Below are 57,671 nucleotides of genomic sequence, written 5' to 3'. Positions count from 1 at the left end.
AAGCCGACGATGCGGTGTTTCCGGCCCGACGGAAGGAGCCAGCAAGGTTTCGGCCGAAAGGCGTTTCCAGGTGAGTTGGGAATCCAGGGTGCAATGAGGTCGACCTCGGCCCGATCGCCGGTGCCGTGCGCCTCTCCTTGGATGATGGCATCGTGCCGCTGTTTTGCCCGACGCGTCAAGCTGCTTCGGAAAAGACGTAGCCGTGATGCCGGCAGCCGCCGGCTACTTTGCATGGGGTTGTTTTCGATATTTTGATGGGGGCCGTCACGAAGGCCACCAAGCGACCGCTTGGCGTCGATGATTGTCCGCACCCGGTATGGTTCAGGAGGCTGAATGGTGGGCGCACAAGGGATCGAACCTTGGACCTCTCCCGTGTGAAGGAAGAACCGCGGCTCCAAGGCGGCCATAGCAGACCATAGGACGAATCAAAAAAGACCTTGTATTACAAGGATTTCCTGCCATATTTAACCTCGATCGGCCACACACGACCATAGGTCGAAACCTGTGCCCCTGCTGTGCCCCGAGACCAATTCTCCCCTGGGGCACAGATCGGGGCACAGAATTGCGGGAAAGATATCATGTCTCACCCCGACACGGGAAACGATCTCAGGTCCGAATCGCAGCAGCGATTCGTCAAGCTCACCGACGCTGCCATTGAGCGCGTCGAGCTGCCGGCCGGCAAATCGCAGGTCTATCTCTACGACACCGAACAGCCGGGCCTTGCGCTCAGAGTCCGCGCCAGTGGCGGCAAGAGCTGGGTCTTTCTGTTCACCAAGCCGGGTGTCGATGGTACGCAGCGCAAGACGCTGGGCGCCTGGCCGAGGTTCAAGGAAAAGGACGCGCGCGCCGCCGCCAAGATCGCAACCGGCGATCTGGTGCGCACTGGCGACCCGAACGCCGCCAAGCGCGAAGCCAAACAGCAACAGCTGGCCGAAAAAGAGCGGAAGACGCTGGGCGAGCTGGTCGAGGCGAAGGGGCCGTATGAGAGGGCGCTGCAACAACGTGGAATCGTGAACTGGCAGGTTGCGCTGTCGGCGATGCGGCGCGGTCTGGCCGGGCATCTGACCAAGGACATCAGATCCCTAACGCGCCGGCAGATCGTCGCGGAAGCGGACAAGATCGCCGCCACCGGCAAGCGCGGCGCCGCCGACGATATGCGCAAGCACACCCACACCTTTCTGGAATGGTGCGTGAGCCGAGGTTTTGTCGATGCCAATGTTCTCGCCGGCTATCGAAAGCCAAAACAGACTCGCGCGGAGCGGCTCGGGCGCCGACGGAAGGGTCGCGCGCTCACCGACGACGAAGTGATCAAGGTCTGGAAGGCGGCCGGTAAGCTTGGCACGTTTGGACAGCTGACGCGGCTGTGTCTGCTCGGTGGTCCGCGCCGCAGCGAGCCGACGATGATGGAATGGTCGAGGCATATCCTGGACGACCGCGTCACCTTCGACGAAGCCTGGACCAAGATGGGTCTACACCACGACGTGCCGCGCACGCAGCTGATCGATGAGGTGCTGGCCGCGGCGAAACATTTTCAGCGCGCAACGTCCGACTATGTGTTCCCGTCGCCGAAGACCGGGGGGCAAATGTCGGGCTTCACCAAGATGGTTGCGCGCTTGATCAAGGAAGCCGAGGTCGCCAGATTCACCATGCATGACCTGCGGCGTACGCTGCGCACCATCATGTCGCGCTGCGGCTACGACAACGAAATCCAGCGGCTGTGTGTCGGGCAAAAGCCGCGGGGAATCGATCAGGTCTATAATCACGACGAACAGTGGATCATCCGCAGGATGGCATTCGAAGCGGCTCATGACTACATCGCGGAGTTGGTCGGCGCGAAACGGGTCGGCAAGGTCGTGCGCCTGCAGCGGACGAATCCGCTCGACCCGATCAAGGCCGAGCTGCTCGGCCGTCTCCGCGAGCATTATGCGACTGAGACGGCTTAGTGGCCTTGTCGCGGCTGGCCAGATAGTCCCGCACTGCATCGACCCGATAGAGTGGGCGGCCATCGACGTAACGCCATTTCAGCGGGTGGTTCGGATCGCGCCGCCACTGCTCCAGCGCTCCGGGTGTGCGCCGGATGATCGCGGCCGCCTCTAATGCCGTCAAATTAGAGCTACCCGGCAGCGTATCGATATCGAACGTCGCGGGCGGCGGCACGCCACGGTTCTTGCGACCGCGCTTTGTCGTACGCGGCATTTTCCGACTACTTGGCGACCCTAACGCCTCGATCGGAGCCTTTTCGTCCTTGCCGCTCATGCCTCGGTCCCGAACCACGATCGGTCTGAGGCGATAAGATCGTAGGCTGCTCTAACAACAAAGAAATCAAATGCGCAGGTATGGCTGCTGGGTCGCTGTGGCGTACAAAAAGGATAAACCGCTTCGATTGGTCTGGGACGCGCCCGGGGGCGCCCTTTTCGCTTCATTCCGACCTTCGGTTCAAATCCCATCCGCGATTTGAACTTGTCCGAAGGATGACCACGAGTCATTGAGCGCGGGTGAATGCCCTGGTGATGGTCAATGGTAGGATCGCCATGCAAACTCCGCCCCCGTCTCTTGGATACGCGCCGCATCGGCATTCATCGTCACGCCCTTGGTGCTTGGCGCGACCTCGGTGGCATGGCCGTATTGGCGCCAAAGACCGCTGATGTCGTCGTGACGCTCGGGCACGGCGCCACGCAGGAGATGGAGGACAATCATCCGGTCGGATGGTTCATTCGTCATGGTCGGCGTCTCCCCTATGTTCGGCGAGCCGTGGGCGTCGTTGGCGTGCCGGTCATGACGGTTCGCTTTCGCCCTGCGCCTCGCTCGTCGCCTGGGGTTCGCCGGCCATGCGCAGATGGGTGATCGATGAGATGACCGAGTTCGCCCAGATGGTTCGGCACTCGATGTCGCCGTCGTACTCGAACCAGTGGGTGGCGCCCGGGATGAGATCGAAGGGAATAGGGTGCGTCGCCAGCGGGTTGTGAAACACCTCCAGCTCCTGACACCAGGCTTCGCCCCACGGCCAGAGCGCCTGATATTCGGCGCTGTCGACGGAAAGGTTGAAATCAATCGGCTCCAACGCGCCCGGTGTTCGGTCGAAGAGGATGCCGCGCCGGGTCATCGTTAGCCCGGGCGGCCGCCACCCTGCCAGGAAACCCATGCGGTTGAACTTAGCGAGCGTCGCCGCGTTGCTGAAGACGACGGCCGACAGGTGGGCGAAATCCGGGTCGCGAAAGAGACCCGCCGGGATGCTGTGCTTGCCTGTCAGATTGGTGATCGGCGTTCCGATCGCGCGGCGCTCTGCGCCATCTCCCGCAACATCAGCGCGTAGGCCGTAAAGGTAGGTGGGCAGCGCCTCTCGACTCCACACCATGGACCCGGATACGTGGAAGTCGGCGATCGCCAGGGCGAACGGCTGCCCCTTTACATGCTCCAGTTCATGATAGTTGCGCTGAAGCTTGCCGCGCAACGTCTTGGCGAAACGCTCGGCCGCGTTGCCGGTCAGTCGTTCAGTCCGATCCTCCGGCGCACGTACCCATTTTCCGATACCACCGGCGCGTGGGGTCTCGGAATTCGCCGTCACAGCCTCGATCCAGCAGGCGTCGCTATCCTTCTCGATCCAGAAATCCGGCGAGACATGGTCCTGCCGGACGACCAGGCCCTGTTCGCGGAGGCAGGCGAGAAGGTAGAGTTCGAACAGCCGGGAGGCGAAGTTGTTGGTTTGGAAATCCGTGACGAAATTGGCGTCGGGATTGGGAAGGGCGAGATAGCATTCGCCGATGGCCATCAGCGCCGGCAGATGGCTGATCGAGCTCGTCAGCAGCTCGAACTCCGGACAGATCCCACGCGGCCCGACATTCAGCAGGAGCGGGCGTCGTCGTGCGCCTGGCGGCAAGGGTTCGGGCGGATCGCTGCCGCGCATGCTGACGCCAAGGCGGTCGAGCGCGGCCTCCGGCGTCGACCAGGGACCGCTTTCGTCGACCTTGACCCAGCGGTGATCAACGCGCCGGCGCAGCGCAAGGCTGGTGAAGGTGCCTTGCTCCGGATCGAGAAGGATGCAGCCGCTCGCGCCACCGTGTTCGACTTGATAGCTCCCAAAGATATGTGCGGGATCGAAATTGGGGCCGCGATCGAGCGATAATGCATAGAGCTCGAACTCCCGTTGGCTGATCGGCGTGATCAGCCGCTGCTCATCGGCTTCGGCCATGGCCGCCCTCATGGTCCTGCCAGCAGCAGGTGCGCGAGCGTAGCTGCATCGTCATCACGCCTCCGCCGCGGCCGCCTGCGCCAGGATGTCGTTGGCTTCCCATTGGTCGCCCTGCGGGGTCGTCACGAACTCGCGATCCCAGACGCCCCAGTTCGTGGGCAGCGGGGTCTGTGCCAGCGGATTGTGGACATAGGTGATTGGCCGGACTCGGCGCGAGAGATTGCCGAGAGATATCCGCGACCAGATCACCCCCGAGATGTCAGCGAAGCGCTCGTCAAGGAAGGCGGTCCGTGGGATCGGATTGCGCTCACGCTCGATGAAGGGGGCTGGGTGGAACCCTTCTTCGAGGAGATTGCCGGTTTCCCGGTCGATGGTGATGTAGGCGTCGCCGATCGGAAACAGCGTCGTCATGATGAGCGGCAACGGCTGCTCCGCGACGTAGACGCCGAAGCGGCTGGTGCTGATCGCGATGATGCGCGTATCGTCCGGCGCGATCACGCCCTGTTCGAGGTAGCGGCCGATTTTCTGCGCCTTGGTCCAGAACGCGCTGGAAGTGCGAAGCTGCGCCTGTCGCATCGGCACAGCGAACAGACCGCCGCCTTCATTGATCGGAACGGGCCGGACGACCTGGTCGGGGCCGGGAGCGCCTTCGTCCGGAGTGATGGCTTCGATCCAGATGCGACGACCAACGTCGAGCACGCACAGGTCCGGCTGGCCGCCTTCACGCTGGCGCTCGACCACGGGAAGCAGAGCGCGGCCCGCCTCGAGCAGCGTGCAGCCCAGATACATCTCCCAGAAACGGCCATCAACGTCGCGTGCGAAGCCCTGCCGGAAGTCGGGATCGGCATAGGGCTCGTAACGCTCCCACATCTCCTGCAGCATGGCGTGAAGCTGCTGGTCGATCCGAGACTCGGCGGCTTTCAGGTTTTGAAACCCGCGATCGAGATTGGCGCCGTCGACATCGAAAAGATCACTCATCGTCTGGCCCGTTTCATGCGCGCCGCAGCATCCGGGGGACCTGCACCCGGTGATAACCGTGGGAATGGACCTGCTGGCGGAGCTGCTTGATGTCGTTGACGCCGAAGGCCACGGCTGCCTTCAGCGGGCTGGCGAAGGTTGCGTAGAAGGTCCAGCGTGGGCCGGCGGGCAACGTTGGATTCTGCCGGCGATCGGTGATGACGACGTCGCGCGGATCGCTGGTGTTGCGGAAGGCATGGAAGGTGAACCAGTCAGGCCGGCGATAGCGCGCCGCCTTGCTGAAAGGGACTGACTGGACCTTCACGTCGGTCTGGTCGAGCACCCAGTCGCGCTGCTCCAGGATCTGCCGCACCATGTGGCCGACCATCTGCTTCACGCGGTCAGCCAGGACTTCTTCGCGAAACTCCGCGAGAAGTTGCTCCTCGATGCCCTCCACCGCGGGCTTGCCGAGTTCTGACGCGGTCTCCAGTCGGGCGACATTTTCAGCCTGCGTGAGGAAGGCCCAGATGCGCTGGCCCAACGCGGATGCATAGAGCGACGCAAATTTCTCGGGACTGTAGGTAAACATGAGGGGGCCTCCTTTACCGGGCAAATATGGACGGTTATAAGCTGATGTCAATGGCGGCGCACGGACCGACGGGGGGAGGCTGGCTTGGATTTCGAGGATCTCGTGACGGCGTTGGCGCCGCCGCCGAACCGCGTCGGAAAGTTGGACGGCGCCCACGAACATCATCTCTATGAAGGCGCTGTCATGGTCGCCTATGCGATGCACTTGCTCCGCACGCAGGGCGCACAGGACGTACGCATCCACCCCGACGGCGAGCACGGAAAACAGTTCGATTTCGCGGGCTGGCTCGGGCGGCAGGGGTTCACCAAGGTCTCCAGTCTCGGCAGCACCGCCTACGGCGGCGTCTATCGAAATCCGGTGGGGCAGACGATCACCGTCAACCCGAAGTCGGGGCTCGGCGATGTCGTGGCGCAAATCGGCGACAACGTTATTTCGGCCGAGTGCAAGGGCGGCATCATCAACACGCGGCATTCAGGTCAGGTGTCGCGGCTTTACCGCGGCCTTTGCGAGACGGTCGGAATGCTGATGGCGACACCGTCGCAGGGGCGTCAGGTCGCCGTAGTTCCGCTGACGGACGACACCTTGCGGCTGGCCGAGCGGCTCGCGCCGCGCTGCGGCTTGGCCGGCATTGAGATTGCGCTCGTCGGCAGCCGAGGCGAGGTCATGGATGTGAAACCGGCGGAGCCCGCCGAGCGGAAGGCGGGAAGGAGCGACGCATGAGACGCGTGCTAACGGTCGGGGTGACCTATACCGGCGACGCGATCGACGGGGTGGAGATCGACAATCTCGGTCTGTGCCGGGCGGAGGTGGATCGGGCGCGAGCCGCTTATCCACTCTATGAATACGACACGATCATCATCAATCCGGAGAGCTACACGCATTTCCTGTTCGGCCAGGCCGGCGAGTTCTCCAGCGAGCTCTATGAACTGGGCAAGCTGAAGGGGCAGAACGACCGCTACGATCTCGATTCCGCTTTCGACGGTGAGGATCGGCGAAAGGAGATAGAGGCGGCGATCGCTGACGGCGCCACCGTCATCTGGTGCCTGTCCGAGCCGAAGCGCGTGAACTTCTTCGGTTATCGCGAGACCCATCTGGGTTTCGTCGCGCCCAAGGTAGCGAGCTTCGTGAAGCGGTCCGATCTCCTCGTGAAGAAGGGGCGCAGAATGGGGCCGATTGATCCGGACAGCCCGTTCGCGCGCTATTTCGAGGTGCTGTCGCGAACTGGCGGTTGGACGCTGTGCCTGTCCAGCCCCGGGGAGGGTTATGCTTCGATAGCTGCAACTCCCGAGGGCTATAGCCTCGGCGGTCAGGTGACGCTCGGGACCACCACCGGATGGCTGCTGACGCCGCCGACGTCGCAGGAGGCGCAAAACCAGCTCGTCCGCGATAGCCTCGCACTGGAGAAGGCCGACCCGGCGCATGAGAAATACCATGGCATCTTCTTGAGCCACACCGGCGTCGACAAGCCGTTCGTGCGCCAGCTCCGCAAGGATCTGCTCGCCCATGGCGTGCCGCGCGTGTGGCTGGACGAAGCCGAGATCGATATCGGCGACTCGCTGATCGCCAAGATCGAAGAGGGCATGAAGCTCAGCCGCTACATCGCCGTCATCCTGTCGAAGAAGTCGATCGGCGCTCCTTGGGTGAAGAAGGAGCTCGACGTGGCGATGAACCGCGAAATCTCCAGCGGCGAGGTCGTCGTGCTGCCGCTGCTTTATGAGGAGTGCGAGTTGCCGGAGTTCCTGAAGGGCAAGCTCTACGCCGATTTCTCAAAGCCGGAGGACTACGAAACAGTCCTCGGCAAGCTGCTGCGGCGACTGCGGATCGCCTGATGAACGAGGCTGCGACGGGGCCGAGCAGTGCGATGATCTCCGCGATGTCGGACCTGTGGCGGCTGCGTCCGCCTGGGCCCGACAACATCCTCGCGCATCCCGCATTTGTGCGTCTGCGCGAAGTATGCCGCGACGGCTACCCGAACGCTGGCAAGAAGGGGCCCGGGTTTGCGCTCTCGACTGCGCTGAGGGCTTTGGGCCTTCCGTGCGATCTGCAGAAGGACGCCGCTCATCTCGCCTTGTCGGTGGAAAAGGCGGCGAAAGGCCTCGATGCAGCGCTGCGCGCGACCCATGCCAAGCGGGTCTATCTCGTGCCGCTGAATCTGGCCGCGGATCTGCCGCCGCTTGCGTTCGGTTCGGCGAAACTTTGCCGGCTGACGGCGGAGGAGCTGCGCGCGCTGGTCGACGAACGCCGCCTGAAGCGGTTCTTCCAGCGGCAAGACTTCGACGCCGAGCGGTTCGCGGAGTTTCACTGGCTGGTCGTCGAGGAAACCGTACCACTTGAGCAGGAGCCGGAAGCTCGGGCCGTTCCGGTGTTGTACATGGACCTGAGCCAGGATCTGGGGCGGATCGAACCGCACAAGGGACGGTTTCCAGGTGCTGTCGAGGAGGCGCTGTTTTTCCTCTTGCTGGCTCCATGGGAGAACTGGTCGACCATGCCGCAGGTCGATTGGCGCGGCTTCCGCGTGCCGTGGATCTACACGGTCGATGGCGACATCTTCGTCCGGCCCAATTCGCCACCGTCGCCCGATACGTTGAGTTGGGAGGATCGGATCTATGACGACGGTTATGGCACGACCTATGAAGAGGAGCGGCCGGTCGAACTGCACCTTGAAGACGTCACCACGACCGAGTTGACGGTCTGGGACGAGAGCCGATGGACGATCGTCGAGCACGCGAAGCGAACGGTCTTGTTTGAAACGCCGATCGCCCATTTCCTCGTCCGGGCGTTCCTGGCCGAGGATGTGGACGAATTCCTCGCGCATATCACGACGATTGAGGCGGCGCTGGGCCTACGCGCTGACTATGACAAGAGCTTCCGCACTACGCCGGATCGTCACAGGGGGGATGTCGGCGACGAAAAGGATGCGAGGTCGTCTCGCCGGGCTTCTCGGTGATCGCCTCTATGCCGACCAGTATGAGCGGCTGTTCTACGTGCGAAGCGCGTTTCTGCATGGCCGCGCCATGACAGATATATCGACGGTAGAACAAGTGATGGCCCGGTCGTTGGCGCGACAGGTCGTGAAAGCGCTGATCCTGGCGACGCAGGCGGGCCCCGTCCCGTCCCGAGAGGACTTCCTCGACGGTCTCCTCGATCGGGGCGCTCCACTCCTATAGCCACGCGTCGGATGCTCCGGGTTGAAAACTGTCAGAAAACCGCGTAGATTTCTGACAGGAGATTCGACCATGCAGCGCTTGACCGAACAGATCATCGAGCATGCCAAGCGGCTCCCGGAGGGGACACCGGTGGCGGCTAAGGGCTTGCTGCACCTCGGTAATCGTCCTGCGGTGGACCAGGCCCTGTCGCGCCTTGTCGAGCGGGGCCAACTGATCCGCGCCGGGCGTGGCGTCTATCTGCTGCCGATCACGAGCCGATTTGGCACCCGGGCCCCATCGGTTGAACAGGCAGTCGAAGCGCTCGCCGCCCAGCGCGGCGAGGTCATCGTTTCGAGCGGTGCGGCCGCCGCCAATAGTCTCGGACTGACGACGCAAGTGCCGGTCAGGTCGGTTTATCTGACGTCGGGGCGGACCCGGAAGATGAACCTCGGCAAGCAGGTCGTTGAGCTTCGCCATGCTCCACGCTGGCAGCTTGCCATGGCGCATCGGCCAGCGGGTCAGGCGGTGCGCGCGCTTGCATGGCTCGGACCAGAAAAGGCTGAGGCTGCCCTTCAGAAATTGAAGCGTAAGCTTCCTCCCGCGGCCTTCGGTGAACTGGTCGCAGCCGCCCCGCAGCTTCCGACTTGGCTGGCGCGCAGCGTGGGGAAGGCCGCACATGGCTGATGCCTTCCTCCACCTTCCGGCCGGGGATCGTCGCGAGGCGCTGGGCGTCGCGGCCGACCGTTCCGGGCGGCCGGCGCACCTCCTCGAAAAGGATGTGTGGGTGGTCTGGGCGCTTTCCACGCTCTACGGCTCGCCACTCGGGGAGCATCTGGTGTTCAAGGGCGGCACGTCCTTGTCGAAAGCTTACGGCGTCATTCGGCGATTTTCCGAGGACGTCGATCTAACCTACGACATTCGGACGCTGGCGCCTGACCTGGTCGGGGACAGCGGCGAAGCGCTGCCCAAGACGCGAAGTGAAGAGAAACGCTGGACGAGCGAGGTGCGCAAGCGCCTGCCTCAATGGGTAGCCGACGCAGTGCAGCCTGTTGTCGCTGCCGCGCTCGCGGAGGGCTCGCTCGCGGTCGCGATCCGCGTCGAAGGCGAGAAGCTCTTCATCGACTACGAGGCGACGACGGCTGGATCTGGTTATGTTGCGCCGAGCGTGATGCTTGAGTTTGGCGCTCGCTCGACCGGTGAGCCCGCCAGCCATCGTGATGTTGTCTGCGACGCCGCTGGTCTGGTGGATGGTGTGACCTTTCCGGCTGCGCGGCCGCGAGCCATGCACGCGGAGCGCACCTTCTGGGAGAAGGCGACAGCGATCCACGTCTTCTGCCTTCAAGAGCGGATGCGCGGAGATCGCTTCGCGCGTCATTGGCATGACGTAGTGCGTCTTGACGAATCTGGCTTTGCGGCCGCTGCCTTCGCGGATCGCGAGCTGGCCAATGCCGTGGCGCGCCACAAGGCGATGTTCTTCGCCGAGAAAGCGGCGGACCGCTCTCAGATCGACTACGCCGCGGCCGTGAGCGGTGGCTTGCGGCTCGTCCCGGTCGGTGACGGTGCGAAAGCCCTGGCGGAAGATTACGCGCGGATGGTCGACGACGGGCTGCTGCTCGAGGAAGCCGAGCCTTTCGAGACGCTCATGGAGCGCTGCGGAGACATCGCCGCACGAGCTAATAGCGCAGCAGGATAAGAAAAAAGCGAGCTGGGGGGCGGCGATGTACATTTCCGAGATCTATGCGAGTGGCTTCCGGTGCTTCGATCCGACCGCCCCATTGCAGCTAAAGCTCTCGCCCGGCCTCAATATTCTCGTCGGGCCGAACGACGCCGGTAAGAGCGCAGTTATTGATGCCGCCCGCTATGTCCTTTGGACACGCGGCGACGACTATATCCGTCCGGACGAACACGACTTCCACGTCGGCGGGGACGGCACGCGCGGATGCGACTTCATCGTTCGCTGCACCTTCGACGATCTCAGTGCTGACGAAGAGGCTCGGTTTCTCGAGTGGTGCGCCAACGAAAAGGGCAAGTTGCGGCTACATGTGTGTATGCGCGGTACTCGGCGGATTTCGCCGGGCGGCGGCAATATCATCGCCAGTCAGCACCGCGCCGGAGCCGAGGGCGAGGGCTTACCGCTCGACGGCGAACTGCGCGAGTATCTGAAGGCGACGTATCTCAAACCGCTGCGCGACGCGGAGCGCGAGATGCGCGCGGGTCGACGGTCGCGCCTGTCGCGCATCCTTGGCGCGATGCCGACAATGGGGCCTCAGAGCAAGCCAGCGGCGCAAGGAGGTGATGCCACGCTCCATGACACGCTGACGGCGGCTGACGTGGCCGTTCGAAATAACCCGGCGGTCGGTGGTGTCGCCAGCAGCGTCAACACGGATTTCCTCGACAAGCTATCCTTCGTGGATGATCGACTCGTCGCAACCCTGGACCTTGGGGCGGGCGGATCGTTCGATCAAATTCTCGAACGGTTCGAGCTCTATCTCAACGCGAAGGCGGGCACCGAGCGCGTGCAGCGCGGGCTGGGCTACAACAACTTGCTGTTCATGGCCGCTGAGCTGCTGTTGCTTCAGTCGCATCCCGACCAGGTCCCGTTCCTGCTGATCGAGGAGCCCGAAGCGCATCTGCATCCGCAGCATCAAACGCTGTTCATGGAGGTGCTTGCGGCCCGGGCCGCCAAGCCGGACCCGGAGAAGGGCGAGACCCATCAGCAGGTCCAGGTCCTGCTCACCACCCATAGCCCGCAGCTCGCCGCCGGCGCCGAGCTTGAGACCATGACGATGATCGTCGGTCACCGCGCCTTTCCGCTTGGCGCAGCCCATACCCGGCTTGAATCCGATGACTACGAATTCCTTCGCCGGTTCCTCGATGCGACCAAGGCCAACCTGTTCTTCGCCCGCGCCCTGATTGTCGTCGAGGGCGATGGCGAGCATCTGTTGCTGCCCGCGATCGCCGAAAAGCTCGGCCGTCCACTCAGCCGCCATGGCGTATCGATCGTCAATGTCGGCCACCGCGGACTGTTCCGATACAGCCGCATCCTGCAGCGCAAGACTGGGAACGCGATTGCGGTGCCTGTGGCTCTGATTCCTGACAGAGACATTCCGCCTCCAGAGGCGAAGGGACTCGTCGGTGACCGCAAGACTGAGAACGAGCTCACCCAGGACGAGATCGCGGCGCGGCTGAAGACGCTGCGGCGCGATGTCGGCGATCCCGTGGATGCATTCATCGCCGATAGTTGGACACTCGAGTTTGATCTCGCGCTCAGGCCCGAGCTTGCCGAGAGCGTTTACCAGGCGGTTCAGCTCGCAAAGACCAGCAGTCGCAAGCCCGAGCGGCTCGCGAAGATCGTGAAGAAAGCCAGCGAAACCTACGCGGGCTGGAAAGCGGCTGGGCTCACTGCGACCCAGATTGCGGTCAAGATCTATCAGCCCGTCCATGACAAGGAGGCCTCCAAGGCCGAGGTCGCCGAGCAACTCGCCGCCATTCTGCGCAAGCGCAACGATACGCCGGAGCAGATGCGCGATCGGCTCCCGCCTTATCTGGTGCGCGCGATCGACTACGTGACGGGCGGCTATGTCCCCGGAGCGCCGGCGATCGCCCCCGAGCCGGATGCCGAAGACGAAGAGATCGGGGTTGCCGGGATGGAAGGCGCCGCGGCGGCGGAGGCGTAGCGCGATGTTCGAGATCCTGCCGCTCACACCCGAACTGCTTGCCGAACTTGGCGACGAGCTGGGCGGCTGCGATTTCACCGATCCGAGCCAAACCGAGTTCCTGGCAAAGGCCACCCCCTGTGACGTTCAGGCGGCGCCCGGCAATGGCAAGACGACGTTGCTCGCCGCAAAGCTCGCGTTGCTTTCGCGTAATTGGTTGACCCGCAGGCGGGGCGTCTGCGTCATCTCACACACCAATGCCGCGCGGACGGAGGTCGAAGACTTGATCGCCCGTCACCCGACTGCAGCACGGCTGATGGCCTATCCGCATTTCACCGGCACGGTCACCGCGTTCATCAACCAGTATCTCGCCTTGCCCTATCTTCGAGGTTTGGGCTGGAGCGTGCGCCAGATTGACGACGATGCCTTTGCGGCTGAGGCATTGCGGCGATATCCGGGTTGGGGCGCCCTCGACGGCCTCGCCAAGAACAAGAAGCTCAAGCTGAAGCGCAGGCTCGAGGACTGGATTGCGCACCTCGACTTGGACCCGGGCTTTACGGATACCGCCGCGGAGCCTCGCGCGCTATCCGTGCGCTGCCGCAAAGGACAATGGGGTGCCCAGACCGATTGTGGGAAGGCGCTCGAGTCCCTCAAGGCCTCCATGGTCAAGAGTGGGCACTATCGCTACGCCGACATGATCGCGCTCGCGTGGCGCGCGCTCCGTGAAAATCCGGCTCTTGCCGAGAGGCTGCGCGACCGCTTTCCACTCGTCATCCTTGATGAGGCGCAGGACACCCATGGCGATCAGCTCCGGCTGCTGGAGCATGTCTTCAAGCAAGACGGGGCGGCCTTCCAGCGCCTCGGCGACAGCAATCAAACGCTCTATGAGGACGATGGAGCTGCACCGGCCTATTGGACGCCAGGCCCCGGTTGCATTCCTCTCGATACGAGCCGCAGGTTCGGCGGTGAAATCGCAGGTTTTGCAAGCCGGCTGACCGCGCGTCGAGCTCAGACCATTGTCGGCCTCGGTGCACGGCCGGCCGCGCGGGTGATGTTCTTGTTCGATGAAGCGACGATCGGTGGGGTCCTCGGAGCCTTCGCCGCTGAGGCGCGGGCGTTATGGGGCGGCGATTGCAGCACGCGCGACGTCTGGGCGGTCGCCTCCCGTCATAGTCTACCCGGCAAGAATGGCGCGTGGCAGCCGAAGAGCCTCGTCGACTATCATCCCGCGTATCGCAGCGAGGGCGGGTCTCGGTCGAAGGCCAACCTCCTTTGCCGGCAGCTTCGGAAGGCTGCGGTCCACCACGCGGCCGCGCGCCCCCCAGCAGAGGTCAGCGAGATGCTCGCCATCGGCGTCTCTGGCCTGGCGCGCGCCCACGGCTGGAAAGCGGCCAATGATCGTCCGATTACAGCGCACAATGTCTGGGCGGCTCTATCGCATCTCGATCTAGCATTGCCCCGCGCTGTGCGTCGATTGCTGCGGGACCACGTGCTGGCCGGCGATGCGGTGTGGGAAGAGGCGGCATGGCTGGCGTTCATGGAGCAGTTGCTGCCTCTCTTCAGTCCGCAGCCTCAGGGCGCTGAGGCCGACATCGCGGCATTTTGCACTTTCGTCGCCGAGCAGAAGGCCGATCTTGCCGACTCCGAGCGTCGCTCCACGAAGCAGGTGCAGTTCGACGATCTCACGTTGCGGCTGGGATCGATCCACTCGGTCAAAGGCAAGAGCGTAGACGGAATTCTCGTCGTCGAGAGCGAGGTTTGGAAAGGCAGCAGCGCAGACGAGCAGTGCATCGACCTGACCACGGTGCTTCCACGAGCGTTTGGCGTTACCGATGCGCCATTCACAGGGGTGGGGCTCACCGCTGCGACAAACGTCTTCGTGGGCGTGACCAGACCGCGCGAGTTGCTAGGCCTCGCGATGCGCAAATCCGAAGCGATGGTCTTGATGGGACCCGCCACGGACCAGGGCTGGAAACTCGTTGACTTGGTCGCGCAGGCTGCGGGGCTGCAGGAATGAGCGGGCTGGTGTCGACAGCCGGACTGGGGACGTCGGTCAAGCTGGTTGGTTTGACCAAGCACACGAAGCACCGCCACGTGCCGAGCCCGGTCTCTCCGTCTTTCGTGGCGCCGCCGGCTCAGTCCAGCCTCTCGTTCAACCCGCTCGCCTTGGCGGCGGCGATCGCGCGGACTGCGACGACATGGGATGATGCACCTGTCGCCTTGCTCGACGGACTGCAACAGAGTGCCCTTATCGAGCTGGAGACTTTGCTCCAGGACGGCTCCGCATTTGCGCTCGAATCTCATTTCAAGTTTCTCGCTGATACTGCCGGGTCGCAGTTTGCGGCCAAGGTCGGTGCCGGCATTGCCCACCTTTATATGGACGCTCTCGGCTACGCGTGGCGAGCGAACGCGGCGTGTCTCTCCTCTTCGCTCGATCCCCATGCGGACTTCATCTACGATGGTGGCAACGTGTCCGGCCACGGTGTTGTGCTCGCCGAGGCGCATGGCTCGTTCGCCAAAGATGCGAGCGGCCCCAAGATTGCGAATGCGGCAAAGCGGAAATACGCCAAGCAGGTAAAGCCCTTCATCGCAAAGCCGTCGCCGTTCGGGGACATCATCCATGGCTATTCGATCGCGTTTGGATCGAAGCCGGCGGCGGCGGGAAGCTTCTTGGCAGTATCGGAAACACGGATATCAAAGCCGCGGGGGAAAAAGACCCCGCCACCTGGCGTCTCGCAAGCGGCTGCACCGGCTGAAGGTGTGCCGGCGCCGATGGCGCTTGCAACACATCGATCGAACTTTCTCCTGTTAGGTGCGCCTGAGGTCACAAGCTGGATTGACTGGCTCCGCTCGCCAGATAGCGTGTCGCCCGACCGATACGATATCCCGTTTGTCCGGCTCGAATATGCTGGACGGGCCTACATCACAGCGGCGCCTTGGTTCTGGCGAGCTGATGGCTCTCCTTGGTGGGGTGAAGACTTCATCGATCATGTCGGCTGGTGGCGACTTGCGCGGCGACCGCGTATGCCGCTGACACGTCGTTCCCGCTCGGACTTCGGATGGTTCGCGATCGAGGAAAAGGCAGGAGCTAGCTTCCTGAATGCACTGAGCAATGCGATACGTGAGGGTGAGCGAAGGATGCCGGCACGGATAGAGCTGCCGACCTTTGAGCCGACAGGGTTCGAGCTTTCAGCCTCCGACAGCGTAGCTAGAGGGGAGGTGGACGAGCATTATCAGCACGCCCTCTTTCGTGACGGCTTGGCTCTTCTGGGCGAGCCCTTCCGAGGTCGGGCGCGCGATGTGGTCGTCTGGTCGCCTGGTGGAGGCTTGGCAATGGGTTGATGCTCCGAACGACATCGGAGCCGGGGTGCACGACGGTACTTTTTTGGATATGGTGTGAAGCTCATTCACACCGAGAAAATTCGGTTCACAGACTCGATCGATCTCGATTGATGCTGAAATCACAAAAGAATTTCGGATACGGGTCATCCCATGCCGACCGTCCTCTTTCCCACCAATCGCTACGTTATCGCCCTTAAAGAAAAGGCATTGGCGGATCTTCGTGAATGCTGGTGCGTCGACACGGATCGCCAGCCATACGTCGCCGTAGCCCATCTCGAAGCGGCTGACATGGTCGCAAAGATGCAGGGTCTACATATCGAAAACCTGCCCGACGAAGATGATCGTGACAAAGGTTTCGTCTTCGAAAAGGTGCGGCCGCGCGGACAGCCGGAATGCTGGGTTTCCGTTAAGGACGTCGATTACCGCGGGCTATTTCACAAATTTCTGAACAAATACTATGATCTACCGCGCAATTCGTTCTTAGACGGATCGATCCATGTTGATCACATCTTCAGTCGAAAGAGAGCCGAGCGTACCCACGGAATGGGCTACGTCCGAGTGGCTTTAGCCCGGGGTGACGTCAACTCAACGTTTGGCCGAAATTGGGAGCTCAATGACGAACGCAACCATGTGGCATCATCCGCATTGAGCTCCGATGGATTTGGATCGCTGGAAGAGACAGATCGCGACGCCGCCCCGCAACCGATTTGGCCGCCAGAACCGATATCTCTGGGAAGTTACGGGCTCATGCGGCACATCAACTGGCCGATGGCAACGAAATCGTTCGATATCCCAGCACCACCTGGGGTCGTGTCGACAACCTATATGCTCGGCACGCTTCGAGAGCTGGTCAGAGTCAAGCTCCTCAGGCCCAACGATGTACAGGACGAGTTTGGCAAGTTTGCAGCGGTTTTCCGCATGGGTTCGGCGGGGCTTCCACACTACGAAGGACAACAGCGCGTAAAAGTGAGAGCCATCACGACGGACGGAATAGAGCTAACGGAAAACCACACAGCGGCTGAGTGGCTGGCGGCATCGCTTCGCGCCTCAGATTGATGGGAAGGTTGAGCGAGGGGGAGTGCATCCTAGCACCCCATCTAGACACGGTGCGCGGCTTTTGACGGTATTTTTTTGATGTCTCGATATGCCGGATGATCGATGTAAGCTGTGCACTTTCGATCGTAGATGCCGAGACTGGAAGCATGCTCGGCGAAGGGGGGCGGTAATTCCGGGTCATAGCGCCCACATCGGCGTGGCGTTTGGCGCAAGCATGTGTCGTGTAGGAGCCGATCCAACACCGAAATGGAGCAATGCAGTGCCGACCTGCAAACAAGTCTCGCGGAATCAATACGGGCGTACAGTGGCAACGTGTGCCGTTGCTGACATTGATCTTGGGGAATGGCTGGTCAACAATGGTCTCGCACCCGGATGGCCTGAATATTCGAGCGGACGCTAAGACGCCGCGCAACGCGCCGCGGGTCACGCCGGATGCGGGATATGGACCGGCTGCTTTGTCGAACCTCGGTTATACCGCGCGCGCGTTGGGTTGGGCGGTCGTCCTGCCGCCTGTTCGGATGATGCCAGCGCTCATCCTTGATCACAGGCCCGGGCAGCACAAATGCGAAGCCTCAAGCAATCTGCCGTACGATTGCAAGATTTGCAAATACCTAGCCGCCCAAGGTTGTATAATCTAGAAAGGTGCCCGGATGCTCGCGGTGGGCGGGCCGCTCAAACGGGGGAGTTCTCGAGATGGCCGATCACCACGATAGTGCCGAGGTTCACACGGCGACTCCTGGGGGCCCGACGGTAGCTCAGCCTGACGACGACGCACCTGATCCAGTGGATCCGCCACCGGCTAGCAAAACTTGGCTAGAATCAGTCCTTCAATGGGTCGCTCCGATCTCGTTGCTGCTCAATTTCTATCTTGCCTACGACAAACTTACGCAGGAGAAGATCGCTCAGCCGGGCCCACACATTGCCAGAGCATCAATTGACGGTCGAGGCGGCGCCGCTTTGGTGGAGCTCAAGCGATTGGCTGATGCGTTCTCTACGCAATTTTCGAAACCAAGTATCGCCCAGACGCCTGGCTGGATCAGCTTCATTGATGAGCAAAAGAAACTGCCTCCAATCGCGCTTCGCAATCAAGTCATTCGGTTCCTAACTGTCCAAAACTTTACGAGCACTGCATACGAGGGTCTCACTGTGCTCACTTCCTCCGGGAAGATCGCTGACGTGGGCCTGCTGGCCCCCAATTCAACGATCCTGGTATTTTACAAGGACGAAAGCATGCTTGCCGACGGTAAGGTGTCTTATCGGCTCGCGGGCACAAAGGATGATGTAAGCCTGCCGGTGCCTCCGCCGCCTCGCGATGCCATCGAAATAATATCGAACATATCCAAGAGGGGTCTGCAGTCCTTGGGATCTGTTCCGGACGCATCGGACCGGCTGAACAATTTGCTTGAAATCCTTAACAGGGGGGCGAATTGAGCAAATCAACGGCGGCACTAATAGGTGCTTTGCTTGGTATGGCTATTGGCCTCGCCAGCCACCGTGCTGCCATTGCTGAGATCAGCGCTCTTCCGACTATCCAACGTGTCGATACTCCTTACTGGTCAATCACGCTGCAGTCCGATGTCATTGACCTGTTTCCTTCGTTTGATCAGAAGCTGAAATTTAGTCGTGAGCCTGCGCGAAGCATCGCTGACATCCTAGATCAGTCTGGACTTCCCGATCATGACGAAAAGCAATGGCCCATCGCCCAACAGGCCAAGTCCGATGGCTTATTTGCTCTCACCACCGCAATGATTTTCATCGACGAATTTACGTTGAACTCGCTTGCAGCGAGCGATCTTAAGTCCCCCCTCTTCCAGGACATCGATCCGAAGGGAAGTCCAAAGAGTGATCTGGTTATCCAAATTTACAAGGATGAAGTCACCTTCAAGCAAGCTACAGGCGCGCTCGGCCCGGAGTCTGCTAACGGCTTGTTTCTGGCCGACACCAATACGATTGCAACTTTCCTGCCAGCGAGCTTCTTGGAGGGATTCTATCGTCCATTCGGGCAACTCCAGGACCTGACGGAGCAGGGGGCCTCAGCAATCATTGCCCTACGTCGAACGCTCGGAAAAACGTATCAACACGAGCTCATCCATGCGCTGCAACAGCGATCAGGCAGATACTATCTCCAGTCACCATTTATCGCCGAGGGACAGGCGCAGTTTCTAACCAAAAAACTCGGTCGACTGGAGATTTTGGGGCCTATGGTGGCCGCGCAGTTCTTGGCGGACCAGTCCGTACTGGGCCAACAAAGATCTTTTGCATCGCTGACTGCCGCGATGAATCGGATCAGACGCAACTCCGTTCTCTCACCGGAAGAGTACGAAATCTCGCGTCGTATTGCTTCATTGCCTCTGGGAGACGGAGAGCAGTTGTCTTTTCTCCTGACCGTAAAGTCTGACGACTTCTATTCCAGCCGCGACGTAGCGAGGTATTACGACCTAGCCTGGGGTTTATTCTTCCTACTGGATTCAGAACAAGACCCAGCGCAGGACTTCTCCATGGTTCGTCATGTCGCGGAAAATCTCGATGCGTCTCGGTACCAATCGCAGATCAAAGATATCGAGAGCCGCCTGAGGGATCTCGTGCGAAACACTTTGGGGCCTGAAAAGGACTATACAGCCGCACTTCTCGCCCTTCCTGCGGCGGTGAACAAAAGCGATGCCGAAATGCTGCAGAAGCGGCCTTTTGCCGCCTACGAGCAACTGCTTTCTAGTCTCAAGGCTGCTCCTACGGCGCCAGACGTATTAGCGTACGTCGCAGATCTGTTTACGAGTGAGGATGCGCGTGACGTCTACGCGACGCTCTACAACCGCGCGCTGGATGAGCAGGACCACGGCGCTCAGGCGACCATCGGAAGTCCCCTCAGGCTCCTTGGCCGATATGTTGATACGCTCATGCGCGCTGGACTCATAAATCAAGCGGCATCAAAAATTGCGGCCGCGGGCGATCTGAACAAAGCGCAACTTACGCAGTTGGACATACCAACCAGAAGCAACCTGCTCCTTATCTCACATTATCTGCGCTTGAGGGATCAAGCTTCGGACGCTGATCGGGCTAAGCTCGAGTGTGAGGCAAACTTAGGCCGAGCTATTCAAGCCTACGACGAACTCTCGACCTCAGATTTGATGAAAAACGCTTTGAGGGCGACCGATTCCGTCAAGTTGCCTCAGCTCAAGTCGGTTTACGAGAATGCTCTGGGCATGGCGCGGTCTGCCGTCCAGCGAGATGCAATCGAATGTGGCATCGCAAGAGTCGAGCCAAACTCGTGGTTCATCGGTCCTGAGCTTGCTGGTTTGCAGGACAGGTTAGATGAGATTAATCAACTGATCGCGGCTCCCCGGAAGTAGCCACGCATCATCAAGGGCAGCCATGCTCGGCGGCAAGCCGGGTAAGCGACCGCCTCCGCTCGCAGATCTGCGTTGCCCTGTCGGTGGCACAAATGACGCATGGACACCGCAATCAACCCATCACGTTCGTAGGCAACCACTTCCCGAGAACGGGCTGCTCTTGAGATTACCGCGCTTCTGTCTAGGTTCGTTTCATCGGGCTACTGCGGGCCGGCAAGCGGTCTCGGCCTTACGGTGTACGATCGCTCGCGCACAATTACGTGCGTCCCTCGCCGGAGCCACTCGTTCCCGAGTCGTCCAGTCGCGTTCCGCGCCGGCGCGATGCTGACGCTCCTGCGGCTGCGATGCGTGCTGCCGCCAGGCGGAACTATGCGGGAATCTGGGGTCGACTCCCCGGTCAATTAAAAACAAAATTCAGGATGGCGTACCCGGAAGTTCTCATCTATGCAAAGCGGCGGTATAACAACGCGAAGCGGAGGACCCGCACCGGGCGACTTCCAGTCACGAGGCGGGGCAGCTAGTGGCGTGACCGACATCCTAATGCTCGTAATACTGTCTACTATGCGTGACAAATCTAGCTGGTGTACTGGCTGACCGTCTCGTCGTTGTGCAAACTGCACCTCAGATCGACCAATATGACAGTCTTGGGTGTCTTCGCCCAGAACCGTTTCACCCTGCATGAACTCGATTTTATAGCGTCCATCGTTCCTGCTACCTCTCATCCCGTTCTCACAAGTCCAATGTGCTTCAAATTGACCGTTGCCCTTGGGCGTGATTACGACGGATGCGAAGTGTTGGGGGGAGATATCGACGCCGTGATCGATCGGCTTCGAGCGGTCTGGCCATGGATATGTGCCAGGGTTGGGCATTGTCGCTAATGCTACTGTTGATCCTGATACCCCAACTAACGCGGCAACGCCCAATAGCGTTCGACCAAGTCGCAAGCTTCGCATGATGACAGCCTCGAACGAGAATCTGTTGAGCTACGTCAGCCGAACGTCGGGCCACATCGTGACGGAGCTATGACAGAATCTCGGTAATGGGACCCGTTCAATTTTTTTGATACCGATTCTTGCCGCGAGATGGCAATGGAGCAACCCTCCCGTTTCACTCCGTATGCTAAGGGGGTATAAAGTTGCCGATTTATTTTCATCTCGCGCCGATTTTGCTGTCGGCGGGCTCCATTATTGAGCCGGGAAATTTCGGGCGAATTCTCAGATTGGTGGGCCCGTCACATCCACTCCATCGCCGCGAGATGGCCTACGAAGCGGTTCGTCAAGGTTCGTTTACCGATCGACCGTCACGCTTGGAATGTCTGTTTGGCTTTTTAACCCGGGGTGAGGCAGCTCTTTATGGTTCGGGCATTCAAGGCTATGCGAGCTCTGTCTTGTATGAGATCGAAAGCGCGGAGTCAGATCCGCATATCGCGGATGCCAACAATGGGGTGCAGCATTTTGGGCTACCTAGTTTCGATCCGGATGTGATCGCCTACTACTGGGGCGGATGGCAGCGTTCACCAGATCCAACGGCAGTGATCTTGCGCGAAGTTCTTTTGCGCCAACCGGTGATAGTGCGCGCCAGGATCTAGACGGTCCATAGCGGTCGGTGGGGCGCGCCCGCCTTGCGGACTGGGCTCTACTCCACCAGCCCCTGCGTCGCCGAGCCTGCGGGGCTATTCGGGGTCGATCCCTTGACCGCGATATGGTGTCCCTCTCCGGAGGCACTCGGGTCCGGTCGCGTGCCGCGCCGGCGCAATCCGATTCATCTGGGAAAATCTGCGTTTCCTGATCGCCGCCACTTGGGATTGGCGTACTATCGCGCTTTGATTCGCGAAGGCATTGTTATGGCACGTAAGAATAATCAACCTTCTTTGGAAGATTTATTTGAGCTCCCGGAAGACTACTTGCGGGGGCCACAGCCCGAAGCGCTTCGACCTGGGTTGATTGAAGGAGCAGACAGGAAGACTAACCAGGATCGACTTCTGAAATTCTGGCCGAAAACTGGGACGGTCGCGGACGACGAGCTTCGTGAGCTCTGGCGCCACGAGCGGCTCCAAGTTGACCGGATCATGAGCTATCCCGGCGCTGACCAAGTCTTCGCCGGTGTCGTTGCAATGATCGAGACGTCCGACACGTTTTGCATCGTGCATGAACCCGGATCGATGCCTCTCGAAGGGAAGTTGAGGACCGCGCCGAGGCGGTTCTGGATGCGCAGCCTGTCCGTTCCGGCGAACCGTGTCATTCTGTGGAACAACCTCGGTCGCCTTGCGAAGGCTTTGGGAATCCTCCACTCGCATGGACTCCTGCACGGCAGGATCGATAGCTATGCCGTCTTCACCGAGGGCGCACAGGAGGCGGATTTCCGCTTAGGCGGATTCGAATGGAGTTTGGTGTTGGGCGAGGCGCGTGCGGTTCACCCTCCGCTGCAGCAGATTCGAGCTAAGATCCGGCAGCTAACCTATTCCTATGCCCAGGACTGGAAGGCTCTGGCCTCGCTATTTGCGTCATTCGTTGGCATCGATCCGGACGGACTGCGCCGTGCCGATCCATACATTGATACAAACAACCCAATCGAATTGATGGACAGCGAAATTGATCTCTTGCGCCGAATGATTGATCCCGCCCGTGACGAAGTTGTGGAAGCAAAATCGGTCATCCGAGCGGTGCAGGTACTCACGCGAGAGTTAGGTGGCCAACGCGAGACACGGGAATCCCGTTTGCTGCTACTTTTCCGTCCTAACGATAAAATGGCGGAGACCATATATACGCTTAGTGAAGAGAGCGTCGCATTCGACGATCTTCAATCCCAAGTCTCATTCGTGGAAAGCGACTTATCGAGTGGCGCCCGGATTGTTGCGGCTGCCGGAGACGATAACCCGGAGCGTCTGTTTCTCATCACTGATACAACGTCTTATCAGCTTCGGCGTTTTTCGGACACCGGTACCAGCACTTGGCAGGTTGCGACCGTCACGTCGATCCTTGCACGCGAGCCGGGTCGCGCGTTTGCGAATAGTGAAATCCAGCCCGTGCGGCACCCCATCGAGGTGGTCTCGAATGGGAGGGCCGCGACCCGCAGACTTACAGAACTCGGCGCCGGTGCTCTGGAATGGACGCTTTCTCTCGTTAAAGAAAAAATACATGAGGAGGATACGGAGACCCGCACACTCCGACAGGCGATTCTGTTGATCCAGGTTGTCGAGGCTTTGCTTCATGCCCTGGAAATTCTCCCTGTTGAGATCGTTGGCACGCGCTCCGAGCGGGGACGCGTAATTCTTCAGATTACACCGCGAGAGTCGTCGAGAGACGACGTTGCCCGCAACGTAGGAGAGCGTAGCGTGGCCGATGTCATGGATCGGTTATTTGAAAAAGACGATCAGGGCATTGATGTCGAGTGGCGATTGAGCAATTCGGGCGGGCTGGGTGGACGTGATGCTGGTGACGTCAGTCTGCGTTTTGAGACCGTTGCGAAAGATAATTCTGGCCGCATCGTCTACGAGTTCTCCGCCTTCGAATTGCCCTCGGAGGGCGACCGCCTCTTCTTGCGCCGGTATGGCGACCACGGCACAGAAAGCCTGATCCGCCGCCGTCTTCGGACTACTCGCGCGATTGCCGAACAGCGCGATCTTGTGACGTTGTTCTCTGATCCTCGCCGCAATAGCCGGCGCACTGAAACGCCCCCCTCCAAGGATGAATTCTTCGACGATCTGGACGACGCAAAGCAGCGCGCTTTGGAGGACCTGTGGACCCTCGAACCCACTTACTTCGTCGTGGGCCCACCTGGGGTCGGCAAGACAAAACTCGTCAGCGAGGTGCTTCGCCGAAAAGTGTCGGTCGATCCAGCCGCGCGCCTACTGGTCTCGACGCAAAGCCATCAAGCGCTCGACCATATCTTGAAGGCGACACGGCGCACGCTGGGCGAAAAAGCTGACGATGCCATCATTGTCCGCTCGCCGGGGCGCGATGATGCCGTATCGACCGAGGCAGATGTGCGGCGCACCGCGGTGGCGTATTTGAAAAGAGTGCGGGCAACGAAACGCTTCCAGCAAGCTCCACTCGGTGTGCAAACAGGGATTGCTGATCTAGAGAAGGCCTTTGCGCAAGACGAGATCCGCTTGCTCGAGCGACGAAATGCGCGTGATGCAGAAGGAGTGCGCGCGTTGACCGCGCTGGTTCTCGGATCGGCCAATCTGGTGTTTTCGACTAGTGCTTCTGCCGATATTGAACGGTTAATAGATGAATCCGCTCAGTTCGACTGGGTAATTATCGAAGAAGCGGCCAAGGCTACTGGCCCCGACTTGATAGCGCCATTGTCACTGTCGGGCCGGCGTCTCTTCATCGGAGACCACAATCAGCTCCCGCCCTTCGATACCGAGCGCATGACGTCGATTCTCTCGGATAAGACCGCGCTTCGGAATGCCTTGCTGAGTTCAGACGAGATGATTGGCCCAACATTCTTCGAGTCGGGGCTTGAAGACCTTCGCAAAGCGGTCGAGGACGATAACACCCTCTCTCAGATCTCGCGCGCCGCGCTGCGGGCGTTTGAACCGTTTCGCGTGCTCGTCGAGGAAGATGAACGGCGCAGGGGTGTGGTCGCTGGTAGTCGGCGATCGGTGTCGAGTGAATTGCTGGTCCAGCATCGTATGGACCCCCAGATTGCCGAGTTGATTTCCCTTTGCTTTTACCAAGGGCGATTGAAGACGTCTGATCGTCGAACGGCAGAAGCATCGCGGCCGTTGCCGTTCAGCTTTGGGGAGGGCTTTCCTACATCTCCACTTGTTTTTATTGACATGCCCTACGTCAGCCGCACCGGCAAAGCGCCGCCGGTAGAGTCGGGAAGGCCTAGATGGAGCAATGCGGCGGAGGCCAAGGTCATCGTCGATTTGCTGGAGCGGCTCCGTCCTGTTCCTCAATCGGGCGATCAGGAGGCACCATCTCTTGCTGTACTTGCACCCTACCGGGCGCAGGTCGATCGTATCGATCGGCAGGTCGAAGCGCTCAAGGCAAAAGGGGGAGACATCCTGCGATTCAGAGGCTTCGCCGAAAGCGGTCGAATCTGCGGGACGGTGGACGCGTCGCAGGGCTCGGAGGCCGACCTCGTCATAGTGTCCTTGGTGCGAAACAACCCTAGAACGGGGGTCCCTGCGTTGGGCTTCTTGCGCGATCGTCGGCGTATGAACGTGCTGTTGAGCCGAGGGCGCCAGCAGTTGGTTCTCGTCGGATCTCTCGAATTTCTTCGTGAGAGCTCCCGGCACGCAACGAAGGACCCGAAGGATGAATTGTCATTCGTGGTGACCTTCCTTGAAACGATCGAGGCGCTTCGTCACCAGACAGCCCAACGAGGAGGGCCGGCCGCAACAATTGTTGCTCCCGCAGAACTGTTTCGGGGGATGCGATGAGCGTGGTGGTGGCGATACCGGTACGCCGGGTATCTGCGAGAGCGGTGATCGAGAAAGGTCGGGGCTGGAGCGCGCTTGATGAGTTCGTATTGTGGTCCTTGTCGCGCGAGGCGATGTCGGCGAGCCGGCTGGCCGACGATCTTGATATCCCGAGGCGCGTTATCCTAGAGATCATTGTTAGGATGATGAGATTTCGCCTGCTTGAGGCGGTCTTGATAGGCGGTTTCCCGGCTTTCCAGACAACAACGTTCGGTGCAGCCGTGGTCGCGGGTGGTTCCGAAATTCCAACCGACAAGCAGCGGATCTCCCGAAACGTCTCGTTCGTGTACGACACGATCACAGGTACTGTGTTTTCGCGAAGAGATGTTGCAGCAAAACGTGCGGGCGTCATCCTCTCGCTGCGGCAGAAGGGCGTCGATGTGCGGGACATCGAGGTGCGTGGCGCGCTGCCCAAGACGACGCCCCAGGAGAATTTTGCGCGTATCCAGGAAGTTCTTCGCGAGGACGAGAAGCTGTTGTTTTTTGACGGTGACACATTTGTCGAGCGACAGAATGAATTCATGCTTGTCGTGGTGGACGGTGCGTCAATGAGGAATCTCCCGGATCGCGCGCCCCAATCACTTAAGCAGGAGATTGTACGTATTGCGGCGTCAACAGATAGTGCGCGGCCAATTGTGGTTGCGTCACACATTCAAGAGGAAGCTGAAAAAGTTCTGCCTGATCCAATCGCGGCCACGTTTGAGATAGACGGCCTTGTGTTTGGCGGTGATGCGCATCGCGAGATTTTCAGGCGGATTCTCGAGCGAGCAAAGCGCCGGATGTTCCTTCACTCGACGTTTCTTCGAGTCGCGGGATTTGCCAATTGGCTGGATGAAATCCGCGATGCGGTTCGCAGAGGAGTCAAGATTGACCTATTCTGGGGGGCTGGTGCGCCAGATAGTCCGAATGAAAAGGCATTTCTTCAGGCCGCCGAGATATCGAAGCTCATCGCCGCCGACGATGTCCTTCGAGAGCGGGTACGCATCCACCTTCGGTCGACCGGCTCACACTCCAAGCTGATCATTGCAGACGACGGCGACGAGGGGTACGTCGCCGTCGTAGGTTCCTGCAATTGGCTCTACACGTCGTTTGAGCGATTTGAGTTGTCATGTGAGTTCAGGGATCCGCACCTTATCGCGGAGATCGCAGACGGCTTTGGTGCGATGGTGGCTCGCCCAGGGTTCAAGCCGGAGATCGGTACCGAGCTCTATATTCTCGCGCGAGCATTGCGAAGACGACCGGAGAGCACGGGAAATCATCGCGCCAGAGTGATCGCGGGACAGGCGCATGAGGCGATATTGCGTGAGGCCAGTGGCGGCGCGCCAAGCCGCTTCTTGGTCGCGAGTGACAAGTTCGGAAATTCGGCTTTCGCCAATGCAATCATTCCGGCTGAGGTTGCGGCGGCCACCGCCCGCACCGAACCGGTTGTTATCTACGGAAGCACTGCCGGGCTGGTGAGCGGCCCTGTGGCAGCTGGATTGACAATCGACGTTCGCGAGCGGGGCGTGCGTCTGCTACGAATCGCTGAGGGCTTCCACGCGAAATTCCTTCTGTGGGGGGAAGACGACATTGTAGTCACAAGTATTAACTGGTGCTCGTGGACGTCGCCACCGGATGCGCCTTTCGGCGAGATCGGTGTCCATATATCACGGCCCGGCTTGGCGCGGTACCTTGCGGAGCGTTTGCCGCTGATTTGGTCGCAGCTCTGAGCGAAGCAAGGGGAGGAAGATGCGTGATATCCGTTGCACGGTACGTAATTGAACGGTCACCGAACCAGATTCGGCTCGCCTTCAAGGGAGTCCTTGAAGTCTGTAAAGCGAAGAATATTGCCAGTGTGACATTGGTGGTGCCTCAGAAGGGAGGGTTCGATCGGACGATTGTGGCCGAGTTCCTTGGAGCAGATGCGGTAAAGGCACTGGTAAAAGGCCATCCTGTTCTGATCGCCCAAGGAGTTCAGATGAAGCTGGAAAGCGCACAGACGTTCCGGGGGAGCTCGTCTGGTGGGCTTCTCATCGGCGCACATATCTCGAACAAGGACATGAACAAGCTCGACGACTCGCTGGGCGTACAGGCGATCGTTTATCTTCCGTGGAATGACACTGAGGGGAAGGAGTGGCAAGCGACCTGGGGAGCTCAGACACTAGGGGCGACCACCACGCCGCTACCGGTCAGTAGTCTGCCTGGTCCAGCGGAGGAAGCGCTGCGGCGTTTGACCCAAGCCATAAATTTGAGTACCGGCCTCAACCATCCCTTGGACAAGAAGCATGCGGAGCGCGCAATCGCTCAGCTTCGCCAGGAGGGCCATTCAATCGACCCTGTGGAAATTCGCCGTTGGGCTCAGCGAAACGGCTGGAGCTCAAGCGCTGCTGCCGACCTCGAAGCAATTGCTCGTAAGTTGTTTAGGTAATCGGCGACGAAATCGAAATTTCGCGTACATCCCGAGCGGTATGATCAGTCGCAGCTCATGTCGTCTGATCGTTGCGGGGTCGGAATACTCGACCGAGTCCGTATTATCATCGTCTAACCTCTAACCGAAAAGCGGTTGAAAGCTGTTAGGCTCTGAATTCGCGGCTCTAGTTCGCGCTGATAGATCGTCTTTTGCAAGAACTCGATTTCCGCGTTTTGATCGTTTTCGTCGACATCGATGTACCAGGACTTTGGCCGTCCATCAGTCCCGTCGCTCCAGCGATATCCGCGCCGCTTGAGTTCGTCCTTCAGCTCGAACGGGGAATGTTCGGCCCAGATTCTAATGGTTTTGCGCCGCGCGCGTTCCAGCAGAGCGGAAAGAACAGTCCGATTCTGATGGGGGAGCGCCAAAGCTAGGATCTCGAGCAGCGCGAGACAGTCATCGACGGCGCGATGAGCCTCATGAAACAGGCCCGCCTTCATCAGCAGATACGGCAGTCGTGAGCCTTCGAAACCATGATTGCGCCATTCAATTTCACTGACCGAACATGCCCACGCTTGATGCTCAAACGACGGACAGTAACGCTCCATGAACTTGCGATCGAAAGCGGCATTGTGAGCAATGACGACAACGGCATCTGCCGCAAAGGTGGCAATGCGATCGGGGTCAAGGCTGTGGCCATCGACCATTTCGTCGGTAATCCCGGTGAGAGCCGTAACCTCCGCGGGGATGGCCACCGACGGCTGGTTGAAGCAGCTGAAGGTATCGAGGACTCGGGTGGTCCGGCCGTCCAGTAAGTACGCGAACTTGACCATTCCGAGCTCGATGATCTCATCGCGGGCCGAATTCAGGCCAGTCGTCTCGACATCCAATAGGAGAGCAGTCTTGGCTGCTTCGCCGTTGCTCGCAGCGAATTCTGACCGCGGAACGAGCCGGCGCAAGACGCGATAATCCGGCGATTGCTCGAGCGCGGCCGCCATTTCGGTCAGGGTTGAGGGATCGGTCATATTCGTGGTCAACAGATGAACCGCGCTCCGTGCGCGTCTGGCTGCACTCTATCGGATGCGATCGGTTGAGGCATCTGAGCCTGTGGACAGCTCTTCGTCGTGGGGGGCATCTGCGACCGGCCAGCGGGGCGCTCGAGGATAGTGAACAGGCGGAGGAAGCCCGTTGGGAGAAGGATCAAGCCCGGCTCGCAGCCGCCTTGGGGTGAGCGCGAGGTACGGACGACGCCCGGAAAAGCGGTCAAACTCGGATGCTGAATTCATCTAATATGAGCGACAATTGATCTGCGCCTTCAGGTTCGGGATTAGTGAATGCCGAAATAGAGATTCCGAGCAGCCGTATCGCTTTCTTGGGCGGCATAAGTTGCTTTAGTAGCTCAAATGCCAGGCTGGAGAGATCGCCCGAACTGTCAATGACAGCCACGGACCTGCTGCGGGTAATCAATTCGAAATCGGAAAATTTCACCTTGAGCGTAGCTGTCCGACCCCGTGCGCCGGTGGTCTCGCAGTGACGCCATACCTTCTCGATAAGCAGCTGCAGTTCCGCCGCCAAGGCTTCGTAATCCGCCAAGTCTTGGGAGAACGTGCTCTCGGCGCCTATGGACTTTCGGGCCCGGTTGGCGTGTACCGGTCGGTTATCGATGCCGCGCGAGATCCAGTAATAGTAGGCGCCGGCCTTGCCGAAATTGGCGGTCATGAACTCGAGCGTCTGGTTACGCATATCCAGGCCCGTGAAGATACCGAGGCCATTCATCTTCGCGCTTGTCGCCGGGCCGATCCCATGGAATTTCCCGACGGGAAGACCCTGAACGAATCCCGGTCCCATCTTCGGCGTGATGACGAACTGCCCGTTCGGCTTGCGCTGATCCGAGGCGAGCTTCGCCAGGAACTTGTTGTAAGAGATGCCGGCGGAGGCGGTCAGACCCGTCTCGCTGAGGATCTTGGCTCGGATCAAGGTCGCGATCTCTGTTGCGATCGGGATGCCTTGGATGTTCTCGGTAACGTCCAGGTAGGCCTCATCAAGCGACAATGGCTCGATGATTTCCGTGTGCTCGGCGAAGATCATCCGAATTTGTCGCGAGATCTCCTTGTAAACCTCGAAGCGCGGCTTCACGAAGATCAGGTCGGGGCATTGGCGCTTGGCCGTTACCGACGGCATCGCCGATCGGACCCCGAACTTGCGTGCCTCATAGCTCGCAGCCGCGACGACGCCACGCTCTTTGGACCCGCCCACGGCGACCGGCTTCCCACGCAAGTCCGGATTGTCCCGCTGCTCAACCGATGCGTAGAAGGCATCCATGTCTATATGGATGATCTTGCGGTCTCGCGCCTCGGCGGTATTCTGATTCTGATCCGACGAGCTCATGCACACATTATACTGCGAATCCGCTGCCCTGGGTCCCTGCTTTCGAACGACGGGGGTGTAGACCACGAGCTGATCTTCGCCGGATGGCCAGCGTTCGGCCCAGCTTTCCGCGCTGCGGCCGCGTTGACCTTCGCACGATCTCGCCGATCCTCTGGAGCGGGCGTCCAAATGCTCGGAAGGCGCTTTCCCACGCGTTCCGCTGCACTGTTCAAAAGCAGCCTACGCAGCGATCTTGTCCTCCTTGTCTTCGCCGCGCATGACGATCTTCAGCGTGTCGTTGGGCAAAGGGCGCTGCAGCGCCTTCGCCTCATCCCACGGAGCGCGCATCCAGACGTCGCGCTCCTCCTCGGTGGTCAGGATCACCGGCATGGCCTTCGAGTGGATCGGCTCGACGACGGCATTGGGTGACGTCGTCAGGAAGCCGTAGACGAGGTGGGGGCCCGGGATCGGCTTCGACTTGGTGCCGCGGTCGCCCCTGAATTCGGTCCAGATGCCCGCGAAACAGAACGGCGGCCGGCTTTCCTCGAGCGCGAACCAGACGACATCCTTCTTCTTTGTCTCAGGATTTGGCTCGGGTGCGTATTCAGCGAAGCTGTTCGCCGGCACGAGGCAGCGGTTCTCTGGCTTCAGCCAGCCGCGCCAATGCGGCGACGATGTATTGCGGATGTTAGTGACCGGCGGACCGCCGGTCTTGGGTGGGGGCGGCATGCCCCAGCGCATGAGCACCATCTCTTCGGCCTCGCCGGCATTGCGGATTACAGGTGCCGGATAGTCCGGAAACACTCCGGGCATCGGCGCCAGATTGCCGACATAGCGGTTCATGCGTCTGAACAGACCGGCGATCGCCGCCTGGTTCGTCGTGATTGAATAGAGATTACACATTCAGGGCTCGCTCTCGGTCACTCGCATGAGCTGGATCGCCACATCGGAGTCTGATCGTCCGCCACAAAGTAATACTTATCCGGACGTTTCATCGTCAGCCTCAGCGCATGCCATCTAACCAGTGTAAGTCCGAAAGCGTCCCCGCGTGTAGGCGTGCGAGACGGCCTTCTTCAACTCCGAGATCTCCGATTCCAGAAAATTGTTCGCGACGATCAGCGCGCGAATAGCCGCGCGCATATCGCCGTCGCAAACGGCGATCGCCTGCTCGACGGCGGCGTCCAGCTCAACGTCCTGTTCGTTCGGCTTTGAGACCGAGGACATGGCCCCGTTCCAGGTTGACCGTCGATAGTGTATGTTCTTATTTTGTTCTCATGGAGTCAAGCCGCCGTTTCAAGCCGCCCTGGACTTTGGTCCGGGAAAATTCCGAGTGCTATGTGGTCAGGGACGCCAACGGTGTGACCCTCGCATGGCTCTATTGCCGCGATGATGCGCAGCGCTACAGCTTCGGTGTGAGCAAGCTATCTTCGGATGAGGCGCGTCGGATCGGCACTGCAATCGCGCGCATTCCCGAATTCCTGATGCCGCGCCAAGGCTTTTATCCGCGCGGGGGCGGCCCGCGCTTGCGCCCCGACCGGCCGTATCACGTGGCCCTGGAGGATCGCTATATCCGCGAGCACTGGGATGAGATCTACGCTCTCTGCAAGCTCAACAGCCTGCCTTTCAACGCAACGGGCGAAGTCATAAAGAACGACGGCGTTTGGAGGGTCTATGAGTTTACCTGGCAGATGGATGCGATCTTGTTCTGGGACCGTTTCCAGGGCCGCTGGCTGCGCGGCACGGAGTTTCATTATCCCGAGCGGCCAGAGAACCTGCCGATGCTGAAGCCGCTTGAGCACTGGCCGAAATCCAATCCCCGCAATCTGCGGTAATCGCTGGTATCCAAGGTCATGAGCAAACGTCGAGTCCTGATATTGATCCTCCTGCTGTTATCGAGCGCGGTTCTGGCTGACAATTTTGTCGGCCAGGCCAGTGTCATTGACGGCGACACGTTGGAAATTCAGGGAATGCGGATCCGCCTTTGGGGCGTGGATGCTCCGGAGAGCACTCAGCTATGTCGCGGTGAGGATAGTTTACAGTACCGCTGTGGTTCGAAGGCTGCGAACGATCTCGACGCTTACATTGCCCGGCGCCCCGTCAACTGCGTCCCGCTCAGCCTCGACCGGTATGGCCGCACGGTCGCGACCTGTTCGGTCGCGGGCGGAGATCTTGGGGAATGGCTTGTGCGCAACGGCCTTGCGTTGGATTGGCCGCAATACTCGAAGGGCAGATATCACGAGTCTCAGCGCGAGGCTGAGCGCGCGGGCCAGGGACTTTGGAAGGGCAGCTACGTCGAGCCGTGGCTCTATCGTGCGTGCATTCGCGCGGGCGGCAAGCCGTCCGACTGTTCGGACGATGCGAATACCCATCCTTGATGCGATCCAGTGCGAGGCGTCAATCCACAACAAACATGACCGATCACCGCACTTGGTTAGCTGACTCTAGCGTGGTTTGGGCGACTCACGCTACGCCATCATTCTCGATCACCTCACTGCACAATGAGAATGAAATGGTTGCAGCCAACCGTGAAATGCCGGCCTCTGGTTACGCGCTTGAAGTGGACGGCCGGCTCAAAGCCGAATTTGCAACCAGAGACGGCGCCAGGGCAGGCGGAGAAGAACTAAAGAAGCGTTTTCCCATGCTTCAGATCAGGATCTATGACGCGCAGACGAATGCGCGCGAGGAAATCTAGATCTCAAGTCTTGGCGGATTCTTCCGCTTGTGCGCGTGCGGCTAGTGCCGCACCGGGCTCTCGTGAACCGAGCCGCTTTGCGTCTCGGCCGTGCGGCGTCGATCCCTCGCGCAAAGGGATGCGGAGCTCCTCGCCGGGGGCACTCGGGAAAGGGGCTCGCCTGCGGCGATCGCTATCACTGCCCCGTTCCCGGGTGCCGCTATTGAACCGGTCTCGTCGCTGCACTCGGACCCGCGTGCCCCTTCGGGTCGCTATGCTCACGCTCTCCGGGTGCCATTTTCCGTTGAGGCGATGCGCCGTTGGCGCACGCCTGGTCGGGCCTGCGGCCCTCCGCACCTCAAGGCCAAGTGCAATGAAGAAATCGGACGGAGGGAAAGCCCTTCGGGCTTTCCCTGACGGAAGTTGCGGCGCGGAATCTAGTGGGCGTCGGCGATCGAAGATGCAGGAGAGGCAGAGTGGAGTGGCGTTGGCCGTGACGGGTTGAGGACCGGAGGAGAGTCTTCCGGTGCCCGTCGTGGAGAATACTCCCATGAATATGCAGGTTCTTGATGCCCGCCGCGACGCCAGCGGCGGTTACAGAGTGGATGTAAATCGGGGCGACCGCGTCGGTCGGGTATCCTCGGAGTGGTTTTCTCGTCCGGCGGATGAGCGTTATTTGTCGCTCAACGAACTGGCCCGCACGGTGCGTGATCGCACGGACCGCAGCCGGACGCGCGTGGTGGAAAGCGCGCTCATCTATGTGGAGGCAAACCGTGCCGACCCCGAGCGCTTGGCCCTGATGCTGCCCGGCTCGGACACGCCGGTCGCGCCGACCCACTGGAGCTTCGGCCAGCTTGCAAGCCAGGTTGGTGCTCCGGCCGCTTACCTGCGGCAGCTCCCCGCGGCACTCGCTGGCATCAACCTGCAATATGGCCTGACTGCCAATCGCGTCGAACAGATCAAAACGCTCGAGACCGAGGATCGTCGCGTTGAGCTTCGCGCCGTCACTGGTCCCGACTACGGGCGCATCTACGACCACGAGTTGGTTGAGGCCGTGCAGCGCATCGCCGGCAACGGCACGGGCGATACGCGGTGGAAGGTGCCAGGTGTGCTCGACTGGTCCACCGGGATCTACAATCCCCGTGTCGACATTTCCAAGGACACGACGACCCTGTATGCATCGGACAGGGACGTCTTTCTCTTTCTGGTCGACGACCTGAACCCGATCGAAGCTGGTCGTCTCCGGGACGGCTCGCCCGACCTCTATTTCCGCGGCTTCTATTGCTGGAACTCGGAAGTTGGCGCGAAGACACTCGGCATGGCAAGCTTCTATCTCCGTGCGGTCTGCCAAAATCGCAATCTGTGGGGCGTGGAAGATTTCGAGGAGATCACCATCCGCCATTCCAAATACGCGGCCTCCCGCTTTGCCCACGAGGCGGCCCCGGCGCTACTGAACTTCGCCAACTCCTCACCCATGCCCTTCGTCAATGGCATCAAGGCTGCCCGCGAGCGGATCGTGGCACGCAGCGACGAGGATCGCACCGAGTTTCTGCGCCGCCGCGGCTTCTCCAAGGCCGAGACTGGCAAGGTGATCGATTCAGTGCTGGCGGAGGAAGGCCGCCCGCCTGAAAGCATCTTCGATTTCGTGCAGGGCATCACCGCCGTCGCGCGCGACAAGCCGCATCAGGATGTCCGCCTGGATATTGAGGCTAAGGCCAAGAAGCTGCTCGACCGGGTGGCGTGATTTCCGGCAAGCCGGGACTTTCGGGTCTCCGGCTTGGTGCGTCTGCGCTCTTCCGATTCACGGGTTTCGTAACCTGCCGTCTCGGAGGGACGGCATTGCGACCGCCGTCGCGGGCCCACAATCCCGCGACGGCCTTTGGGAGGTGGTCCGTCGACAAACTGGCGGTTCCGCGTAGCGCCGAAAAATGCACGCTCAGGTGCCGCGATACTCGCTCACGATTTTTGCGTGGCCGCGTTCCGCTTCGGCCCACGTTGGGTAACGCTCCCGTCGGGCGTCGCAGGAGGGTACGCCCGCCTCCATCACCTCGGTTTCGAAAACAAGAGGGCGATCTGGATCGCATCCGAGATCGAGACCAACGAACACGGTTGAGACGACAATATCCGGACCTATCTGGGTCCTCGCGACAACACGGTCGGCTGATTCATACCATTGCCGCCACGAAACCGCGTTCGTGCACTTAGGTTCGCGTCCATCCAAAATATAATGGCTCATGGCAGTCAACATAGCCGCCCGTGCCAACCGGCGCCAGCCGTTTCGGGTTTCGTCCGATCTGAGATGCGAGGACGCGATTGGGATTCCCGATAGCACGGCAGCCGGCAAGCAGCTCCATTGCCCGCTGGAAAAGTGAGAGCGAGAGGAGGGCGGACCTCTCCGCGAACGGGTTGGAGGCCGAGAGAGAGGCTCCCGGCCGCCCGTTCCGGAGAAACTGACATGGCAAAGGCCGTTCAGAAGATCAAGCTGTCGCCGTCGCGCGACATTCCCTTCAGCAAGCTCGTCTTGAGCCAGAAGAATGTACGCCGGGTCAAAGCCGGCATCTCGATCGAGGATCTCGCCGAGGACATCGCCCATCGCGAAAAACTGTTGCAGAGTCTCTACGTGCTGCCCATCCTTGACGCCGACGGACAGGAGACCGGCATGTTCGAGGTGCCCGCCGGGGGGCGCCGTTATCGCGCGCTCGAACTCCTGGTGAAGCAGAAGCGATTGGCGAAAACCGCGCCGGTCCCCTGCATTGTCGGTGACATGGGCACCGAGATCACCGCGGAAGAGGACTCCCTCGCCGAAAACGTGCATCGCGTCGCGCTTCATCCTCTCGATCAGTTTCGTGCATTTCAGACGTTGCGCGAACAAGGCCGTCCCGAGGAAGACATCGCGGCTATCTTCTTCGTATCCGTCAACGTAGTGAAGCAGCGGCTCCGGCTCGCGGCCGTCTCCGCGAAGTTGCTCGACGTCTATGCCGACGACGGCATGTCGCTCGAACAGTTGATGGCGTTCTCTGTTACCGCCGATCACGCCCGACAGGAACAGGTCTGGGAGAACGTCAACAAGTCGGGCTACGACGAACCGTATCAGATCCGGCGCGTGCTGACCGAGAGTACGGTGCGGGCCTCCGACAAACGCGTGCGGTTTGTCGGACTTGCCGCCTACGAGGCCGCGGGCGGCAACGTCCTGCGGGATCTCTTCGAAGAAGACGGCGGCGGTTGGCTCGATGACGTCGCTTTACTCGAGCGTCTCGTCGCCGAGAAGCTGCGCACCGAGGCCGAGGCGATCGCCGCCGAAGCCTGGAAGTGGATCGAAGTCGCCGCGAGCCTTCCCTACGGCTATGATCACGGGCTCCGCCGGCTCGAGCGAGACCCGGCGGCTCTCACCGCTGAGGAGCAGGCGAGCTTCGATGCCCTCCAGGCAGAATACGACGCGCTTCAGGCAAAATTTGAAGACGCCGACGAACTGCCCGATGATGTGGACGTGCGTCTTGGCGAACTCGAGAAGGCGCTCGAGGCCTTGAACGACCGGCCGGACATCTTTGAGCCGGGCGAGATCGCAAGGGCCGGCGTCTTCGTCAGCATCGATTCCGAAGGGCGGCTTTCTGTCGATCGGGGCTATGTCCGACCGGAGGATGAAGCGCCTGCGGCCGATTTCGACGTCGGGCGGGGCACTGATGCGCCGGAGCCTGGTGCTTCTGTCCAGCGCACGACGATTTCGGTCGCCGGCCTATCCACCGAACCGGAGGATGATGATGAGGAGGAGGACCCGGCAAGGCCGTTGCCGGATCGGCTCATCACCGAACTGACGGCGCATCGTACGCTGGCGTTGCGGGATGCTCTTGCAGAAAATCCAGCGATCGCGTTCCAGGCGGTGCTGCACAACTTCGTGCTGACCGCCTTTTACCGGTTCGCACCGTCTGGAAGCTGTCTTGAGATCGGACTTCGCACGCCGACTTTTCCGACTCAGGCCCCCGGGCTCAGGGAAAGCGCATCTGCGAAGGCCGTTGAGGCCCGGCATGAGTCCTGGAAGGCGCGCTTGCCGAGGGGTGAGGACGATCTCTGGGATGCGCTCACGGCCCTTGACGGTGCCGCACAGGCATCCCTGTTCGCTCACTGTGCGTCATTTGCGGTCAACGCCGTCCATGAGCCGGCTAACCGCTACAATCAGGGCCGTGTCTCCGCTCACGGCGCTCGCTCTCGGCTCGACCAGGCCAATGTGCTGGCGCGCGCCGTCGGGTTCGACATGGTTCAGGCTGGCTGGAAACCGACCGTCGATAACTATCTCGGCCGCGTCACCAAGCCTCGCATCCTAGAGGCGGTACGGGAAGCCAGAGGCGAATCTTCCGCGCAACTGATCGACCACCTGAAGAAGGCCGACATGGCGAAGGAGGCCGAGCGTCTTCTCGATGGTTCGGGTTGGTTGCCGGAGCCGCTGCGTCTCGCCGACCCCACGGCGTCGCCAGCGGAGCAGGAGGCCGAAGCGGGTCCGCTGCCCGAATTCCTCGCCGACAACGACGGGCAGGAGGACAGTGGCGATGACGACACCGAGCCACAGCTCGATGCTGCCGAATGAGCCCTTATCGCGGGACGGCTTCGGCCGTCCCGCACTCCTTTTATCGCAATTCTCATCCCTCAGCCCGGCCTCGCGCCGGGCTTTTCGGCTATCAGAGGAGGCACGAATGGCCGACTACTACACCCCGACTGTGGTCCAGCAGACGATCCCGGAGGCCGATATGACGCCACTGGAGCGGTTGCTGCTCTCTCGCATCTTCGATGCCGAGCGCGACGGCGACGGCTGGTGTTTCTTCTCCGAGGTCAGTCCGGCCGACATGACCACGGTCGCGCGCGCGGCGCTCGAAGCCGCGCTTGCAGCGTCCGAGGCGGCCGGCCCGAACGCCGCCAACAGGATCGCCACAGAGCAGCTGGCAAAGCTTGAAGCCGGTGAACCGCCTTCGCACGACATTGATCTCGATCTTACGACCACATCCTGGGAGCTCATCATCCAGGACATCGTTCGGCGCTCGTCGACGCTGGAGTACGTGTCGGCCGTTTCCTCCTTTACTTGTTCGCGGATGCGTGCCGATGGTTTTGGCGGCGCAGTCGTTGTGATCTCCGCCGATCAAATCGTCGGCAAGTCTACCAACGATCTCCTCGAGGAGTTCATCGCTCAGGTCGCACGGTGAAGCGACTGGATGGACCATGCAGTGCCCAGGGCAGTGCATTTCGTCTTGTCGCCCGACCGAATTGCTACGGATGGCTTCGCGATCCTGACGCGCCGGCGCCGCCTGCTTCCCCCGCGTGCTGTTGAGTGAATCCTTGCGCCCGGCCACCTGACCCGCGCTGCGGCGTGTCCCGTCTGGGCGCGCCACATCGGCGGTCAACGGGCTAGCCGTTCCCGCGCAGGCCCCGAGGGCGGCGCGTGACCTCCGATGCTGGACCGCGCCCCCTGCCAGGCCGCTGCAACGCGAGAAACAGGAGGCGACAGGCGATGTGCAGGGTTCTCAACAAGCATCAGGCGGGCATTCCCGCAGGAGCCATCTATATCGGCCGTGGCAGCAAGTGGGCAATCCATTCCGGATCGGCCGCGACGGCGACCGTTCGGCCGTCATCGCAAAATACGAGCGGTGGCTGGCGGACCAGCATCACTTGCTTCGCACACTCGATGAACTCCGCGGGAGCGATTTGGTGTGCTTCTGCGCGCCGCAGCCCTGCCATGGCGATCTGCTGCTGCGGCTTGCGAACGCGACGCGGGAGGCGCGCATCGCGTGGTGGCGCGGCGTGAGGGCGGCCGCGTGATGAGAGGGAGAGAATGGCCGGGACGGGTTTGAGCCGGCATGGTCCAGAGAGAGCGCCAGCCGGCTCGACCCGTTCCCGCTCTCCGAAAGACATCCAGCCATGACCGAATCTCTCGCCGGCGGCGCGGCCGCCGCGCCGCTCTCGATGCGTGCCGCTGCAAGTCTCACCTCTTCCGCCGTCAGGGCCGGGCGACAGCTCTTGACCGATCTCGAACGCGGCCGTCGCGTCGATGCCGCGGTGCTGCGCAGCGCGATGGAGGCTGCCTTCGGCGCCTCGGACGCGGCCGGCGTCTGGAACTGGAAGACCGCCTATGACGTCTGCGAGGCTGCAACCGTACTGTTCCTTCGCAAGTTCGGCCCGGCCATGCGGGCCAAGGCTGGCTCGACGGCCGCCATGCTGCCGATGCTCGCAAGAGTCGCGAGCTGTCTGCCGACCCACACGCGGCGTTCCGAGGACAGTCAGGCGCTTCAGCAATTCTCGACACCGATCCAGCTTGGGCTTGCGGCATGCACCGCAGCCGGCATTACGCCAGCCGATCGCGTTCTGGAGCCCTCCGCGGGGACCGGCTTGCTCGCTATCTTTGCCGAGCTCGACGGCGGCGTCTTGCTATTGAACGAGTTCGCCGAGGCCCGCGCGTCGCTACTCGATCATCTGTTCGCCAACGTTGAGGTCACGCGGTTCGACGCCGCCCAGATCAACGATCACCTCAATGCGAGTGTCGTACCGAGCGTCGTTCTGATGAATCCGCCGTTCTCAGCGGTGGCGAATGTCGATCGCCGGATGGCGGATGCGGCTCTCCGGCACATCGCTTCGGCGCTCGCGCGACTTCGCGAGGGTGGACGCCTCGTCGCCATCGCTGGCGCAAGCTTCGCGCCGGAAAACCCGGCATGGCGAGATGCCTTTGTGCGGCTCCAGGAACGCGGGCGGGTCGTGTTTTCTGCCGCGATCGACGCCGCCATCTACGCCAAGCATGGCACTCGGACGGATACGAGGCTGCTTGTGATCGACAAGCTGCCCGCTGCCGATCCGACGGCTTTTCCTGCCTCGCCGGGCATGGCAGTCGATGTCGCTACCTTGCTCGACTGGGTGAACCAGCATGTGCCTCCAAGGCTGCCCGTCGCTGCGCCATCGCAGATCTCCGCTATCGGGCGGCCAGCGATGTCGCGATCGACCGGCGCCGTTGCACCGCGCTCATCGTCCTCTTCGATAAGTGCAACGCCCGAAGGCGTAGAACTTGCGTACGAGACGGTCGAATGGTCGCCGCCGGAAGGCGCGCGACTCACCGATGCGCTTTATGAGGAATACGGATTGCAGTCGATCCGAATTCCCGGATCGTGCGCACATCCGACCAAGCTCGTGCAGTCCGCGGCAATGGCCTCCGTTGCGCCACCGAATCCGTCCTATCGTCCCCACCTGCCTTCGAGTCTGGTGGCAGATGGAGTACTGTCGGACGCCCAGCTCGAGAGCATCATCTATGCTGGCGGAGCGCATTCCGAATTTCTGCCAGGCTCCTGGACGGTGGACGCGACCTTTGATGTTGTGGCCGCCGCGCGGGACGACGCAGAGAATGCCGTCCACTTTCGCCGCGGCTGGTTTTTGGGCGATGGCACCGGGGCGGGCAAGGGGCGGCAGGTCGCCGGGATTTTGCTCGACAACTGGCTCAAGGGCCGTCGTCGTGCGGTCTGGATCAGCAAGTCCGACAAGCTGATCGAGGACGCGCAGCGCGATTGGTCCGCGCTCGACATGGAGCGACTGCTTGTTACGCCCTTGTCTCGGTTTCGCCAGGGCACCCCGGTCCGGCTTTCGGAGGGCATCCTATTTACCACCTACGCTACGCTACGGACCGACGAGCGTGGCGAAAAGCTTTCGCGGGTCAGGCAGATCGTTGAATGGTTGGGCTCCGACTTCGACGGAGTGATCATCTTCGACGAGAGCCACGCCATGCAGAATGCGGTCGGGGGCAAGGGCGAGCGCGGCGACCAGGCGGCCTCACAGCAGGGGCGCGCGGGCCTGAGGCTCCAGCACGCGCTGCCGAATGCTCGCGTGGTTTACGTATCGGCGACCGGTGCCACCACGGTCCATAACCTCGCCTACGCTCAACGCCTCGGCCTTTGGGGCGGCGCTGATTTCCCGTTCGCCACGCGTGCCGAGTTCGTTGAAGCGATCGAGGAGGGCGGGGTCGCGGCCATGGAGGTGCTGGCGCGCGACCTCAAGGCCCTTGGTCTCTACGCGGCCCGCTCGCTCTCTTACGAGGGCGTCGAGTACGACCTCGTTGAGCACCAGCTTACGCCGGAGCAGGTCCGCATCTACGACGCCTACGCCGATGCGTTCAGCATCATCCATAACAACCTCGACGCGGCGATGCGGGCCGCCAACATCACCGGCGCAACGGGAACGCTGAACGGGCAGGCGAAATCCGCGGCGCGATCCGCCTTCGAAAGCGCGAAGCAGCGCTTCTTCGGTCATCTCCTGACCTCGATGAAGACGCCGTCGCTAATCCGATCTATCGAGCGCGATCTCGAAGCTGGCCATGCGGCCGTCATCCAGATCGTGTCGACGGGCGAAGCGCTGATGGAACGTCGGCTTGCGGAAATTCCGACCGAGGAGTGGGGCGACGTTCAGGTCGACATCACGCCGCGCGAGTACGTCCTCGACTATCTCGCCCATTCCTTTCCGGTCCAGCTCTACGAACCCTTCACCGACTCGGAGGGCAACCTCTCCTCCCGGCCTGTCTATCGCGACGACCAGTCGGTCGAGAGCCAGGAGGCCGCCGCCCGCCGCGATCGTTTGATCGAAAAGCTCGCGTCGCTGCCGCCCGTGCCCGGCGCGCTCGATCAGGTCGTCCAGCGTTTTGGCACTGACATGGTCGCCGAGGTGACTGGCCGCTCGCGCCGCATCGTTCGCAAGGGCGACCGGTTGGTGGTCGAGAACCGAGCCGGCTCCGCCAACCTCGCTGAGACCTCGGCCTTCATGGATGACGCCAAGCGCATCCTCGTGTTCTCCGACGCCGGTGGCACGGGGAGGAGTTACCATGCCGAACTGTCGGCCCGGAATCGCCGGTTGCGGGTCCATTACCTGCTCGAGCCCGGCTGGAAGGCCGACGCCGCGATTCAGGGCCTCGGCCGCACGAACCGGACCAATCAGGCGCAGCCGCCGCTGTTCCGGCCAATCGTGACCGACGTGAAGGCCGAAAAGCGCTTTCTCAGCACCATTGCTCGCCGACTCGACACGTTGGGGGCCATTACGCGCGGCCAGCGCCAGACCGGAGGGCAGGGCCTGTTCCGGCCCGAGGACAACCTCGAAAGCCCGTACGGCCGCGATGCATTGCGTCAACTCTACCTGCTGCTCGCGCGAGGCAAGGTCGAGGGATGCTCGCTCGAGAGGTTCGAGGACGCGACTGGCCTGAAGCTGACAGATGCCAATGGGCTCAGGGACGACCTGCCGCCGATCACGACCTTCCTGAACAGGTTGCTGGCACTCACCATCGACCTGCAGAACGTCCTGTTCACCGCCTTCGAGCAGCTCCTGACCGCCCGGATAGAGGGCGCGGTCGTGTCCGGCACCTACGACGTTGGGCTGGAAACGCTCCGCGCCGAGAGTCTTGTCGTCGCCGACCGGCGGACGATCTACGTCCATCCCGGCACTGGCGCCGAGACCCGGCTGCTCACTATCATCCAGCGCCAGCGCAATCATCCTGCGAGTTTGGTTGACGCTCTTGATCATATTTCCAATCGTCATGGTGTTCTGCTGATCAATGAGCGCTCGGGACGAGCCGCCGTGCAGGTCCCGGCCCCGAGCGCCATGCTTGACGACGGCGAGATTGAGCGGCGCGTCCGCCTGATCCGTCCGATGGAGCAGCACACAGTGCCGCTAAGCATGATGGCGGAGAGCCATTGGGTCGAGGCGGACCGCGAGCGCTTCGCCGCGGCCTGGCTGGCGGAGCTTGCGGAGGTGCCTGAGTTCACGGAAAGCACGATCCACGTCGTGGCGGGCTTGTTGCTTCCGATCTGGAAGCGGCTGCCGACCGAATCGACCCGCGTCTATCGGCTCCAGACCGACGCGGGCGAGCGCATCATCGGTCGCAGGGTTTCGGCCGTCTGGGTCGCAAGCGTCCTTGCGGCGGACGCGCCTTCGCTGACGCCGGACGCTGCCTTTGCCGCGCTGATGGAGGGACGGACCGTCCTCCACCTCGCGGGGGGACACCAGCTTCGTCGTGTCCGGGTGATGGGCGCATATCGCATCGAGCTGTCGGGTTTCAACGACACGATGCGCGATCGACTGCGGGCCTACGGACTCTTTGGGGAGATCATCTCTTGGAAGCTGCGCATGTTCGTGCCCACGGACGCAAGCGGCGTCGCGATCCTGTCGAAGGTGCTCGACGGCTATCCGGTTGCGGGCATCAGTGAGCGGGAGGCCGCGTGATGTCCCGCGGTGTCTCCGAGCTGGTACGCCGCCTTGCGCGTGAGGCGGAGGCGGTGTGCCGATACTATCTCTCCAATGGCAAGCGGGCGGGGCGCTACTGGGTGGTCGGCGACGTCCACAACACCCCCGGCCGCTCGCTGTTCGTGCGGCTCCACGCATCACCCAAGGGCCGGGCTGGCAAGTGGACTGACGCTGCGACCGGCGAGCATGGCGATCTCCTCGACATCATCCGGGAAAGCCTCGGGCTTCGTGACTTCCGTGAGGTCGCCGAGGAGGCAAGGCGTTTTCTCAAGCTACCCCGCCCTGAACCGGAACTCGTCATCAAGCCGACTCATCCCGCAGCAACGGTCGGCTCACAAGAGGCCGCAAGGCGGCTGTTTGCGATCTCAGGTCCAATTGAGGGTACCGTTGTTGAGACTTGCTTGCAGCGTCGCGGAATAAACCACGTGCACCATGGTGGCAGCCTGCGCTTCCATCCGCGTTGCTACTATCGACCCGATGATCATTCGCCGACCGAGGCGTGGCCGGCGATGATTGCCTGCGTCACGGATCTCGACGGCCGGATCACCGGCGTGCTCCGCACTTGGCTCGATCCAGACGGCTTTGATCGCGTGCGGCTCGGCAAGGCCCCGATTGACACGCCGCGACGAGCCATGGGCGACCTACTCGGCAACGCCGTTCGCTTCGGCGCGGCGGACGACCTACTTGTCGCTGGCGAAGGCATCGAAACGATGCTGTCGCTACGTTGCGTGCTTCCGACGTTGCCGATGGCCGCTGCGCTTTCGGCAAATCATCTCTCGGCCATGTTGCTGTCGTCGTACTTGCGTCGGCTCTATATCGCTCGTGACGCGGACGCCGCCGGAGAAGCGGTGCAAGCTATTCTGTTGCGGCGCGCAGAAGCAGCCGGCATCGAAGTAATTCCGTTGTCGCCTCGGTTGGGTGACTTCAACGAGGATCTGCGCTTCTTTGGCCTCGACGCCCTCAGGGCAGCGTTGCGGCTTCAACTCGTACCAGAGGACGTCGACCGCTTCCTGCGTTCGTCGACGGTAACGGCGGAATAGCTCCGGTGCCTCGATCCGGGGTCGACAGGTCGGTCTCGGCAAGGCCAATGCCGGAAGGGGACGCGACCACGGCCTTCTAGAGGGCGATCGGACGGCAGGCGGCCCAGGCCGGCAATGGCTGCGTCCGGCTATTTTCCGCCGCGCGCCGGCGATGAGAAGACACATCAGCCACCTGACCGGCGCGCTTTGCATCGCGAAGCAAAATAGCCGGCCTCCGCCATCCTCCGCTGCCGCTTCGGCCCTATCGGGTTCTGGCCCGTTCCGCCCGCCGTCTGAGTGATCGCCACGAAGGCCGCGATGGGCGCGGCCGACCCGGCAAAGGACTTCTTCCATGACCGACCACGACGACATCGAACCGCCGCACGCCGCATCTCCGACCGACCACGTCCTCACCGAATTACAGCTCTTCGGCTATCGCCCCTTCGACGACCAGCCCGATCCACGGCCGCTTCCCGAGGGCAAAATCATCACCGGTGCCGTCGCAGATATCTTTGATGCCTTGGTCGCGACGTTGAGCGATACGCGGCTCGAGCCAGACCTTGACGATCTGCTCTGGTCGACCGTCAACCTGTTCCATCGTGCCGTCGACCGCATCGGACGCCAGCTCGACGACAACGAACAGGCGCAGCAGAAGAGCCAGCGCGAGCAGGACGGCTCCGAAGTTCGATCGGTCGAACTCGAGCGCGTGACGGCGGAGGGCATCACACTGATCGAGCGCCGCAACTGCCTGGAGCTCTTCCGTGACCAGGCCATCGAGCGCTTTGAAACTCACACCGGCTCATTCTGGCGCCCCCGATCGGGATCGCTGGTGAACCACCGCACGCTGACCTCGGCGATGATCGACTCCCGCGACTTCATCGCAGCCAAGCGCCGTGCCGAAACCGAGGTCATGTTGCCGGCAGGACCGAAGATCGCGCTCACCGGAGGGCTCGACTTCAACGACCATCATCTGATCTGGGATCGTCTCGACAAAGTTCACGCCAAGCATCCCGACATGGTTCTGCTCCATGGCGGCTCACCCAAAGGGGCCGAACTGATCGCCTCCAAATGGGCGACGACCCGCAAAGTGCCTCAGATCGCCTTCAAGCCCGACTGGACGAAACACGCCAAGGCGGCCCCGTTCAAGCGCAATGATGCCATGCTCGAACTCCTGCCGATCGGCGTCATGCACTTCCCGGGCACGGGAATCCAGGACAACCTCGCCGACAAGGCGAAGCGGCTCGGCATCCCCGTCTGGAGGTTCGGCGGCGCGTAAGCGCCGTTTGCTCGCTGATAAGACAAGGTGGAGTTGCACGCCGCAACTCCGCCTCGTTTCGATATTACGTCCGAAGTTGCGCCGCGGTGGTGGTGGAAGGCGCGACCGTTATACCTTTGCACATGGAGCCACCACCATGCTCGCCCTTGGGCTTGTTCTCAACACACTCGGCATCGGATTGCTCTGCTGGGCGATCTTCGCGCTCGCAGTGTATGCCCTGCCGTTTTTCGTCGCACTGAGCATCGGGATGACGGCATTTCAGAGCGGCGCCGGCCTCATTGGTGCGCTGCTTAGCGCAACGGCCGCCGGTGCGCTGACGCTCGTCCTCGGCCAGGTCGCCTTTGCCGTTACTAGGTCCTCGGCCTTGCGCATCACGATCGCGGCAGCATTCACTGTTCCCGCCGCCATCGCCGGCTATCATGTGGTGTTCGCCCTGTCCCAGATCGGGGTGCCTTCGCTGGCTTGGCGTGAGGTCTTCGCTTGTCTCGGTGCAGTTTGCATTGGCGTTATGTCATGGACGCGCTTGATGGTTTTGGTGGAGACCCGCCCGTTAGAGGCGGGCGGGGTGGTGGATAATCCGTCCTAACCGGTTCTTACGGCCGCATGGCCCGAGGGGATGACCGTTCACCGCCTTCATCGTCGAGCAGGTTGGCGTAGATCGGCGCGGTTGAACGGGGATTCTCGAAACCTGAGCGCGGGAGAGGCAGTCCTCCTCGGAGCTCCTCGATCAAGCTGCCGACATTCGGTCTGGCCCACGCAGCCGCGGCAGAGCGATCTTACCTCGATCGGTTCTTGGCAGACGGTGCCGCCCTTTGCAGTAGATTGTTTCTCTTTCCGCGCTGAATGGTTCCGACCTCTTGTTCATCAAAACCGAGATGGCCACGCTTCTCCAGAGATTGTGGTTCAGCACGCGGACGCACGTGGCCTCGTTGATGGCTTGATCTGGCCGAAGACCGGCTTCGCCTCGATCGTCTGAGCCGCAACGCCGTTGATGCGACTTTCTTCCCCTGGGCTTCGCCCATTCCTCGCGAGACAAGAAAGTCGCCACAACGACGTCCTCCGCTGCGCTCCGGCCCGAGCGGGTGCGTCGCCGATCGTCCTCGGCCCTAGATCGCCATCGAGGCCGCGGTGGTCGCGGGCTCGAAACACAACAGGAGAAGTGACATGGCTAACATCGGTTCTTTCAAGAAGGTCGGCAATGATTTCCAGGGCGAAATCGTCACCCTGAGCCTGCAAGCCAAGGGCGTCCGCATCGTCGCCGAGACCAACCGATCCAACGACAACGCCCCCAGCCACCGCATCTACGTGGGCCGGGCCGAGATCGGGGCAGCCTGGTCGAAGCGTTCCGAGGAAGGCCGCGATTACCTCTCGCTCAAGCTCGACGACCCGTCGTTCAACGCGCCGATCTACGCGAACCTGTTCGATGACGAAGGCGGCGAGGGCTACACCCTGCTCTGGTCGCGGCCGCGCAAGAACGGCGAGTAAGAGCGCCCCACGAAGCCCCGTCCGGTCCGCCGGGCGGGGCGCTTCGCGGCTGGCCTGAGCCGGCTTACGATTTGGTAAGCCGCGCAACCTTCTTGAGCAGGTCTCCCGGTTCGACCCCCAATGCTTCAGCAATTTGCCCGAGCACGGTGACGCTCGCTGATACATCGCCGCGCTCGATGGCGCCGACGTAACGGGCGCTTAAACCCGCGCGCTCGGCCAGCTCCTCCTGCGTCATTTGTAGATCGTGGCGTTTCCGACGCAGGTTCACAGCCATGATCTCTTTGAGATCCATGGCGATATGGGAACTGAACCGGAACGATCGTTCTAGGAACGATCGTTCCTATTCGTGTCCAAACATGCTATGTATGCGGCGATGCCATGTGCGTGGCCGACTTAGGTTGCCGATTTATCGAACGCATATTCAGGCTTCCAACGCGGCGGAGGTCTGGAATGCGACCAAACCATGGCGTAGCTTATAGGCGTTCTAAAAGCGGGTGTGATGCAGAAGCCATCCCTAGATCCAGACGTAGCGGACAGTGCGCCGGACGAGCCAACGCTGACGGCCTATGACGAACAGCACGTCGTAACGTACGTTCGCCTTCTGCAGGCCGAAGGTGAGGGGGCGGACTGGCGCGAAGTGGCTCGAGTGGTCTTGCATATGGACCCCGAGCGAGAGCCGGAGCGTGCGCGGAGCGCATATCAGAGCCACCTTGCGCGTGCCAAATGGGTGACCGAGCAGGGGCGCCTCTTGCGCAGCACCGGCTCAAAATAGAAGAAAATCGCCGGCTGGCGACTTGCAGGCAGAATTATTTTCTTTTGCTAATCGGTGGTCATTCCGGTGCACCACGTGGTGCCAAACTAGGGGCTTCCTACAACCGCCTCGTTCATACCTATTGCGGCGCAATCGTTGTTAGCAGCGTGCAATGGGGCGGAAGCAATGCCTGAATTCGACTGGCGATCGCCGGATTCCTACAAGAGCCTACAAGACGCGGAAGTCAACGACATCGCCTGGGAATGTCTTCGTCGTAACGCGGACTATCGACGCGAGTACGAAGCGATGATCGCAAGCAGTCCAGATGGTGCAGTGACCGAGGAATTCAGGAGGAAATGGGGTATCTGCTTTCGCCCATGACCCGCAGAGGTCGTTCGATGAGCAGACGATCTTTTGGGCGCCGGAGGTTCTAGCGACGGTCGTTCCGGTGACGGTTGCCTCGACGGCCGACCTCGTGTCCGCGTCTCAACCGCTGCTTGACCCTGCAGCTGGCCAGGTGCGCCGCGCCGCCGACGGCTGGCACGCGGTGCTGCGCATCGGTTCGGCGGACCACCGTGTCTGGTCCAAGGACCCGCCGGTGCTTGGCGCGTCATACGTAGCCGAACTGCCGCTTGACAGCGATTTCGGCGCACGTGCCTATGCAGCCCGCCGGCTGTGGCGCGCGATGAATGGACGCGCGCCTGGTCCGCCATTTCACACACTATCCAAACAGCGGCGCGAGCGGCTGAGCGCCGCGATCCGCGCGCTCGATGCGCATGGCGCCGGCGGCAGTTATCGCGTTATCACCGAAGCGCTGTTCGGCAAAAAGCGCGTCCCCGATCGCGCCTGGAAGACGCATGATCTGCGCAATCGAACAATCCGCTTGGTCCAAGGCGGCCTCGCGTTGATGCGCGGTGGTTACCGCAAACTCCTGCGGCCCGGGCGCAGAGACGGATACCCTTTCCGCTTAGGGGGTATCGGAAATCGTACCCCCAAAATTCGGCATCCCCCTCCGAGATGTTGCTCCTCCATGATGACCGCATACACGCCGGCCTAGCCAAGCGTAGTGCGCTGTCCTCCTGGAGTTCTCAAATGCCCGATCCGATGGCCGGTCTTCCCCCGCGATTCCTGCGTACACCTGAGGCCGCGCGCTATCTCGGCCTGTCCGGCCGCACGCTCGAGAAGCACCGCACGTACGGTACTGGACCGACGTATCGGAAGATTGGCGGACGTGTTGTCTACGCCGTCGATGATCTGAAAGCATGGGCCGACCGCGGCGCCAAGACATCGACGTCCGATCCCGGCAAGGGGACAGTTCTGCCGGCCAAGAAGCATCCCGCGCTGCGCCCGTATGCGGGCCAGGAACGTCGCTGATCGCCGTGCGAGAGCAGTGACCATGCGGCGCAAACACCATTCCGAGCGCGAGCAGCTTGAGCTCTTTCGGGCTTTGCCCGGTGATCTCGCGCCCCGCGACGCGCAGGATCTGATGGCGTATCCGTTCTTCTCGCTGGCAAAGACCAAGCGGATCGTGCCCATCGATTTTCGTGCCGGTGCGATCGCTATTCGTGTCGAAGCCGTGCCGGAACACGGCATGGCGACCATCTGGGATGCAGACGTTCTGATCTGGGCCTCGTCTCAGATCGTCGAAGCCCGTGACGCAGGCTTGAAGACCTCGCGCTTGATGGCTGCAACGCCCTACGAGATTCTGACGTTCGTCGGCCGCGGCACCAGCGCACGAGACTATGACCGGCTGAAGGCGGGCCTCGACAGACTTCAGTCAACGACCGTGCTGACTTCCATCCGTCAGCCGACAGAACGGCGACGGCATCGCTTCTCCTGGATCAACGAGTGGAAGGAAACGGCCGATGCAAACGGTCGGCCATTTGGGCTCGAGCTGATCCTTCCGGATTGGTTCTACGCCGGCGTCATAGATGACGCGCTCGTGCTGACGATTGATCGCGCCTATTTCGATCTGACGGGTGGACTTGAGCGGTGGCTTTACCGCCTCGTGCGCAAGCACGGCGGCCGCCAGGATGGCGGCTGGAGCTTTGACCTTGGGCATCTCCACGCCAAGTCCGGCATCCTCTCGCCGCTCAAGCACTTTGCTTACGACGTGCGTCAAATCGTCCAGCGTCAGACATTGCCCGGCTATCAACTCGTGCTCACGCGCGATCCGAACGGTACCGAGCGGCTGAACTTCGCGCCAACGCCTGTTGATCCCTTAACGGCACGCCTGCGCCGGCGCGGTCTCGTTCCAAATTCGGAGGACAATCTGTGAATCAGCTCGTGCTATCGGGGACCGCAACCCTCGTGCTATCGGGGACCCGATCATCGTGCTATCGGGGACCGGAATCGAGCTTAAGAGCTTGTTTCTCCGCGCTTTCCAGCCGATCTAACTTTACTAACATACTGACACTAACTTCTTGTTGTGAATCAGTACGTTGTGAACAAGTCGGCTGCGCGTGCAACGAGGACGCCTCATGCCTCGACTCTCTCACGCGCAAAGCTTCTCCGCAATGCGATTCTTATCGCCAATGCACGCGCGAAAACGCGATCGCGCGCAAATCTGCGCGATCGTCAACATCATCGCCTGGTGCGCGTCACGTCCTTTTGCAGCCACTCGCTCGTCGAGGAGAACTCGCTAACATCCGTGGTTGGCACGATGGCCACCACAAGCCGAAATCTGATGAATGGGCGGTCAGGCTAACCAGCGCCGTGCTTGATGGCTTCAATCGTCTGCATGAAGCCGCCGGCAAGAAAAGTTGCGATCTCACCCAAGTCCCCGTCTCCTCGGGAGACGCTGCTCCGCCGTGGCGGAAGGAAAAGGCGCGCGTGGAAGCGGCCGGGTTGCGGAGGCCCTTAGATCGCCGCAGCGACCCGGCCGCGCTTGCCGCCGGCGCCAAACCGGAACGTGGTGCCACTGGTCCAGATCTTGTGCAGCAGCACGGCGAGCGCGCGCGCCACGGCGGTTGCCGCGCGCTTCAAACCCTTCTTCCTGGCCAGCCGCAGGCCCCACAGTCGCAGCTTGAAGTTCTTCGGAATGCGGGTGAGGATCGCGATCGCCGCCTCATACAGCATCGCCCGCGTCAGCTCGTCGCCGCATTTGGAGATGCTGCCGATGCGATCGGTTTGTCCCGATTGGTAGCGCCGTGGCGTCAGGCCGAAATGCGCGCCGACATTGGTCGACTTCTTGAAGCGCGCCGGGTCGTCGACCGTTGCGCGGAATGTCAGCGCCACGAGCGCGCCAACGCCGGGCACGGTCATCATCCGCCGCACAGCATTGTCGCTGCGCGCCGCTGCCAGCGCCAGGCGGTGCAGCTTTGCCAGCTGCAGCCGCATCGCGCTTCTAGCGTCCAGCAACGGTGCGACAATGGCCTCCAAATCCCTCTTCCCGGCCATCATCTCACGCACCCGCGCGTCAAAGCGGCCGACCGAGATTTCGCCAACCTTCAAGCCAAACGGGCGCAACAGGCCGCGGATCATGTTCTCCATGTCGAGCACCTTGCCGAGCAGCGCCTTGCGGCCGACCAGCAGCGCCCGCAGCGTTTGCGCGCTCTCCGATTTGACATGGACCGCACGGAACCAGCCGGTCCGCATCATCTGGGCGATGCCCTTGGCGTCATTGCGATCGGTCTTGTTCAGCATCGCGTTCAGCGCCGCTTTGGCATGCCGGGTCTCGATGCAGGTCACGGGGAGGCCCTTTTCGGCGAGCGCCGTGAACAGCCAGGCGCTGTAGGAGAACGACTCGAGACCGACGCGCTTGAGGTGGATTCCCCATTCCGCCAGGAACAGCTCGATCGCGTCCGGATCGGTGTCGAGTTTCGCCTCCCGTACCACGTTGCCGTTGTCGTCCACCACGCAAATGTTCGTCGCCTCCAGCGACACATCGAGCCCTGCATAGACGTCCATCGTTCGCCTCCACCGCCGACCGCCGGACCGCACCGCGCGCTCCGTTCGCGAATCGCTGCGAGGCATCTTCGCTGCAGTTCGGCCGGCGAGGGGGCACAAGTCAGTACCCCGGCTAACCAGAAATCCTTCGGATTTCTTCTAACGGATCAGGCCCAAAGACGAGCTGGAGGCGACTGGCAACAGCGGGCTGACAGTCCAGCTTGCCTTCCGAAGCTGCCCACGCACTTCACCGACGCCAATGCTCACGGCTTCCAGTTCAAGCTTCGGGGAGCGGCGGCATGAGCGATCTCACCGAAGTGGAGGTGTTGTGGCTCGAGAAGCGTATCGAAAACCGCATTCGGTTCGGTCGCATTGTCAAGGAAAGAAAACTCGATCGTCACCGGCGTGTCCTGTCATTTGCACCCGGCAGCATCTTTGCGTTCGTCCGTTGGACGTCCAACGACTTTGGCACGATCATTTCGCGCATCGACATCTTGCGCGCGGTGGCGCCGGGACAGCGCTGCTCGACCGTTCCTTATGTGACACCCGGCGGTGAGATTCTGCTGCGCCTGTCAGGTTGGCCGAAGGTCGAGCGCGTGCTGCAGATGATCGATGCCGTTGAGGCGCTCGGCATCGATCCCGCTGATGTCGCGCCTGATCATTGGCATCACGTTCAAAACCGCCTGTCGGTTAACGAAAACCCGCGCCCGTATACGAAAGCGCGCCATCAGGCCTGGCTTCATCGCCAAAAGGTGATGCGATGACGGGCCGCCTCATGATGCTGACCGTGACGATTGGGCTCGCTGCTGCGCTCATCGCGACGATCGTCCTGGAGCCGCTTCCGCTTTACATCTGGAACGCATCCGCGAGCGTGCCGATCGGTCTCTACCGCCTCCGACCGGCGGACCAATTCCAAGTCACTGAATTGGTCGCCGTGCAGCCGCCCGAGCCGCTCGCGACCTTCCTCGACCTTAACGGCTATTTGCCTATTGGCGTCCCCATGCTGAAGCGCGTGCTAGCCCTTCCGGGGCAGAGTGTTTGCAGAACCGGCCTCACGATTTCGGTCGACGACGTCGCGGTGGGCGAGGCAAAGGATCACGACAGACGAGGCCGGCCCCTGCCGAAATGGCAGGGCTGCCGCGTCGTCGGCGACGGCGAGCTGTTTTTGATGAACTGGCAGTCGGACGACTCTCTTGATGGCCGGTATTTTGGAGTTCTTCCGGCGTCAGCCGTGATCGGTCGTGCGCTGCCGGTGTTGACGTGGGAGGAGTGATCGTGCGCATTCGACGTGTTCTCCTCGCCATTCCCTTGCTCGATCGATTGCGGGATCATTCCTTCGTCTCGATCAACGTCTGCAAGGCCGGCGCGTGCGCGAGAGAGTGCTTGGCTCAGTTGAGCACGTGTGTTTGTGCTGTCCTGCCCGTGCTCCTTCTTCTGACCGCGTCCGACAGTGCTGCTTTTGACCAGGGCGCATCAGCCGGACGTCCGGCGATGAGTCAGACAGTTAAATCGTTGGAAGGCGTCATCAATGAAGCTTCACAACGCTTTGCAATTCCGCCGAACTGGATCCGATCAGTCCAAAGCATCGAGAGTGCTGGTGACGTGCACGCCAGATCGCCAAAAGGCGCAATGGGCCTGATGCAAATCATGCCGGCGACTTGGGCGGAACTTCGCGAGCGCTACAATCTCGGGAACGACCCCTACGACCCGCACGACAACATTCTGGCCGGTACGGCTTACTTGCGCGAACTGCTCGATCGGTATGGCTCGCCTGGCGTGTTTGCCGCGTACAACGCGGGACCATGTCGCTATGAAGAGCATCTCGCAGGCGGCCCTTTGCCAGACGAGACGCGAGCATACGTCGCAAAGCTTGCAAATCTGCTTGCCATCGAACTGCCGCCGAGGTGGACGTCCAGCGGACAGCCATCAGCAGCTGCGACACTATTCGTCACGCGATCCAATCTAATGAAAACGCGCGATCGGTTGCTGGCGCTCATGCCGTCGAGCGGTGTCACGACCGCAATCTTGGCGTCCGATGTTTCGCCCATGGTCCCCCGGTCTATTGGCGTGTTCGTCCCTCAATCGGCTTCGGAGGTATCGCAATGACCAAGTGTGCGGTTCGCAAGCCTTGGCGTGCTTCACCGAGCAAGTGGCACGTGTTGATAGCATACGGGCGATGCCTTCGGTCCGCGCTCTACTCGTCGCTTCGCTCCTCACCGCCCTGCGGGTGTCTCGGCCCTTCGGGTAACGACCGCTATCGCAAACGCTCGCAAACAGTGGGGCTTCGCAAGTCAACTGCCAAGTCGCGGCGACTCATTCGCAATGAATCGGCCACCAGCCGACGTGTTCGGGCAGGCGCTATTGAAGGATCTACCGCAATGACCCGAACTGCATTCTGTCGCAAATCGCCGCGACCGAGAGTCTGTTGGCTTGGAAGTTGGCCCTTGGGAACTAGCGACCGGGAGACCACGAGTATGCGTCCAGAGACTGCACATGACGTCATGTCTTGACGAGACTAGCGCCCTTGGTCGGCAAGGCGCCGACTCGGCGAGCTCCTACTTTGTGCGGGGCTCTGCCATGGCAGCTTCCGCCTTCGCGATCACCGCTTCGGCGCGCTCTATCGCGGCACGGCACTCCTCGCTCTTCCAAGTATCAACCGATTCGCCGTCATCGTACGACTCGTCTGTGGCGTCTTGCGCGCGTGAGACCAACTCACGAAGCGCCGCAATGGCTTCGGAGAGCAGCTTGGCATCCGCCTCATTACGGGAAGACTGCGTCACCTCTTTAACCCCATCACATCGCAATTATGGTCCGTCAGGCAATATCGTTACAAAAGACGACTATTGCAATTGCCTACGGTCCCATGTTCGCCGTTTGGCGGGAGTCTGGCTTTGCCCAGACGGTGGTAGCGGGGGCTCCTTCGGAGCTCCAGGTCCGCGGCAGCAATTCGTCGAGACGGTTGACGGGATGTCCGTCGACAATCCGCTGCAGCACGTCACGCAGGTAGACGTAAGGTTCGACGTCGTTGAGCTTGCAGGTCATGATCAGCGAGCAGGCGACAGCCCAGCGATGTCCGCCGCCGTCGCTCCCGGCGAACAGGTGGTTCTTGCGGCCGAGCGCCACAGGCCTGATCGCGCGTTCGACCGGATTTGTGTCGAGCTCAATGCGACCATCATGCAAGAATCGCGTCAACCCCTCCCAGCGCGAGAGCGCGTAACGGATCGCTTCGGCAAGCGTGCTGCGGCCAGAGACGAGGAGAAGCTGCATCTCCAGCCAGGAATGCAATGCTTGAACGATTGGCTTGGAGAAGGACCATCGCTCGGCGAGCCGATGAGCCGACGACTGCCAGCGGACACGGCATTCGATGGCATAGAGTGTGCCGATCCGGCGCAGGGCTTCGGTCGCCACGGGCGATCCGGTCGCCCCGGCTACCTCATAGAACTTGCGCCTCGTGTGGCTCCAGCAGGCCGCCAGAACAACGTCTTCATTAATGGCGAGCCGCTCGAAGCCGGCATATCCGTCGACATGCAGGACGCCTTTGAAGTCGGCAAGATGAGCTGCCGGACGCTCAGCTTTGCGGTCCGGAACAAACAGATAGACCGCGGCCGGCGGCTCAGGCCCGCACCATGGCCGCTGTTCGCGAGCATAGACCCAAAGACGCCCGGTCTTCGTCCGTCCTCGGCCGGGATCGAGCACAGGAACGGGCGTGTCGTCGGCGAACAGATGATCGGAAGCAAACACGTTCTTGCACAATCGTTCGTGCAGGGCTTCCAGCCACCAGCACGCGCCACCAACCCAGCCGGCCAGCGTCGAACGGGTGAGATCGACACCGAGTCGGGCAAAGATTTGCGACTGCCGATAAAGCGGAGTGTGGTCGCAATACTTACTGACCAGCACTTGCGCGAGCAGCGCCGGCGATGCCAGGCCACCTGCAATCGGCCGCTCCGGCGCGGCCGCCTGCACCATTTTATTGCAGGAGCGACACGCGTACTTTGGACGAGTGATGTGCACGACACGAAGTTGTGCCGGTACCCAGTCCAGCATTTCGCTGACGCTCTCGCCGATGGCATGCAATGTTCCGCCACAGCAAGCGCAGACCCTGTCCTTGACATCGAGCAAGACGTCCTCGCGAGGCAGATGAGCGGGCAACGGCTTGCGCCGCGACGGCGTATCCGGATTGTCCGTAACGATCGTTGGATGGCTCTCCCGGGTGCGGCCGATATCGCTATCGACATCCTCCAGACCGAGCGCCAGTTGGTCTGGGTCGATGCGCTCGGAACGACGTCCGAACTGCATTCGCTGAAGCTGTTTGATGATCGACTGGAGACGCTCGACCTCGTTATCTTTGTGCTCGACGGCCGCAGCAATGTCGCGAACCAGGCGATGCAGAGGAGCTGTGTCTGGCGGAAGATTGGTCAGATCGAGCTGCATGTTCGATTCTACTCGAACACACCGATTCGAAAAAGCGACTTCGCCTTGTTCGATGCAGGCTTTTGCGATTTAGCCTGCGATGGCCGGCTTCCGCACGCGCTCGGGTGCGCGCCAGTCGATGCCTTCAATCAGCATCGCAAGCTGCGCCGGTGTCAGCGTGATCGAACCATCGTAACCTGCCGTTACCGGCCAGACAAAGCGACCCTGGTCGATCCGCTTGGTGAACAGGCAAAGACCGTTGCCGTCCCAGAACAAGACCTTCAACATCGATGCCTTCTTGCCGCGGACGGCAAACAGATGACCGGAGAACGGATCTTTCTTCACTTCCTGGACCAACATGGCGAGGCCATCTATGCCTTTCCTCATGTCCGTGTAGCCAAGCGCCAGGTGCACTTTGACGCCAGCAGGAACAATCAGCATGGCGCGATTTCTCCGCTCTCAACACGCGCCCGCACAACATCGGGATCGCTGCCGATCGGTGCAAAGACACACCGCCCATCGGGCAGACCAATAGCCATCATTCCTTCCGGCGGTCGTAGAACGAGAGCGGCCGTCGTGTCGTCCGCCAGCGCGACTGATGCACACTTTGCGCGCTTCCTCTGCGCAAAGCCGAACTCTACCCGCCAGCGGAACAGCAACCCCGTGACGATACCGTGCTTGCGGGCAACGCCGGAGACCGTGGTACCCGGCTGCTCGGTTTCCATCACGATCGCCAGCTTCTGTTCGTCGCTGAAGAAGCGCCGGGCCCGCGTCGCTGGCATGGTCGGAGCGTCGTTCGAGGCGTCTGTCAAGCTGCTTTGGGAGGTCGATTCGTTGGCACTAGTGCTAGCGACGGGGCGGGCTGAAGGGTGAAGATGCGCACGCCAGTCGATTTCGAGCTCGCCGGCGTCCAACCGGTGGCGCCATTTGCGCAGCGCGTACGGCGACAGGGACAGTGCCGCGGCACACTCGCGTACACCCATTCCGCTCCAGTTCATCGCCTCGACGTGCATTGCCCAGAATGCTTGCAAACCGCGATGACGCACGTCCGTGCTGATCGAGAAGCGTTGCCGCAGTGTCCTTCTCGGTCCTCCTTTCAGTTCTTCTCGGCGCAATTCCGTCTGATATTTCGCGAGCTTGCGTGCAGCTTCCTCGCCAGCAAGTGCCTTCAGCCAACGCGCGAACGTCCCCTGGGCGATGTCGACGGCAATACGCCCTCTGCGAAAGGCCGCTGCGCTGCCAGGCTTCGATGTGAATCGACCACCATTCACGTCTGGCTTTGTTCTGGAAATGTTTTGGACCCACCGGAGATTCTCCAATGCAGCAGAGGACCCGAAATGGAACGAGAACACACTATCGAAGAGTGGTGCAGGATTCGGACGCTTACCGCACGACGGCAGGACTGCCGCCCGTAATCGGTCTGCGCCGGGACTTGCGGCAGCAGCGCAAGTGGT

General features: G+C 61.4%; 52 protein-coding genes. 36 read left to right on the top strand and 16 right to left on the bottom strand.

Annotated elements, in window-relative coordinates; genetic code table 11:
• Window positions 1–578: 578 nt before the first annotated feature.
• Window positions 579–1,943 carry a tyrosine-type recombinase/integrase gene (locus MTR72_RS37970; RefSeq protein WP_341512176.1) on the top strand — a complete coding sequence of 455 codons (1,365 nt, stop codon included), beginning with the start codon at window positions 579–581 and terminating at the stop codon, window positions 1,941–1,943.
• Here MTR72_RS37970 and MTR72_RS37965 read toward each other — a convergent pair.
• The 5 genes from MTR72_RS37965 to MTR72_RS37945 all read right to left on the bottom strand — a co-directional run bounded on the left by MTR72_RS37965 (window position 1,888) and on the right by MTR72_RS37945 (window position 5,735).
• Window positions 1,888–2,256, bottom strand: a complete 369-nt coding sequence (locus tag MTR72_RS37965) for a hypothetical protein (protein WP_341512175.1) — start codon at window positions 2,254–2,256, stop codon at window positions 1,888–1,890. The genes MTR72_RS37970 and MTR72_RS37965 overlap by 56 nt on opposite strands.
• Before the next feature lie 258 nt (window positions 2,257–2,514).
• Entirely contained in the window at window positions 2,515–2,721 is a 207-nt protein-coding gene (locus tag MTR72_RS37960) for a hypothetical protein (protein WP_341512174.1), read from the bottom strand.
• Between the two features lie 52 nt (window positions 2,722–2,773).
• On the bottom strand, window positions 2,774–4,189 hold the full coding sequence (locus MTR72_RS37955) for a hypothetical protein (RefSeq protein ID WP_341512173.1): 1,416 nt from the start codon (window positions 4,187–4,189) through the stop codon (window positions 2,774–2,776).
• Between the two features lie 54 nt (window positions 4,190–4,243).
• Window positions 4,244–5,167: a hypothetical protein gene (locus MTR72_RS37950; RefSeq protein ID WP_341512172.1), complete on the bottom strand. Its 924-nt coding sequence runs from the start codon at window positions 5,165–5,167 to the stop codon at window positions 4,244–4,246.
• Window positions 5,168–5,180: 13 nt separating this feature from the next.
• Window positions 5,181–5,735, bottom strand: coding sequence for a hypothetical protein (locus MTR72_RS37945; protein ID WP_341512171.1), 555 nt, complete (start codon window positions 5,733–5,735; stop codon window positions 5,181–5,183).
• A gap of 84 nt (window positions 5,736–5,819) precedes the next feature.
• On the opposite strand from MTR72_RS37945, the gene MTR72_RS37940 reads away from it, so the two are divergent.
• From MTR72_RS37940 to MTR72_RS37870, 15 genes are all read left to right on the top strand, one after another.
• Complete coding sequence (locus MTR72_RS37940; protein WP_341512170.1) at window positions 5,820–6,455, top strand: hypothetical protein; 636 nt, start codon at window positions 5,820–5,822, stop codon at window positions 6,453–6,455.
• Entirely contained in the window at window positions 6,452–7,564 is a 1,113-nt protein-coding gene (locus tag MTR72_RS37935; RefSeq protein WP_341512169.1) for a toll/interleukin-1 receptor domain-containing protein, read from the top strand. The genes MTR72_RS37940 and MTR72_RS37935 overlap by 4 nt, the downstream gene beginning before the upstream one ends.
• 32 nt (window positions 7,565–7,596) lie before the next feature.
• The gene (locus tag MTR72_RS37930) at window positions 7,597–8,682 is read left to right on the top strand and encodes a hypothetical protein (protein ID WP_341512168.1); all 1,086 of its coding nucleotides are present in this window, start codon (window positions 7,597–7,599) and stop codon (window positions 8,680–8,682) included.
• A gap of 289 nt (window positions 8,683–8,971) precedes the next feature.
• Window positions 8,972–9,565: a DUF6088 family protein gene (locus MTR72_RS37925; RefSeq protein WP_341512167.1), complete on the top strand. Its 594-nt coding sequence runs from the start codon at window positions 8,972–8,974 to the stop codon at window positions 9,563–9,565.
• On the top strand, window positions 9,558–10,574 hold the full coding sequence (locus MTR72_RS37920) for a nucleotidyl transferase AbiEii/AbiGii toxin family protein (RefSeq protein WP_341512166.1): 1,017 nt from the start codon (window positions 9,558–9,560) through the stop codon (window positions 10,572–10,574). The genes MTR72_RS37925 and MTR72_RS37920 overlap by 8 nt, the downstream gene beginning before the upstream one ends.
• A 25-nt stretch (window positions 10,575–10,599) precedes the next feature.
• Window positions 10,600–12,558 (top strand): ATP-dependent nuclease, encoded by a 1,959-nt coding sequence (locus tag MTR72_RS37915; RefSeq protein ID WP_341512165.1) that lies wholly within the window; start codon window positions 10,600–10,602, stop codon window positions 12,556–12,558.
• Between the two features lie 4 nt (window positions 12,559–12,562).
• On the top strand, window positions 12,563–14,554 hold the full coding sequence (locus MTR72_RS37910; RefSeq protein ID WP_341512164.1) for a UvrD-helicase domain-containing protein: 1,992 nt from the start codon (window positions 12,563–12,565) through the stop codon (window positions 14,552–14,554).
• Window positions 14,551–15,879 carry a hypothetical protein gene (locus MTR72_RS37905; protein ID WP_341512163.1) on the top strand — a complete coding sequence of 443 codons (1,329 nt, stop codon included), beginning with the start codon at window positions 14,551–14,553 and terminating at the stop codon, window positions 15,877–15,879. Before MTR72_RS37910 ends, MTR72_RS37905 begins: the two co-directional genes overlap by 4 nt.
• A 150-nt stretch (window positions 15,880–16,029) precedes the next feature.
• Window positions 16,030–16,935 carry a hypothetical protein gene (locus MTR72_RS37900; RefSeq protein ID WP_341512162.1) on the top strand — a complete coding sequence of 302 codons (906 nt, stop codon included), beginning with the start codon at window positions 16,030–16,032 and terminating at the stop codon, window positions 16,933–16,935.
• Window positions 16,936–17,628: 693 nt separating this feature from the next.
• Window positions 17,629–18,366 carry a hypothetical protein gene (locus MTR72_RS37895; RefSeq protein ID WP_341512161.1) on the top strand — a complete coding sequence of 246 codons (738 nt, stop codon included), beginning with the start codon at window positions 17,629–17,631 and terminating at the stop codon, window positions 18,364–18,366.
• Window positions 18,363–20,282, top strand: coding sequence for a hypothetical protein (locus MTR72_RS37890; RefSeq protein WP_341512160.1), 1,920 nt, complete (start codon window positions 18,363–18,365; stop codon window positions 20,280–20,282). Before MTR72_RS37895 ends, MTR72_RS37890 begins: the two co-directional genes overlap by 4 nt.
• Window positions 20,283–21,417: 1,135 nt before the next feature.
• Window positions 21,418–21,870 carry a hypothetical protein gene (locus MTR72_RS37885; RefSeq protein WP_341512159.1) on the top strand — a complete coding sequence of 151 codons (453 nt, stop codon included), beginning with the start codon at window positions 21,418–21,420 and terminating at the stop codon, window positions 21,868–21,870.
• Between the two features lie 150 nt (window positions 21,871–22,020).
• Entirely contained in the window at window positions 22,021–25,677 is a 3,657-nt protein-coding gene (locus tag MTR72_RS37880; protein ID WP_341512158.1) for a DEAD/DEAH box helicase, read from the top strand.
• Window positions 25,674–27,425, top strand: a complete 1,752-nt coding sequence (locus MTR72_RS37875) for a phospholipase D-like domain-containing protein (protein ID WP_341512157.1) — start codon at window positions 25,674–25,676, stop codon at window positions 27,423–27,425. The genes MTR72_RS37880 and MTR72_RS37875 overlap by 4 nt, the downstream gene beginning before the upstream one ends.
• A gap of 23 nt (window positions 27,426–27,448) precedes the next feature.
• Window positions 27,449–28,123 carry a hypothetical protein gene (locus MTR72_RS37870; protein WP_341512156.1) on the top strand — a complete coding sequence of 225 codons (675 nt, stop codon included), beginning with the start codon at window positions 27,449–27,451 and terminating at the stop codon, window positions 28,121–28,123.
• Between the two features lie 113 nt (window positions 28,124–28,236).
• Here MTR72_RS37870 and MTR72_RS37865 read toward each other — a convergent pair whose 3' ends face one another.
• From MTR72_RS37865 to MTR72_RS37850, 4 genes are all read right to left on the bottom strand, one after another.
• Complete coding sequence (locus MTR72_RS37865) at window positions 28,237–29,130, bottom strand: 3'-5' exonuclease (RefSeq protein WP_341512155.1); 894 nt, start codon at window positions 29,128–29,130, stop codon at window positions 28,237–28,239.
• Window positions 29,131–29,368: 238 nt separating this feature from the next.
• On the bottom strand, window positions 29,369–30,493 hold the full coding sequence (gene dinB, locus MTR72_RS37860; protein ID WP_341512154.1) for a DNA polymerase IV: 1,125 nt from the start codon (window positions 30,491–30,493) through the stop codon (window positions 29,369–29,371).
• A 219-nt stretch (window positions 30,494–30,712) separates the two neighbouring features.
• A complete protein-coding gene (locus MTR72_RS37855; RefSeq protein WP_341512153.1) occupies window positions 30,713–31,375 on the bottom strand; it encodes an SOS response-associated peptidase in 663 nt (220 codons plus the stop codon).
• Between the two features lie 114 nt (window positions 31,376–31,489).
• Window positions 31,490–31,696 (bottom strand): hypothetical protein, encoded by a 207-nt coding sequence (locus tag MTR72_RS37850; RefSeq protein ID WP_341512152.1) that lies wholly within the window; start codon window positions 31,694–31,696, stop codon window positions 31,490–31,492.
• Between the two features lie 113 nt (window positions 31,697–31,809).
• Here MTR72_RS37850 and MTR72_RS37845 point away from each other — a divergent pair, with 113 nt between their 5' ends.
• The 12 genes from MTR72_RS37845 (at window position 31,810) to MTR72_RS37790 (ending at window position 47,168) form a co-directional block, all read left to right on the top strand.
• The gene (locus MTR72_RS37845) at window positions 31,810–32,304 is read left to right on the top strand and encodes a hypothetical protein (protein ID WP_341512151.1); all 495 of its coding nucleotides are present in this window, start codon (window positions 31,810–31,812) and stop codon (window positions 32,302–32,304) included.
• A gap of 18 nt (window positions 32,305–32,322) precedes the next feature.
• Complete coding sequence (locus MTR72_RS37840; RefSeq protein ID WP_341512150.1) at window positions 32,323–32,847, top strand: thermonuclease family protein; 525 nt, start codon at window positions 32,323–32,325, stop codon at window positions 32,845–32,847.
• Between the two features lie 134 nt (window positions 32,848–32,981).
• On the top strand, window positions 32,982–33,164 hold the full coding sequence (locus MTR72_RS37835; RefSeq protein ID WP_341512149.1) for a hypothetical protein: 183 nt from the start codon (window positions 32,982–32,984) through the stop codon (window positions 33,162–33,164).
• Between the two features lie 529 nt (window positions 33,165–33,693).
• Window positions 33,694–34,887 carry a DUF932 domain-containing protein gene (locus tag MTR72_RS37830; protein WP_341512148.1) on the top strand — a complete coding sequence of 398 codons (1,194 nt, stop codon included), beginning with the start codon at window positions 33,694–33,696 and terminating at the stop codon, window positions 34,885–34,887.
• 711 nt (window positions 34,888–35,598) lie between these two features.
• A complete protein-coding gene (locus MTR72_RS37825; RefSeq protein ID WP_341512147.1) occupies window positions 35,599–37,722 on the top strand; it encodes a ParB/RepB/Spo0J family partition protein in 2,124 nt (707 codons plus the stop codon).
• Window positions 37,723–37,828: 106 nt separating this feature from the next.
• Entirely contained in the window at window positions 37,829–38,332 is a 504-nt protein-coding gene (locus tag MTR72_RS37820; protein ID WP_341512146.1) for a hypothetical protein, read from the top strand.
• A 376-nt stretch (window positions 38,333–38,708) separates the two neighbouring features.
• Window positions 38,709–38,945 (top strand): DUF4326 domain-containing protein, encoded by a 237-nt coding sequence (locus tag MTR72_RS37815; protein ID WP_341512145.1) that lies wholly within the window; start codon window positions 38,709–38,711, stop codon window positions 38,943–38,945.
• A gap of 99 nt (window positions 38,946–39,044) precedes the next feature.
• Window positions 39,045–43,367, top strand: a complete 4,323-nt coding sequence (locus MTR72_RS37810) for a strawberry notch-like NTP hydrolase domain-containing protein (protein ID WP_341512144.1) — start codon at window positions 39,045–39,047, stop codon at window positions 43,365–43,367.
• Window positions 43,367–44,428, top strand: a complete 1,062-nt coding sequence (locus MTR72_RS37805) for a DUF7146 domain-containing protein (protein ID WP_341512143.1) — start codon at window positions 43,367–43,369, stop codon at window positions 44,426–44,428. Before MTR72_RS37810 ends, MTR72_RS37805 begins: the two co-directional genes overlap by 1 nt.
• Before the next feature lie 331 nt (window positions 44,429–44,759).
• Window positions 44,760–45,683 (top strand): DUF2493 domain-containing protein, encoded by a 924-nt coding sequence (locus MTR72_RS37800; RefSeq protein ID WP_341512142.1) that lies wholly within the window; start codon window positions 44,760–44,762, stop codon window positions 45,681–45,683.
• A 136-nt stretch (window positions 45,684–45,819) separates the two neighbouring features.
• Complete coding sequence (locus MTR72_RS37795; protein ID WP_341512141.1) at window positions 45,820–46,269, top strand: hypothetical protein; 450 nt, start codon at window positions 45,820–45,822, stop codon at window positions 46,267–46,269.
• Window positions 46,270–46,847: 578 nt separating this feature from the next.
• Window positions 46,848–47,168, top strand: coding sequence for a DUF736 domain-containing protein (locus MTR72_RS37790; RefSeq protein WP_018454792.1), 321 nt, complete (start codon window positions 46,848–46,850; stop codon window positions 47,166–47,168).
• Between the two features lie 64 nt (window positions 47,169–47,232).
• Here the strand turns inward: MTR72_RS37790 and MTR72_RS37785 are convergent, their stop codons facing one another.
• Window positions 47,233–47,460 (bottom strand): helix-turn-helix domain-containing protein, encoded by a 228-nt coding sequence (locus MTR72_RS37785; RefSeq protein WP_341512140.1) that lies wholly within the window; start codon window positions 47,458–47,460, stop codon window positions 47,233–47,235.
• A 207-nt stretch (window positions 47,461–47,667) separates the two neighbouring features.
• On the opposite strand from MTR72_RS37785, the gene MTR72_RS37780 reads away from it, so the two are divergent.
• The 5 genes from MTR72_RS37780 (at window position 47,668) to MTR72_RS37760 (ending at window position 50,197) form a co-directional block, all read left to right on the top strand.
• A complete protein-coding gene (locus MTR72_RS37780; RefSeq protein WP_341512139.1) occupies window positions 47,668–47,940 on the top strand; it encodes a DUF2285 domain-containing protein in 273 nt (90 codons plus the stop codon).
• A 165-nt stretch (window positions 47,941–48,105) separates the two neighbouring features.
• Window positions 48,106–48,300, top strand: a complete 195-nt coding sequence (locus MTR72_RS37775) for a transcriptional regulator domain-containing protein (protein ID WP_341512138.1) — start codon at window positions 48,106–48,108, stop codon at window positions 48,298–48,300.
• A 67-nt stretch (window positions 48,301–48,367) separates the two neighbouring features.
• Entirely contained in the window at window positions 48,368–48,976 is a 609-nt protein-coding gene (locus MTR72_RS37770; RefSeq protein ID WP_341512137.1) for a DUF2285 domain-containing protein, read from the top strand.
• A 35-nt stretch (window positions 48,977–49,011) separates the two neighbouring features.
• Window positions 49,012–49,293 (top strand): helix-turn-helix transcriptional regulator, encoded by a 282-nt coding sequence (locus MTR72_RS37765; protein ID WP_008561544.1) that lies wholly within the window; start codon window positions 49,012–49,014, stop codon window positions 49,291–49,293.
• 22 nt (window positions 49,294–49,315) lie between these two features.
• Window positions 49,316–50,197: a replication initiator protein A gene (locus tag MTR72_RS37760; protein WP_341512136.1), complete on the top strand. Its 882-nt coding sequence runs from the start codon at window positions 49,316–49,318 to the stop codon at window positions 50,195–50,197.
• Between the two features lie 581 nt (window positions 50,198–50,778).
• On the opposite strand, the gene MTR72_RS37755 is transcribed toward MTR72_RS37760, so the two are convergent.
• On the bottom strand, window positions 50,779–51,828 hold the full coding sequence (locus MTR72_RS37755) for an IS110 family transposase (protein ID WP_341512135.1): 1,050 nt from the start codon (window positions 51,826–51,828) through the stop codon (window positions 50,779–50,781).
• Between the two features lie 278 nt (window positions 51,829–52,106).
• Here MTR72_RS37755 and MTR72_RS37750 point away from each other — a divergent pair, with 278 nt between their 5' ends.
• From MTR72_RS37750 to MTR72_RS37740, 3 genes are read left to right on the top strand one after another with little or no spacing between them, the layout of a single operon-like run.
• Window positions 52,107–52,571 (top strand): DUF2840 domain-containing protein, encoded by a 465-nt coding sequence (locus MTR72_RS37750; RefSeq protein WP_341512134.1) that lies wholly within the window; start codon window positions 52,107–52,109, stop codon window positions 52,569–52,571.
• Window positions 52,568–53,080, top strand: coding sequence for a S26 family signal peptidase (locus MTR72_RS37745; RefSeq protein WP_341512133.1), 513 nt, complete (start codon window positions 52,568–52,570; stop codon window positions 53,078–53,080). Before MTR72_RS37750 ends, MTR72_RS37745 begins: the two co-directional genes overlap by 4 nt.
• Before the next feature lie 2 nt (window positions 53,081–53,082).
• Window positions 53,083–53,913, top strand: coding sequence for a lytic transglycosylase domain-containing protein (locus tag MTR72_RS37740; protein ID WP_341512132.1), 831 nt, complete (start codon window positions 53,083–53,085; stop codon window positions 53,911–53,913).
• A gap of 449 nt (window positions 53,914–54,362) precedes the next feature.
• On the opposite strand, the gene MTR72_RS37735 is transcribed toward MTR72_RS37740, so the two are convergent.
• The 5 genes from MTR72_RS37735 to tnpA form a co-directional block, all read right to left on the bottom strand.
• The gene (locus tag MTR72_RS37735) at window positions 54,363–54,587 is read right to left on the bottom strand and encodes a hypothetical protein (protein WP_341512131.1); all 225 of its coding nucleotides are present in this window, start codon (window positions 54,585–54,587) and stop codon (window positions 54,363–54,365) included.
• A gap of 73 nt (window positions 54,588–54,660) precedes the next feature.
• Window positions 54,661–56,238, bottom strand: coding sequence for an IS66 family transposase (gene tnpC, locus MTR72_RS37730; RefSeq protein ID WP_341512130.1), 1,578 nt, complete (start codon window positions 56,236–56,238; stop codon window positions 54,661–54,663).
• 69 nt (window positions 56,239–56,307) lie between these two features.
• Complete coding sequence (gene tnpB / locus MTR72_RS37725; protein ID WP_341512129.1) at window positions 56,308–56,658, bottom strand: IS66 family insertion sequence element accessory protein TnpB; 351 nt, start codon at window positions 56,656–56,658, stop codon at window positions 56,308–56,310.
• Window positions 56,652–56,942 carry a transposase gene (locus MTR72_RS40645; RefSeq protein WP_445819683.1) on the bottom strand — a complete coding sequence of 97 codons (291 nt, stop codon included), beginning with the start codon at window positions 56,940–56,942 and terminating at the stop codon, window positions 56,652–56,654. Before MTR72_RS40645 ends, tnpB begins: the two co-directional genes overlap by 7 nt.
• Before the next feature lie 121 nt (window positions 56,943–57,063).
• Entirely contained in the window at window positions 57,064–57,522 is a 459-nt protein-coding gene (gene tnpA, locus MTR72_RS40640) for an IS66 family insertion sequence element accessory protein TnpA (RefSeq protein WP_445819682.1), read from the bottom strand.
• Window positions 57,523–57,671: the final 149 nt, after the last annotated feature.

Origin of the sequence: Bradyrhizobium sp. ISRA442 (assembly GCF_038085055.1) — a bacterium.
GTDB lineage: Bacteria > Pseudomonadota > Alphaproteobacteria > Rhizobiales > Xanthobacteraceae > Bradyrhizobium.
This window is presented reverse-complemented; position numbering and strand designations above follow the sequence as displayed.

Excerpts from the sequence above, each read along its gene's own strand:
- MTR72_RS37970 (WP_341512176.1), top strand. The coding sequence starts at position 579 with ATGTCTCACCCCGACACGGGAAACGATCTCAGGTCCGAATCGCAGCAG.
- MTR72_RS37965 (WP_341512175.1), bottom strand. The coding sequence starts at position 2,256 with ATGAGCGGCAAGGACGAAAAGGCTCCGATCGAGGCGTTAGGGTCGCCA.
- MTR72_RS37960 (WP_341512174.1), bottom strand. The coding sequence starts at position 2,721 with ATGACGAATGAACCATCCGACCGGATGATTGTCCTCCATCTCCTGCGT.
- MTR72_RS37955 (WP_341512173.1), bottom strand. The coding sequence starts at position 4,189 with ATGGCCGAAGCCGATGAGCAGCGGCTGATCACGCCGATCAGCCAACGG.
- MTR72_RS37950 (WP_341512172.1), bottom strand. The coding sequence starts at position 5,167 with ATGAGTGATCTTTTCGATGTCGACGGCGCCAATCTCGATCGCGGGTTT.
- MTR72_RS37945 (WP_341512171.1), bottom strand. The coding sequence starts at position 5,735 with ATGTTTACCTACAGTCCCGAGAAATTTGCGTCGCTCTATGCATCCGCG.
- MTR72_RS37935 (WP_341512169.1), top strand. The coding sequence starts at position 6,452 with ATGAGACGCGTGCTAACGGTCGGGGTGACCTATACCGGCGACGCGATC.
- MTR72_RS37930 (WP_341512168.1), top strand. The coding sequence starts at position 7,597 with ATGATCTCCGCGATGTCGGACCTGTGGCGGCTGCGTCCGCCTGGGCCC.
- MTR72_RS37925 (WP_341512167.1), top strand. The coding sequence starts at position 8,972 with ATGCAGCGCTTGACCGAACAGATCATCGAGCATGCCAAGCGGCTCCCG.
- MTR72_RS37920 (WP_341512166.1), top strand. The coding sequence starts at position 9,558 with ATGGCTGATGCCTTCCTCCACCTTCCGGCCGGGGATCGTCGCGAGGCG.
- MTR72_RS37915 (WP_341512165.1), top strand. The coding sequence starts at position 10,600 with ATGTACATTTCCGAGATCTATGCGAGTGGCTTCCGGTGCTTCGATCCG.
- MTR72_RS37910 (WP_341512164.1), top strand. The coding sequence starts at position 12,563 with ATGTTCGAGATCCTGCCGCTCACACCCGAACTGCTTGCCGAACTTGGC.
- MTR72_RS37905 (WP_341512163.1), top strand. The coding sequence starts at position 14,551 with ATGAGCGGGCTGGTGTCGACAGCCGGACTGGGGACGTCGGTCAAGCTG.
- MTR72_RS37900 (WP_341512162.1), top strand. The coding sequence starts at position 16,030 with ATGCCGACCGTCCTCTTTCCCACCAATCGCTACGTTATCGCCCTTAAA.
- MTR72_RS37895 (WP_341512161.1), top strand. The coding sequence starts at position 17,629 with ATGGCCGATCACCACGATAGTGCCGAGGTTCACACGGCGACTCCTGGG.
- MTR72_RS37875 (WP_341512157.1), top strand. The coding sequence starts at position 25,674 with ATGAGCGTGGTGGTGGCGATACCGGTACGCCGGGTATCTGCGAGAGCG.
- MTR72_RS37865 (WP_341512155.1), bottom strand. The coding sequence starts at position 29,130 with ATGACCGATCCCTCAACCCTGACCGAAATGGCGGCCGCGCTCGAGCAA.
- dinB (WP_341512154.1), bottom strand. The coding sequence starts at position 30,493 with ATGAGCTCGTCGGATCAGAATCAGAATACCGCCGAGGCGCGAGACCGC.
- MTR72_RS37855 (WP_341512153.1), bottom strand. The coding sequence starts at position 31,375 with ATGTGTAATCTCTATTCAATCACGACGAACCAGGCGGCGATCGCCGGT.
- MTR72_RS37850 (WP_341512152.1), bottom strand. The coding sequence starts at position 31,696 with ATGTCCTCGGTCTCAAAGCCGAACGAACAGGACGTTGAGCTGGACGCC.
- MTR72_RS37840 (WP_341512150.1), top strand. The coding sequence starts at position 32,323 with ATGAGCAAACGTCGAGTCCTGATATTGATCCTCCTGCTGTTATCGAGC.
- MTR72_RS37835 (WP_341512149.1), top strand. The coding sequence starts at position 32,982 with ATGGTTGCAGCCAACCGTGAAATGCCGGCCTCTGGTTACGCGCTTGAA.
- MTR72_RS37830 (WP_341512148.1), top strand. The coding sequence starts at position 33,694 with ATGAATATGCAGGTTCTTGATGCCCGCCGCGACGCCAGCGGCGGTTAC.
- MTR72_RS37825 (WP_341512147.1), top strand. The coding sequence starts at position 35,599 with ATGGCAAAGGCCGTTCAGAAGATCAAGCTGTCGCCGTCGCGCGACATT.
- MTR72_RS37820 (WP_341512146.1), top strand. The coding sequence starts at position 37,829 with ATGGCCGACTACTACACCCCGACTGTGGTCCAGCAGACGATCCCGGAG.
- MTR72_RS37810 (WP_341512144.1), top strand. The coding sequence starts at position 39,045 with ATGACCGAATCTCTCGCCGGCGGCGCGGCCGCCGCGCCGCTCTCGATG.
- MTR72_RS37805 (WP_341512143.1), top strand. The coding sequence starts at position 43,367 with ATGTCCCGCGGTGTCTCCGAGCTGGTACGCCGCCTTGCGCGTGAGGCG.
- MTR72_RS37800 (WP_341512142.1), top strand. The coding sequence starts at position 44,760 with ATGACCGACCACGACGACATCGAACCGCCGCACGCCGCATCTCCGACC.
- MTR72_RS37795 (WP_341512141.1), top strand. The coding sequence starts at position 45,820 with ATGCTCGCCCTTGGGCTTGTTCTCAACACACTCGGCATCGGATTGCTC.
- MTR72_RS37790 (WP_018454792.1), top strand. The coding sequence starts at position 46,848 with ATGGCTAACATCGGTTCTTTCAAGAAGGTCGGCAATGATTTCCAGGGC.
- MTR72_RS37785 (WP_341512140.1), bottom strand. The coding sequence starts at position 47,460 with ATGGATCTCAAAGAGATCATGGCTGTGAACCTGCGTCGGAAACGCCAC.
- MTR72_RS37780 (WP_341512139.1), top strand. The coding sequence starts at position 47,668 with ATGCAGAAGCCATCCCTAGATCCAGACGTAGCGGACAGTGCGCCGGAC.
- MTR72_RS37775 (WP_341512138.1), top strand. The coding sequence starts at position 48,106 with ATGCCTGAATTCGACTGGCGATCGCCGGATTCCTACAAGAGCCTACAA.
- MTR72_RS37765 (WP_008561544.1), top strand. The coding sequence starts at position 49,012 with ATGCCCGATCCGATGGCCGGTCTTCCCCCGCGATTCCTGCGTACACCT.
- MTR72_RS37760 (WP_341512136.1), top strand. The coding sequence starts at position 49,316 with ATGCGGCGCAAACACCATTCCGAGCGCGAGCAGCTTGAGCTCTTTCGG.
- MTR72_RS37755 (WP_341512135.1), bottom strand. The coding sequence starts at position 51,828 with ATGGACGTCTATGCAGGGCTCGATGTGTCGCTGGAGGCGACGAACATT.
- MTR72_RS37750 (WP_341512134.1), top strand. The coding sequence starts at position 52,107 with ATGAGCGATCTCACCGAAGTGGAGGTGTTGTGGCTCGAGAAGCGTATC.
- MTR72_RS37745 (WP_341512133.1), top strand. The coding sequence starts at position 52,568 with ATGACGGGCCGCCTCATGATGCTGACCGTGACGATTGGGCTCGCTGCT.
- tnpC (WP_341512130.1), bottom strand. The coding sequence starts at position 56,238 with ATGCAGCTCGATCTGACCAATCTTCCGCCAGACACAGCTCCTCTGCAT.
- tnpB (WP_341512129.1), bottom strand. The coding sequence starts at position 56,658 with ATGCTGATTGTTCCTGCTGGCGTCAAAGTGCACCTGGCGCTTGGCTAC.
- MTR72_RS40645 (WP_445819683.1), bottom strand. The coding sequence starts at position 56,942 with ATGGAAACCGAGCAGCCGGGTACCACGGTCTCCGGCGTTGCCCGCAAG.